The following is a 57,671-nucleotide window of genomic DNA, read 5'->3' as shown; positions in this document are numbered from 1 at the left end:
GAGCGTGGGAATACACGATCGACTAAGCTACTACCACGATTGAAATTGACTAGGCCGCGTAAATACAGGGCATAAGCCATTTCTTTACTACCCGGATTCATCCGAATAAAACGATCCACCCTATCTAAAGCCGTATCGGGTTCGTCATATTTGTAATAAGCATAGGCGGATTCAAGCTGGGCTTGTTGAGCATGTACCCCTAGTGGATAACGTGCCTCTAAGGATTCATAAAGTCGGATCGCACGAGGGTAATCGGTTGATTTTACAGCCGCTTGTGCTTGTCGATAGATGGTATCAGCTGATAGGCCTTCAGTTTCGTCTTTCTTTGCGGCATCACCAGAAAATAAGGAGCAGGCACTTAAACTAGCAGCGAGGGCAAGGCTTAAAATGAGACGGGTCGCTCGCGCTTGGGATGTTCTACTTATCGACATTTGTTTTATAACACGTATGATGGAATAAAGTTGCAAGTATAACGTATTCATTGGTTTTAACATGCCCCAAGATCAGCAAATAGTTAGCATTGTCCCACCGGAAATGGCACAACAACGTTTAGACCAAGTTGTAGCTAGCCTGTGCCCACAATACTCCCGCAGCCAATTGCAAAAGTGGATAAAGTCCGGGCAAGTATTGGTCGATAATAAGCCGCTCAAACCCAAGGAACGCTTAACCGGTGGCGAGCAGATTATTATCCATGCCATTCAAGAAGTCCAAACTCGTTCAGAAGCCGAGGCGATCCCGCTCGATATTGTGTATGAGGATCAGGCTATCTTGGTGCTGAATAAGCCTGCCGATTTAGTCGTCCACCCAGGGGCTGGGAATTGGTCAGGTACTTTGGTGAATGGCTTATTACATTATGACCCCGAATTGGAGTATTTGCCGCGTGCGGGGATTGTGCATCGCTTGGATAAAGACACCACAGGTTTAATGGTAGTAGCGAAAACTTTAGAAGCCCATAGCGCCTTAGTTGAGCAGCTGCAAGCACGGGAGGTGAGTCGTGAGTATTTAGCTTTAGTCCAACGCCCCGTGATTGCCGGTGGCAGGATTGAGGGGAATATAGGTCGCCATCCGCTTGACCGCTTAAAAATGGCTGTGCTTGATGGGGGGAAAGAGGCGATTACGCATTATCGAGTTGAAGAGCGTTTTCGTCATCATACGCTGCTGCGGGTTGCTTTAGAAACGGGGCGTACTCACCAAATTCGTGTGCATTTAACCACGCATCAAATGCCGATTGTGGGCGATCAGCTGTATGGTGGGCGGCCGCGTGTACCGGCCGGAATTAGTGAAACTTTACGTGAAGCTTTGCGCAATTTTCCACGTCAAGCCCTTCATGCTACCCGCTTAGGCTTAGTCCATCCTCTCACTGCAGAGGAACTAGCTTGGGAAGTGTCCGTACCTGAGGATATGGCAGCGTTGTTAGATTTATTACGTGCGGAGGAGCTATCTTGATGACTTGGCTTAAACCTACTTGGCCAGCACCTCATCAGGTTCAGGCTGTTTGCACCACTCGTACCGGGGGAATCAGTCAAGTACCGTTTGATACCTTGAATTTAGGCGATCATGTCGGTGATCAGCCTGCTGCAGTAGCCCATAATCGGCGCTTAGTAGCAGAAACCTTGAATCTTGCGAGTACACCTTTATGGTTACAGCAAGTGCATGGAGTCACAGTCGCTCGACATAATGTCGACAATCTGGGTTGCTCAGCCGATGCTTCTGTTTCGTTCGAAAAGACTGAAGTTTGTGTCGTGATGACGGCCGATTGTTTGCCAGTTTTGTTCTGTGATCGTGCTGGAACACGAGTGGCGGCGGCTCATGCAGGTTGGCGCGGTTTATGTGATGGGGTTTTAGAGGCAACCGTGCGTGCTTTGGATTGTGATCCTGCAGATCTCCTTGCTTGGATGGGCCCTGCGATTGGCCCGCAAGCCTTTGAAGTCGGTAGTGAGGTGCGTGCAGCCTTTATGGCGCATCATCAGCAGGCTGCTGAGGCGTTTAAGCCAAAACCTGATGGTAAATGGTTGGCGGATATTTATCAGTTAGGGCGGCAACGCTTAGCAGCCTTGGGTCTGGTGGCTGTTTATGGCGGCGAGTTCTGCACTTATACTCAGCAAGATCGCTTCTTTTCATTTCGTCGCGATGGCCAAACAGGGCGCATGGCTAGCTTAATCTGGTTAAGCTAATCTCAGTTTTTCTTGTCAAAACTTGTCGATTAAGGGATGGAATTACTCCCCCTTTGGGATATACTTGCCCCCCTGAATCATTAAGATTGTCGACATCAGGCTTAAATAAGCATAACTAGCAGCATCTACTAGGAGCACGAAGGAGTACGGATGATGAGCCAACAAGGTAATATCATGCTCGATGAATCTTTTCTAGATGGCGAACAAGCCATTCTCTTGGAACAGATTTATCAGCAATATCAAGAATCCCCAGAAACCCTCTCTGCCGAGTGGCGGGATTACTTTAGAAACCTCGATCTCTTAGAGCAAGGTGCTGGCTTAAATGGTAGTGGCGGCAACAAAGCTGGCGCGGCTCTGTCAGCGAGTGATACCTACCAGCCCCAAAGCGTCTTAGAGCGTCGTAGTTATCAAGTCCGTGTTTCACGGTTGATTAATTCCTATCGCTATGTGGGTCACTTAGCCGCGAATACCAATCCTTTAGGTGATTATGGGATTCGGATGAATGTGCCAGAACTCACGCTGGAAGCTAATGACCTCCAAGACACGGATCCTAGCATCGCCTTTGACCCCGGTTCTTTCCATTTAAAAGGCGCGCCCACACTGGGTAATATTTTCAATTCCTTAAAAGAAACTTATGTACGTACTATCGGTTTTGAGTACATGCATATTATGGATTTGGAAGAAAAACGCTGGATTCAGGCTCGGATTGAACCTGAAATGGGGCGTGAAGTTTTAAGTCATGACCAGAAGAAGTTGTTGCTTAAGCAGTTAACGGCAGCGGAAGGTTTTGAGCAATATTTGCATCGTCGTTATGTCGGGCAAAAGCGTTTCGGTCTGGAAGGTGGCGAAAGCTTAATTCCAATGCTGCATCGTATTCTGCAAGAAGGCGGTGCTGCAGGCATGAAAGAAGCGGTGATCGGTATGGCTCACCGGGGGCGTTTGAATGTCCTGATCAATGTTATGTACAAACCTTCTGGGATACTCTTCAGTGAGTTCGAAGGTAAAGTCGATGACGGTCAATACACTGGCGATGTTAAATATCATAAAGGTTATTCCAGCGATATTATGACTGCTGGTGGTCCAGTGCATTTGGCTTTGGGCTTTAATCCATCACATCTAGAAATTGTAAGCCCGGTGGTAATCGGCTCAGTGCGTGCTCGTCAAGAGCGACGCGGTGATCGCACGGGTGAGCAAGTCATGGCGATTAGTATCCACGGTGATGCAGCCTTTGCAGGCCAAGGCGTGGTGATGGAAACCTTCAATATGGCGCAGACTCGCGGCTATCGCACGCTAGGAACAGTCCATATTGTTATCAATAACCAAGTGGGTTTCACCACCAGTACTACCACCGATAGCCGTTCAACGCATTATCCAACGGATGTTGCGAAAATGATCAATGCGCCGATTATTCATGTGAATGGCGATGATCCAGAAGCCGTCATCTATGCAGCGAAAGTGGCCCTAGACTATCGGAATCGCTTTAAGAAAGATGTAGTGATTGATTTAGTGTGCTATCGCCGCTTAGGGCATAACGAAGCTGATGAGCCTGCGATGACCCAGCCGGTTATGTATAGCATTATTCGTAGTCTACCAACGACGCGGACGCAATACGCTGAGAAGTTGATTAAAGAGGGCGTGATCACTCGAGAAGAAGCCGATGCGATGGTGGCGGGTTTCCGTGAGGTGATGGATGCGGGCGAAGTTGTGCGTGGTTACTTCGACCAGCCTAATGTAGAAGGTTTGCCGAATGAATTGCAAACTCACTGGAAAACCTATTTAAGCGGCAAATGGCGGGATAAAGTCAATACAGCGGTGAGTGCAGAGCGGGTGGGCGCTTTATCCGCTAGCTGGCTGAATAATATTCCGGCTGATTTTAAAGTTCATCGGCGCGTCTTGAAAGTCATCGAAGATCGGGTTGCGATGGGTAAAGGCGATAAGCCAGCTGATTGGGGTTTTGGTGAGACCTTAGCTTATGCCACTTTGCTAGAAGAGGGGCGTAATGTCCGTTTATCGGGGCAGGATTGTGGTCGCGGTACTTTCTCCCATCGGCATGCCGTCTTGCATCATCAAGAAGAGCGTAGACAATGGTTGCCCTTATTAAATCTCAGTCCTAATCAAGGCGCTTTCAATGTCATTGACTCGGTATTATCTGAGGAAGCGGTGCTGGCTTATGAGTATGGCTATGCGACGGCAGAACCTGAAAACTTAACCATTTGGGAAGCACAGTTTGGTGACTTCGTGAATGGTGCACAGGTCGTGATTGACCAGTTTATTAGTTCTGGCGAGCAAAAATGGCAGCGTCTATGTGGTCTGGTGATGTTCTTGCCGCATGGTTTTGAAGGCCAGGGACCCGAGCATTCCTCGGCGCGGATTGAGCGGATTGTGCAGTTAGCGGCTCAGGAAAATATTCAGATCGTTGTGCCGACTACGCCTGCGCAAACTTTCCACATGCTGCGTCGTCAGGTGCTGCGTAATTATCGTAAGCCGTTGATTGTCTTTACACCTAAGAGTCTATTGCGTCATCCATTAGCCGTGAATGAGCTGAAGGATTTTACTGAGGGTGAATTCCAATTAGTCATTGATGATGTCGATGTGAAGCCAGAAAACAAAGCAGCGGTGGATCGGGTGATCATGTGCTGCGGTAAAGTGTATTACGACTTATTGGAAGAGCGTAGAAAAAATAATCTGGACAATGTAGCCATTGTACGGATTGAGCAACTCTATCCTTTCCCAGCTCCTGAGTTACGGCAGATTGTTTCGGCTTATCCGAATCTGCAAACCCTGATTTGGTGTCAAGAAGAACCGGTTAACCAAGGTGCTTGGGATGGTATTCGCCATCGCTTCGAGGCTTATGAGTTGGCGGAAATCTCTTGCGTTAGCCGTCCAGCGGCGGCAGCTCCTGCAGTAGGTTCACTTTATGTGCATCAAGCTCAGCAACAAGCCTTGGTGAGAGAGGCTTTGGGTTTGGGACAAAAATAAACGGTTCTCAGCTTAACTAGCAGGATTCCTGCGGCTAAACGCTCAAATCGAAAGGCAGCTGTGCAAACAGCTGCCTTTTTTGTTTACAATCAGGTTTTAACTTATTTACTTGTTTGGGGAAACACTGTGCGGCTATCGGTCGAAGATTATCGTCAATGGAAAAATAAAAGTGTGACTTTATTAGGTATGTCGGGAGTCGGGAAAACTCATCTTTCAGCGACCTTGCGCCAGCATGATTGGTTTCACTACTCGGGTGATTACCGCATTGGTAAGCGTTATTTAGATGAAGCAATTCTTGACCTGATTAAAGAGCAGGCGATGAAAGTGCCGTTCTTAAAAGATTTGCTGCGCAAAGATTGGATCTATATCACCAATAATATCACCATTGATGACCCAGGACCTGTGCTGTCTTATGTCGGTAAATTGGGTAATCCAGAATTAGGGGGGGTAGCCCTCGATCAATTTGTGCGCCATCAATCTGAATATCGCCTAGCCGAAATTCGTGCTATGTATGATGTCCCAGAATTCATTCGTAAAGCGCATAGCATTTATGGCTATCCACATTTTGTGAATGATGTGGGCGGTAGTTTGTGTGAATTGGATGAGCCGGGTGTGATTGAACTTTTAGCGGAGCACTCGCTAATTCTATATATTCAAGTCACTACCCCTGCCGAAGAGCAAAAGTTGATTGATCGCGCCAAGAGTGATCCGAAGCCTTTATATTATCGCCCAGAGTTCTTGCAAGAACAGTTAGCGGTTTATCTGCAAGCAACGGGTTTAAATTATGCTGCACAGATGGATCCTGATGAGTTTACTCGCTGGATTTTCCCTCGGCTTTTCCATTCGCGGATTCCACGCTATGAACAGATTGCACGTGATTATGGTTACACGGTCACTTCAGAGGAGGTTGCTAAAGTGCGTGATGAGCATGATTTTAACACCTTGGTGGAAATCGCCATTCATCGTCAACAAGGTAACTAAACATGCCATTGGTTGATCATTCAGGGCTGCCTACCTTTGAGCGCTTGCGAGCAGAAGGGCAAGATATTCTTCGTGAAGATTATGCGGAGCATCAAGACATTCGTGAGCTGCATATCGGTTTACTGAATATGATGCCAGATGCCGCGCTGATGGCTACTGAGCGGCAGTTTTTCCGCTTGGTTGGCATGTCGAACCAGATTGCGCAATTTCATATGCATGTTTTTACACTGGATAGCTTGCCACGTGGTGAGACAGCACAAGCTTATATTGCTCAATACTACGAAAAATTTTCTGATCTCAAACAAAAAGGTCTGGATGCGCTGATCATTACCGGGGCTAATCCTGTACAGGCAAATTTAGAGGATGAACCGTTCTGGAATGGCCTAATGGAAGTGGTCGAATGGGCGCAAGTGAATGTCACCTCGACGCTTTGCTCCTGCTTAGCCAGTCATGCAATTGTGCAGCATCTGTATGGAATTCGTCGACGGCCTTTAGGTTTTAAGCGTTGGGGAGTTTATAAGCACGCGCTCACTATGCCTGAACACCCGCTAGTTTCAAATTTGAATACCCATTTCGATGTGCCGCATTCACGGTTTAATCAAATAGACCGCCAGCAGTTAGAGGCAAAAGGCTTAAAAGTATTAGCAGAAAGCCAGAAGGCTGGAGTGCATTTAGCGGTCAGTCCTGATCTATTTCGCTTCGTTTTTTTCCAAGGCCACCCAGAATATGACGGGATTAGCTTGATGAAGGAGTTCCGGCGGGAGGTCAATGCTTGGTATCTTGGGCGTCGCCCCGATTATCCACCGTTTCCACAGAACTATTTTCGCCCACAGGTTAAGGCGATTTTGAATGAGCATCGGCTGCACTTAGAGTATGCACGAGTACATGGTACGGAGATTCCCGAATTTCCCGAAAGCAGTTTGATTTCGTTACTACCGAATACTTGGCGTGATACGGCCAAGAGCATGGTCAGTAACTGGATTGGTAAAGTCTATCAACTGACTAATAACGAAAGACATTTGCCGTTTATGGATGGGATTGATTCCAATGACCCGTTAGGTTTGCGCTAAATTTTAAGTATCTCATTCACCTGATCAGAGATCAGGCGAGTTTTAGAGCAAGTTTTATAAGTGTGGCGGGGGATTAGTGACTTGGCAATATGAATGGAACAGGCTTAGTGCCCATAAAAAACACATTAGACTGATTTATAAGAATAGGCCCATATTCACCACCGCTTTCTATCTTTTCTTTGGGGGTATCGAAAATAAACTCTCTAAAGAAAGGAATCTTGCAGTTGGTTTTAACTAGTGTGACTGATCGATTCATCTCAGTATCGTAGGGATACGCTTGTTTCCATTGCTTAGTCGTTATCTGATTTGTATTAAGGTAGGTGTTCAGCGAAATAGATTGTAGGGTAAGTGATGTGTTGGTACATGCTTGTTTGGGTTTCTCATTTGAGCCACGAAAACCAGCAAAATATTTTTTCTGTAAGTCAACGAAAAGTGGAAATGTTGCTATTTGAAGTTTAGTAATTTGTGCATCATCCACTTTTGCTTTTGTAGATTCGATAATTGCGGTGACCCTATACATTGTTTCAGGTGCATACATGGGTTTGATGGTTGCTGGTTTATACTCTTTAGCAGACAACAGTGAAGATGTACTGCAAAGTATAGTCAGTAAGCTTAAGGTAAATATAGATTGGTTTAGATGCATCAAAAACACTCATGACGGATAATTTTAAGGTCAGCAAAATATGAAAACCGAAAACTCATTTGCGATGGGTATAGCTGTAGGCTTCGGGGTCGCTTTCCCATACGCCGACACTGTGCCCCCGTAGCTACCCTTCATCTTTATTTTTACACCACTCGGATATCGCAACACTTTTTTCTTTCAAATAAGCTATAAGTATTCAAGCGAAAACTTCTCCTGCCTCTAACGCGCTATACATGCGCCTCCACAGGGAAAGTTTCGGATAATTTCCGATTGAGCATTTGTAGATTATAATTAGTTAAAAGACAATAACTATGGATCCAACAAGTAAAAGCAAAGCAAGCTCTGTCATATTGCCAAGTTTAATTGGCAGTACCAGTCGCCACAAGCCTATTTTGGTAGCCATTACCGGGAGTTTTAAATTCAGTGGTGAAGACAAAACAGATTTTGTTAGCCCTAATGGCTCTCCAACTGAGCAAATTTTTTTGGCTGCACAAAAAATTGCAAAATTCATATATCAAGACATAGACGGTCAATTTATCACACCTGGATCTACTTGTGAGTCGTCTGTGAAAACAGCATCAGACTTTATAAATAACAAATACCAAAAAGATGATCCAATTATTGTTTACGGATACAGTAACGGAGGGCGTTGTGCAATGGATCTAGTCACTGAATTGCAAAAGCAAAAAAAACCAGTGGATTTATTGGTTACTGTTGATGCAACAGATGCTAAAAGCAAGGTGTTTGGAAACCATAATAAAACCGTCGATACTACTACGCCTCCCAATGTTAGATTGCATCAAAATTTTTATCAAAATGATGAGTGTGGTATTCGTAAGTGTCCAAGTGGTGCAACAATGCAAGCAGAGTCAACTACATCTACGACTGTTATTAATCACCGAACTAGCCTTGATGATTTAAACGATGAGAATTATAAAAATCATATTCATCGCTATATGGAAGCTATTAATAGAAGTGAGATTTTAGATTCTATCTCATCCACTTTGAAGTACTCTAAAGAAAATGAATAACATCATCTTGCTTTGGCTGAGTAGGATTATTTATTTTCCAGCAGCTTTAGCTCTTTTATTTTTCATCAACACCTCTTCTGATTTGGATAGCGAGCTTTACTTGTTGGGTGGATCTTGCTCTGAATCTGCTATGGCGGTTGAGGGGCAGTTCTATTTAACATTACGTGTGCTCTTGGTGATAACCAGCCTGCTCATCGTGATGGTTAGTGTCAAACTATTGCGAGGCAAGTCTTGGCTGGATTTATTAACCGGCGCTGTAATCGCTTTAGTCTTTATTGGAATTAATCACTTCTGGACGCAAAAGCATTTGTTTCAAGGCTATACATGGTCAGGGATGACGGATTTTTATGATGCGGTAATGCGCAAATGTTATGTGTTTGATGGCCCTCAATATGGGGTTTTATTAGCGATTAGTTTAGTCTGTATATGGGGGGTAGCCGCGATTGATCCACCCCACGAATAGTGGACAGTCCTGCTCCCACGCTTACCGTCATCTGCTGGAGAAACACCAAATACGCGGCAGCATGAGTGCTAAAGACAACTGCTATGGCAACGCCTGTGCCGAAAGCTTCTTCCATTCACTCAAGGTCGAAGCTATCCACGGTGAACGCTTCAAAACACGCGACACAATCCGACAAACCGTGTTTGAATACATCGAAATCGACTATAATGGGGTTCGATTACACTCTGCCAACGACTCTACCAAAGTCCGGTAGCCTTTGAGGCAGCTTTTTACCAGAAACTCGCTTCTTGATAGGTCCATTTTTGATGGTGTAGATCAAAGAGCCATTTGCAGTTTTGTAAGATGTTTGCCCATTATTTTCTGAATTGACATAACCTAGCAAAGAAAAAGACAGTAATGTACTTGCAGAAAGAGCAAGTGCTAATTTTGACTTACATGCGATGCGATGTCATAAGTTTGTCCTTTAAAAATTGAGAAATACATTGCCATATAATAGCCTAGTACAAAGTCTCTCTATCCATATCAACATAGTATGATTTAGTTGTTTGTGAGTGATAATAAATTGGCTATTTAAAAATTTCAAGCGTGCGTTTTTTATAAAGCTCACAAAATTATTTTGAGTGATAGACCAAGTTTAGTTTGACTAATAGCCGATATATTCTAAGTCTTGGATTTTATGAAAATAAATTGATTGATTTATGTTGTAATTATGTTTAGAACGATCGTATTTATTAGTGCCTTTGCTTTATTAGTTTACAGCTTGACGATGGTCTTCAAGTATTGGGACTTTGTTGAGCTTGCACCTGATATAGCCGCATTGATGAATGAGAACGTTAAACTGACTGATCTAGAGGCACAGATTGAGCAGTCAATTGCCAAAGATAACCCCGATGAGGCCCGTCTGTATTTAAGCCTTGCGCAGACCTTTGGTTATCCGGTGATGGCTGCTCAGTTTCTTCCACGGATTGAAGCTTTAGAAACGCCTTGGCAAGTGACTCGGCGGCAAGCCGAGCAATTTGCGAATGGGTTTATGGAAGGCACAGGGGAGACCGGCGCAGGAGTCGCAGGGGCGGTGACGGCTGATTTTACGGTGATTGGCGATGCTCGTGATCTTTACGAGCAATATCAAAATCTACAAACTGGCAAAGAAGTGAATGAGTTGATCACGGCTTTAGCGGCTGTTGGCGTAGGGTTAACCGCGATTACCGTGCTTAGCTCAGGCTCGGCTGCCCCGTTAAAAACGGGTTCTTCGACTTTAAAAATGGCGACGCGAGCGAATAAGTTATCACCAACCCTGCAAGCTGTTTTAATCAAGCAGGCCACGGATGTATTGGATTATAAAGCCGTACTGTTAGCAGCACGTGGTGAGAAAAATCTAGACAAGTTACGCCAAGCTGCCGTCAAGGCTTATAATCCTAAAGCTTTAGATGCCTTAAGTGAAACCGCTAACCAAGTGAATTCAATCCGCAAATCCACTTCACTCGTGGATACTTTGGAGATTTTGCGTTATGCCGATTCAGCCGATGATCTGCGCCGCTTGGAAAAGTTGAGCGTAAAATACGGCACTGAAACCAAAGGAATTTTAAAGCTCTTAGGTAAAACAGCGATTGGGACAGTGAGAGTATTACGCCATGCCACCGAATTAGCCATAGCAGCACTCGCCAGTGTGGTTTCATTACTGGCGAGCTTGTTTGCCTTAAGTGCTTATCTACGCCCGAAAGCAGCCTAAGGCTTAATGCACTACTCGTGATTTGCCATTACTGCTAAGTATTTTTACGCTATCACCAACCTGAAACATCTCATCGGCGATTTGTGCAAGCGCCACAATTCGCTCATTTTGTAGTTTCACTGTGATTTCTAGCCCTTGCTTGGCATCAGAGGCACGATCAATAATGCTGCCGATTGCGCTCCCCGCGACCGCGCCTGCGACACTACCCACAATTTGCCCCTTGCCTTGCCCAACTTCACTACCCGCTACGCCGCCAATAATGCCACCGGCCACTTGACCTGTTTCTGAGCTGTTTTGCTCAATCATCACTGGGCGCACAGCGAGCACCGTGCCAAATTGCACTTCTTGTAAAGTACCTGCTTGGGTTGTGCTATAGCGATTACTCGAGGGCGCTGCTGTGCAGGCGGCTAATAAATGAGTCGCCATTAACACGACTAGAGAAGACCGAAATAAGTCGTTGAGTTTCATAATAGCCCCTATTTTTATAGTCAGATTTAATTTTTAAATAATTATTGTCGGCCGGAGTGTCCGAAGCCACCACTGCCACGGACGGATTGATCAAAATTCTCCACAGCCACTAAGTCTGCTTGTACCACAGGTACAACGACTAATTGAGCAATCCGTTCACCGGGTTCTATGACAAAACTTTGCTGCCCACGGTTCCAACAAGAAATGAATAATTGTCCTTGATAATCTGAGTCAATTAAACCCACTAAATTCCCTAAGACAATTCCATGCTTATGTCCTAGACCCGAGCGCGGTAAAATCATTGCCGCTAAGTTCGGATCGCCAATATGCAGCGCTAATCCGGTTGGAATTAATTGCGTTTCCCCCGGATTCAAGGTTAAAGCTTGATCTAAGCAAGCACGCAAGTCCATTCCTGCTGAACCACTGGTAGCATAAGTTGGCAAAGGAAATGTTTGGCCTAGGCGTAGATCCAGTATTTTATATTCAATGCGTGCCATCTTGTTGTTTCCAAGTTTGATAATGTGTGCTGATTAAGTGCATCAACTCTTGTGCCAGTCGTTGTTTATCCATTTCGGGTAAAGAAGTCGAGCCATCCTGCCAAATCACTTCTAGCGCATTTTGGTCTTGGTCAAAGGCCTTACCCTCACCTACTAAATTGGCGGCAATCATTTTTAAACCCTTGCGTTCCAGTTTACTGCGTGCATAGCTAAGAAGATCATGGGTCTCAGCAGCAAAACCAACACTAAACAATTGGGGGTTAGCAAGACTCAAGGTCGCTAAAATATCGGTCGTTTTCGTGAGTGCCAAGCTCAAAGTTGGGGTGGATTTTTTTATTTTCTCAGTAGCTACATTGACAGGGGTGTAATCCGCGACGGCGGCGGTGGCGATGAAAATATCGGCTTCTTGGACAGCGGTTTGGCAAGCGTCCAACATTTGTTGAGCTGTTTCTACCGCAATACGTTTGACTTGATGGGGGGCGCTTAACTGCACCGGGCCTGAGACTAAGGTGACCTCTGCCCCTAAATCACGAGCGGCAGCGGCGACCGCATAGCCCATTTTCCCTGAGCTACGGTTAGTAATAAAGCGTACTGGATCAATCGGTTCACGAGTGGGGCCGGCCGTAATGAGAACTTTGCAACCTTTTAGAACTAAGTTAGCAGGCTGATAAAAATCACGCATGGCTTGAAGCAGAGCTGTAGGCTCTAACATGCGTCCAGGGCCTATATCACCACAAGCTTGTGCACCTTGATCTGGGCCGAGCATGCTTACCCCGCGCTTGGCTAGAGTCTGAATATTTTGCTGAGTAGCTGGATGTTGCCACATTTGTTGGTTCATGGCAGGTGCAATACTCAGTGGGGCGGCTGAGGCTAAACAAAGCGTAGTCAGTAAATCATCAGCCATTCCTGCGACTAAACGTGCGATCAAATCAGCCGTCGCGGGGGCGATGAGAATATGCTCAGCCCAGCGTGCCAGCTCAATATGTCCCATCCCAGCCTCAGCCGCAGGGTCAAGTAAACTCGTATGCACAGGATGACCCGACAGGGCTTGCAAGGTCAGTGGGGTAATAAATTCACCCGCAGCGGGTGTCATGCACACGCGCACCTGCGCCCCGGCTTTGGTGAGTAAGCGGGTCAGTTCGGCGGCTTTATAAGCGGCAATCCCGCCACTTATCCCTAAAAGAATGGATCTACCTTGTAGTGTCATATAATCAGCCTATCTCAACCCCATCACTGAGTCTTATGATACCGATAAAAAATTGGCCAGCTGATGAACGACCGCGCGAAAAATTATTATTACGTGGCGCTCAAGCACTTTCCGATGCTGAATTACTGGCAATCTTTTTGCGCACGGGTACACGCGGCAAAACAGCCGTCGATTTAGCTCGCGAATTATTGCATGAATTTGGTAGTTTGCGTGCTTTGTTTGAGGCAGATGAGGCGCATTTCTGTCAGGCTAATGGTTTAGGTCAAGCCAAATATGTGCAGCTCCAAGCCGTGTTAGCCATGTCGAGTCGTTATCTGCAAGAACGCTTAGCGCGGGGTGTGGCTTTGTCTGATCCCGATTCGGTGCGTTTTTATTTGAGTACGCGCTTACGGAATAAACCTGCGGAAGTGTTTGCCTGTCTGTTTTTGGATAATCGCCATCATGTGATCCAATATGAAGAGCTGTTTCACGGGACGATTGACAGTGCGACTATCTATCCCCGCGAAGTGGTGCGAAACGCGCTTAAGCATAATGCGGCGGCTGTGATCTTTGCCCATAATCATCCTTCAGGTAATGCCGAACCCAGTCAAGCCGATGAGCAGATTACGCAAAAGCTGCAAAAGGCTTTAGCGCTGATTGATGTCCGAGTTTTAGATCATTTTGTGGTGGGTGAACAGGTCGTCTCGTTTGCAGAGCGCGGTTTGCTTTAGGGCTAAAGACTAGAATTTAGCCCTAAAGCAGATAGTTAGGTGTGGTGGTTTAGGTGGTTTATTTAGTTTTTAAAATATCACGAATCTGGATCAGCAACTCTTCTTGAGTCGGGCCTGCAGGTGGGGCTGCTTTAGGCTTTTGCACCTTATTCACGGCTTTGACTAATAAGAAGATAGCTGCTGCAATAATTAAGAAGTCAACGACGGTTTGCAGAAATGCCCCGTATTTGATTACTACTTTGCCTGCGCTGTCTAGAGCAATGGATAGATCACTAAAGTTCACACCGCCTAATAGCATACCAATCGGGGGCATAATGATGTCATTGACTAATGAGGTGACAATTTTCCCAAAGGCAGCACCGATGACTACACCGACGGCGAGGTCGATGACATTGCCACGCATGGCAAATTCTTTAAATTCACTGAGCAAGCTCATATCTAATCTCCGTATTGTTAATTGAAATTTCCCGCTAAGGATGAGTTGAAGAATCGTTCAAAGTGTAGAAAAGATGTTTGTAAAGTACGCAAATTACCTACTAAGATAAGAAAAAAAACGACAAGCGGTAAGGATTTTAAAATACTGTGGTTTATGACAGGCTCAGTGGCTTTAATAAATCCAATAAATCATCTTGGTTAAAACCTGCCTCTGCTTGATTGATGCCGGTATACACGCCCTCTGCGAGTGATTGTTTGCGTTCTTGCAGTTTAAGAATTTTTTCCTCAACCGTCTCTTCAGTGAGTAGCTTATAGACAAAGACCGGCTTATCTTGACCAATCCGATAAGCACGATCGGTGGCTTGTTGTTCGACCGCTGGATTCCACCAAGGATCGTAGTGGATGACGGTATCAGCAGCGGTTAGGTTCAAACCTGTACCCCCCGCTTTTAAGCTAATTAAAAATACTTGAGCCTCGCCTTCTTGGAAAGCACGAATGGCAGCTTCGCGATCACGAGTTTGCCCCGTCAGCTTGCTGAAGCGGATCTTATTGTTTACCAACTCCTGTTCAATCAGTTCTAACATAGAGGTGAATTGTGAGAATAAGAGCACTTTACGGCCTTCATCTAGCATTTCTACCAGCATTTCCATGAGCATCTCAAGCTTGGCCGAAGCTTTAATACCTTGGGCGCTCTCTAGCTTTAAAAGGCGAGGATCACAGCAGACTTGGCGCAGTTTAAGTAAGGCATCCAATAGCATGATTTGGCTACGGGCAAAGCCTTTTTGATTGATTTCTTCCCGCAGCTTTTTATCCATCGCTAAGCGCACGCTTTCATATAAATCACGCTGCACCCCCTCTAAAGCAACTGTGCGGATGATTTCAGTTTTAGGCGGCAATTCTTTGGCAACATGCTCTTTGGTACGGCGTAGCATGAAAGGTTGTAGGCGCTTGCGTAATTGTGACTGGCGATCTAGATCACCATGCTTTTCGATCGGCACACGAAATAACCGTCCAAAGCGGTCGTGGGTACCTAAAAAGCCGGGCATTAAAAAGCGAAACATTGACCACAGTTCACCGAGATGATTTTCCATCGGAGTACCTGTCAAACATAAACGATGGCGGGCATTGAGTTCATAAATGACTTGAGTGGTTTTGGCTTTAGCGTTTTTGATGGCTTGGGCTTCATCCAAAATTAAATAATGAAACTCATGCTGGCGATAAAACTCTTCATCACGGAGCACTAAGGCATACGTGGTAAGTACCAGATCATAATCTTTGAGCTGCTCAAAATAGTGCTCGCGCTCAGGGCCATGTAGCGTTAATACTTTGAGTGTGGGGGTAAATTTCTCAGCTTCTCGCCGCCAGTTACTCATTAAACTCGTCGGAGCAATTACTAAACTAGGTCGATCTGCGCGACCTGCTTCCTTTTCAATTAACAGATGAGACAAGGCCTGTAGGGTTTTACCCAAGCCCATATCATCGGCTAGGATACCGTTGAACTGATACTCCCGTAAAAATTGCAGCCAGTTTAAGCCTTCATATTGATAAGGACGTAGCTCAGCTTGTAAGTTTTGCGGTAGCTCAACCGGCTTGATGCCTTGAAAATGGATCAGTTGTTTACTGAGTGAGCGTAGGGCATCTGCCCCTTTCCATGTCAAATGCGGATCATTCAACAGCTCAGTTAAGCCTAAGCCCTGAACCTGATGTAGTAACAAGTTGCCATTAGCATTTAAGGGGGCATGGTCATGTAATTCAATCAGCGTATCGAGAATTTTGCTCAGGCGTTGTGAATCGAGTTTCACCCAATGCTTATCATCTAAAGGGATCAACAGATAAGGTTGGTCGAGCAGGAGTTTTTTCAGTGCTTGCGGATCTTGCATCTGCGCAATCATATCCACCAGAATCGGCAGTAGATTGATCCGTTTCCCCTCGACAACAAAGCCTAAACTGATTTCAAACCAATTTTCGCCACTACGTGCCAACTCGGCTTCCCAGTCATCCACCGTGGCAAACTCTAGGGTGAAGTTATCGGCATACTCAATTTCCCAGCCATCCAGCTCTAAATCCGCTAAGCCTTGTTCCAGCAGGTAATTCCAGCGTAAAGCTTGTAGGCTCGGATTGTCGCTAGGAACACGCAATTCCAATTGATTTTGCTCAGTCCCTTCAAAACCCAGTTCTTGCAATTGTGCTAAAGCGGCTTGTTCAAACTCAAGGTCGCGCTGAATTCGATAGCGAATCTGTTCTTTACGGACAGTTTGGATTCGCTGAGTACTGTAGTTACTGAGTTGATGATCACCGTATTTGAAACTTAAGCGCAGGCGATGTTGGCCAAAACTCGTGGTTTGCTGCTCGGGAAGGTAAAGCAATAAATGTGCAATTGGTCGAGGTTCGGTGACTTCAATCAGCTGCGGGTTCATGCTGGCATCCGGTAAGGGAAGGTCAGCTTCGGGTAAAATATCCAATAAGCGCTGACTGACTTGATGCGCTTCTTTAGCTGGAATAGGCGGTGCGTTTAAGAGTTTGAGCACTTGTTCAGCTGTGAGGGTACCAAGTTCTAATATCCCAACTTCACCGCGTATTTGGTCAATATAATAGAGTTGCTCTAGCCAGAAGTAGTCCTGAATCGGTGGTGTTGTGCGATAGCGAATTTGGCTATGATTCGCTTTTTCTTCCCAATAAATATCTAAATGACGAGCTGCGCCCGCTTTTAAAGGGGGATGTTCGGTCGTTTTCCAAAAGGCGCGCCCCGTTTTTAATAGCATTTCTAAGGCAATCAGGCCTACACGACCTTTTAGTTCGAGTGAGCGCGAACTCGAACTATAGTAGTTCATGTGGGGAACAATCAGTTGGCTAATATGGCCATCAATTTCTTGATAGTGAAAGCTATGATTTTTCCAAGCATAAACCAAGTCCTCTAATTGTACTTGATAAGCTTGTCCATACCCCCCTCTTTTTAAACGAGTGGCTTTGCGTGGATTCAGCTCAACCCGATTACTGAGTTTATTTTTTTGCTCCAAGAGGTAAATCAGATCCATCCGTGCTGAGTCTGTAGATTCCTCGATGGAGGGGTCTTCGGCTGAGCGCAATGAGGTATTCAAATCCGCTAGCCAAAGCTGAATAGCGGTCGGCTCTTCGATTTTTTCAGTGAGGGTTTTGGGCGCAGTTTGAATACGATCCCCCACGTATTGAAGGAGAGTTGCAACGGCATGTTTACATTGATGCCCGACCGGGCAAGTACAATTGCTGAGGACTTGATGCTTATTGAGGTCGAGTAAAACATCCGTGCTGTATTTGCTATTGCCTAAGACCAGACCTTTTAAGCGGACTTCGGTTAAGCTGGTAAACTCACTGGTTAGCTCAATCACGCGCTTCGTTTCAAAATAATGCACCCCCCGTTGAATGGTGGTGGCATCGAAGCTAACCAGTACGATTTCGGGAGGGAATCCGTGTTGGCGTAAGGCCCGTATATGTTCAGGTCTTAGCATATAGCTGTGCTGTTACCCAGTTCAAAAACGGCAATATTTCCATTCATAGCTAAGATAGACAAGCAGGCCTCACGGTTTAACTGGGTGAATGTTTACATGGATTTTTTTAAAAACGCCACTAAGGATTGTATATAAAATCGCTCAGGGGCGGCAAATAGTATGAATTATATCGACTATAAAACGCCACTACGCTTAATTTCTAAATAGCGATTAATCAATTGTGATGATAACTCAGTTGGAGGTACATCCAAGCATAAAGTTCCAGTAGCACGGACTCGCTCTAGGGTTTGTTGGCGTAAATGTAAATAGTGTTGGATTGCAGCTTGCTCAATAGCCACTTCTAAATGACCGACCGTTGGCTCTAAAGCTAGGTCAAGTGCTTGTTCCCGCATGCTTGCAAGCAGTAAGAGATGGCGCTTTCTGAGTAAATTGAGCGCTGGTAGTAAATCGTCAGTATCTTCATCCCGTAAATTGCTGATTAGAATCACTAAAGCTCGCTTCTTATGACGAATTAAGAGTTGGGAGGCCGCTTGGCTATAATCAGGTGCTTGCAAACTTGGCTGCAAATCATACAGCGTATTAAGAATTTGATTTAAACTCAGCTGACCTTTTTTAGCAGGCAACCAACGCTCAGTACCCCCAAAAGTGGCTAGGCCGACGGCATCGCCTTGTTTGAGAGCGACATAAGCCATTAATAAGACTGCATTTAAGGTGTGATCGAAATGTGATAGCTCACCATCCTTGGCTTGCATCCGATGCCCGCAGTCAATCAGAAAGATAATATCTTGATCGCGTTCATCTTGATATTCTCGTGAAATGGCTTTATGCATACGGGCGCTAGCTTTCCAATCAATTTGTCTTAAACTGTCACCGGCACGATATTCACGCAATTGATGAAAGTCTTGTCCCTCGCCCCGTCGTTGCCGCTTCATAATCCCTAAGTGACTCAAGTGATGATCGGTGGCTAATAAAGCATATTGAGCCAAGGCCGCGAAATTAGGATAAATCCTTACCTCAGCTTCGACCGCTAAGGAATGATCATGCCACCACAATTGCCAAGGCGAGAGCACTCGTACTTGAATCCTCGGGAAACTCGCTTTGCCACGCTCTACCGGCCGGATGCTATAGCTCGGCTCAGCATACTCTCCAACGGGCAGACTCAATTTTAAGGGTAAACCCTGTACTTGGATTGATGGTGGATAATGATCATAAATCATCACCGTCAGTGCTTGAGTATGCGTATGGCGAACTCGTAAGCGTAGATTACGTTGAATACCCACTGGCAGTGAATTAGGTAGGAAACGCTCAATCGTTAAATCATGCTTGCGTAAAGCGAATAGGCCATCTACTAACCACCCGATGAAACTGAGGCCTAATAGCCCATACCAAAGCCCTAACCACCTTGGAAAGAAACTGACGAAAATAGCTAAGGCTAAATGCGTGGCGATTAAATAAAAACTGCGGCGGGCAGGCAAAATCATTGGCGCGGTGCTTCCGTTTTTTCGAGCACAGCCTTTAAGACATGATCAGTGTTATAGCCTTCCAATTCCATTTCAGGGGCTAAGGATACCCGATGACGCAAAACAGGCAGTGCAATCTGTTTAATATCATCGGGGTGAACGAAATCACGCCCTTCTAATAAAGCTTGCGCACGGGCGGCGCGTATGAGTGCAATACTACCACGCGGACCGGCACCAAAGCGTAGGCCTTGACCTTGGCGAGTGGCTTGAGTAATCCGCGCTGCATACTCAACTACTGCCTGATCAACAGCAATCTGGGCAGTCACCTGCTGCATGGCTGAAACAGCCTCAGGCGTGACCACCGCCTGCAATTGATCCAGTTGAAAGCGATCACCGATTTGCTGATTAGTGACAGCATTGATCATGGCAATTTCTTCTTCAAGGCTGGGGTAGCCAATATAAATTTTTAATAAGAAACGGTCGAGTTGGGCTTCTGGTAAGGGATAAGTCCCCTCTTGCTCAAGTGGGTTTTGAGTGGCCAGCGTCATAAAGGGTAAAGGGACTGGATAGGCGAGGCCTTCAATCGTCACTTGTTGCTCTTGCATTACTTCCAATAAGGCCGATTGAGTTTTGGCCGGAGCGCGATTAATTTCATCTGCCAGTAACAGATGGGTAAATACCGGACCTTTACGCACATCAAAGCGTTGATTATGCATATCAAATAATACATGGCCACTAATATCAGCCGGCATTAAATCGGGCGTGAACTGAATACGGGCAAATTGCCCAGCTATCGTTTTTGCCAAAGCACGGACTAATAAGGTTTTCCCTAAACCGGGTACACCTTCGATCAAAACATGTCCGCCCGCTAATAAAGCAATTAAGGTTTCACGAATCACCGCATGCTGACCAATTAAGGCTTTGGCAATTTCGGTATGAATTTGCTCAGCTAAACGGCTGGCTTGCTCCAGACTCAAGCGCGGAGTGGGCACAGTTGCATTCATAGTGTTTTCCTTAGCGAATTAGCAAGTTGCACCAAACGAATAAAATCAGCCTCAGAGAGCTTAGGTGCAGTGAGTAAGGGATGCAGGGAGGCGGCATGCTCAGGCTTTAGCTGCAAGTAGTGAGCCAGTTGCTCAGTTTGCTGTTGAGCATCTAACCATTGCCAGCCCGGAATACGGGTACGGGCAGCTTGTCGGATTGCATAGCGTGTCGCTTCCAATAATTGGGTTTGACCTTGGGCTTGGCGTTGCCACATGAATTGTCCACTGGCTTTAATATGCTCTAGAATACGCCGCCGCTCTGGGGCTGGTTCAGGAATAAAAGCCCCAAATCGGGGCATCAATGCCCAAAAAATAGCGACTAATAATAAGGCTGAACTCAGTAATACCGGCCAAGCATAGTGCCTTAATAGGGTGCTGAGGCCGGGTAAAGTATCATGATTGACCAACCAAACTTGTTTGAACTGCGGGCTATGGCTATGCAAAAGCCACCAAAAGAATTCGGCATGCTGAGCGATATCAATTTGATGATTTTCTGCAAATTCTAAGCTTGCCGCTAAGCTGATCAAACCTTGCCCGTGGGGAATTTGCAGTAGAAAATTTTTCTGGGCAGCTTGATAAGCTTGAGCGGCTGGGTTTTTCGTGACCAGTTCATTGAAGTAATCAATTTCAAGCTTGAGTGCGTGAGGTTGCTGGGGTAGTTGCAATGTAAAGGGGAGCTGATCATCAGTAAGCAATTGGTGCTCGCCGATTTCAACCTGCAAAGCTTGTTGAAGTAGATCTCGCTGCTCGGTTTTGGTTGATTGAGTATCGGCTTCAGCGGCTTCGGCTTCTTCTTCAGTGGCATAATCAACCCGTGCTCGCGTCACCAAATGTCCACCGGCTGCAACCCAAGCTAAAAGCTTTTGAAGCTTTTCAGGTGACAGCGTGTAGCGACCCGTATCAAGCACAATCACTGTCTCGGTATCCGGCAGCTTAGTGAGGCCATCTTCGCGGCTAGCGGGAATGCCCATCCGCTTGAGAAATAGGCGCGCTGCAAACAGATCATTGCTACTGGCCTCACCCCGATAACCGGTATAACTGTCTATTTCTTTAAGTTCGTAGTTTTGTAAAAACCACAGGCAACCGACAATAAAGATCACCCCCGCCAATAAACCGATGATTAGATTTTGCCCTTTCATGGGGCGACCTCAGAGCTAGCTAGCTCTACGCGAGGGGTTTGGAAGGCAGGCCAACCTTCAAACAAGGGTAAAAGTTCACGGGTTTCAGGGATTCGGTGTGCATAGGCAATCCTCTGCCAAAGCTGAGTCAGCGTGCGCAGATAAGCATAGCGCTCAGGCGCAGTCGCCGATTTAGCCAGCTTGAGGATGTCTCCCTCTGTATGGCTGGTATGAATGGCTAACTGCTCTTGATGGGTTAAAATCACTAAAGCGCCTCGGTATAATAAGCTAAGTGCTTCGCGTGCCTGACCGGCTTCCCATAAGCGGCGAGCTGTACCTGCAATATCCTCTGGCAAAGATTCTGGACGAAGGTCTAAGCCAAATAAAACTTCTGGTGCAGGGGCGCGTTTGGTAGGTTGGCGTAAGGGGGATAAGAGCGCGAAGATTTTCTGCCGATAGATCAATGCTAAAATAAACGCAAGGAACGCGCCAATCCACAATAAAGTTTTGAAGATACTAGCCACTAACTGAATCAAACCTTCAGGCAATTGATTTTCTTCTTCCTGCTTAGCGGTTTTATCTTTGGGTATCCAAGTACTGATTTTACGGCGACTATTTAATTCCTCTAATTGCATCACTTCGTTAATTTTGGCAGTCGCTTGTTCCGCAGGGAGGCGTTCTGCGGCTAATACTTCATGAGCTTCAGTCTTCGTCAGCGTTTGTGCATTCACGGGAGGCGTTAAACTGAGTATGAGTCCGCTAGTGACTAAAATAATCAGTAGGCTAGCAAGACCTGAATGATTTACTTTCGTTAAACCCGCTAAGCGTTCACCTAAATTGCGAAAAGCGATTTCAAGATCCCAAGCCTCTAGCTGAGTGCGGCGATTGATATAAAGCATGAAGCCAGCAGCGACATAAAAAGGCTCAATAGCTAAAATAGTTAAAATTAAAAATACAAAGTCTAATAAAGAGCGCCAATACTGGGTATCCATCTCTAATTCACCCCGAAATAGGCTTTTAATATGCTCCCAAGTTGCACCGCTAGGATCAAATATCAGAATCAGCATATATAAGGAAAATAAGACGATCCATTCTAAATGCACACAAGCAATCGTCAGCCAAACTGCATTGCTATGTCCTTGTAAATAAATCAATTCCTGACGTTTTCTACGCGCTTGACCACTAAGGCCTTCTAATTGCCAAATGGCTAAATTATAGCTGCGCGAAAATGAAAAACGCCGATAACTCAGTGCACTCCATAAACCTGTATGACGAATGAGCTGGGGTAGGGCTGAAAAAGCTTCAGCTGTGGTCGTTGTTTGGTTAAACAGTTGTCGACTCAGGCTATGCAACAGTAGGCGATCATAGAGGGGTTTAAGCCACCAAATAATCAAGCTAGCAACCCATAAATAAGCTTCAGGTAAGATGAGCCAAACAGGAATGGCAATCAAAATAACTAATAAAGTATAAGGGATAATTAGAGCGCGCCAATGTTGCTGTACGAGAGAAAAACCTAAATCAATGGCCTCCCAATGCGAGCGTTGCCGGACTTGAATACTTAAGTCAGTTAATTTCATGCCTGCTGCTCACGACCTACGCGCAGAAAATATAAAATGACTAAGATCCAAAGACCCATACCTACCAAGTATTTAACGAGTGGGGGAATAATCGCTTGTGAAGACCAAAAAGCTTCGACAAAAGCAGCCATGAAAAACAATAAAGCGGCAGCGTAAACAATTTGAATAGCAATACGGCTATTATCAAGCAAAGCCAAACGACGTGATTTGCGCCCAGGTAAGACTAAAGCTTCAGCTAGCTTTAAACCGGCCGCCCCTGATAACACAATTGCAGTTAGTTCAAACGCACTATGTCCGGCTACAAAGCTCCAGAAAGTTTCTATATAGCCAATCTCAGTTAAATGCCCAGCAATCGCGCCAATGACTAAGCCGTTATACAATAAGAAAAATAGAGTACCTAAACCAAATGCTAAACCCCCTGCAAAAGTTTGGAAGCCGATGCCTGTATTATTACGAATATAAAAGCCAAACATCAGCATATCGCTATCCGCTTCCCGTTCACGCCCAAACCGAGAACGGTTATTTGGATCATACATTTCTTCCATCAGAGCAACTTGCTGACCATCAATCACCGAATAAACCAATTCAGGTTGCAGTTGAATCGCAATGATCATACTGATCAGACTGCCAAAGAATAACGCAATTGCGAGGTAAACCAGCTTAGATTCTTGGCGAACTAATTGAGGTAAGCCACGTAAAAAGAAATCAACCGTGCGATACCAAAAATGCATCCGGCTTGAATACAACTGATTATGTCCTCGCACCACTAATTGATTTAAGCGTTCAATCAGTAACGGACTGTACATACGTGATTGCGCTAAGGCTAAATGATGGCACAGATGACGATAATCGGCTGGAAAATCGAGTTGCGGTTCTTCAGTATGGCGTTTAGCTCGTTCCTTAGCGGGCAATTGTTGAAAATCGAGCCAAGCTTCCAGCTGATGCCATAAAGCTTCATTAGTTTGCACGAAGGTGGATTGTTTCATTCGTGTTTTCCTATCAGCCAACTGGCGATATTACGTAAATGTGCCGCAGGATCAGTTTTATGCGTGACTAAGCTTTCAGTGAGTATAGCTAACTCTTGTTGGCGCTCGGCGGTTAAGGTGCTTTGCCGTTGTGCAAATAGGATTAGGGCTTGTTGTTCAGGTAAAGCAAGGGCAACATTGGCAGGCTCTGGGCTGGCTGAAAACTCCCGATGACTCAGAACCGGTAGGCTTTTATGCAGCACCACCGTATTGGCCGCTAAATCCCCAAGGCGTTGAAAGCGTTTAGTTAGCAAGCAGCTGGCTAAGCCAAAACCATAAAAAAAAGGCAGGAAATCAACCACCCGTAATAGATTCCTAACCACTGAGGCGGCTGGTGAAATCGGGCTAGCATCTAATTGTGCTACATAAATATTAAGTAAGCGTTTACCCGGGGTTTGGCCTTGAGAGCGTAACTCAAACCAAACGGGATAAAACCACTCTAATAAAAAAATCAAAATCATCGCCAAACCAATACCTAGGCTGCCCATGAAGGCTAAGAGGATAATGATTAATAAACTGACTCCAGCACGAATTGATAAATCCACCAGCCAAGCCAAGGTGCGGACAACAGGTCCTGCAGGCGAAAGCTCTAAAGCGATGCCTTCCGGTGTGTTGACTGTATAAGTAGTATCCAATCGCATGATGAGTTCTTGTCAGTACCAGAGTGCTAGTTTTGAGCAAATGCCTTATGCTTGTAAATTCTTTAGCCAAAGCATGAAGTCAGGCTGCTGGCTTGTCAATCACAACACGATAAACTTCATAACAAGTAGAGACGTATAGCTATGTTCACTTATGAGAAAACGGCTACTGCCATTCCTATTCGCTTAGTCACTGAAACAAGTTTAGTCGATATTAAAGCGGGTATTTATGAGTCTGGGCGGAATTGGCTCACAGTCCAAGGCTATCGTGGCAAACCCCATCAATTATGCCTAGTTCCTGATGGGGCCGGGCGCTTAGCACAAGTTTTTTATGGCTTGAATGAGACGGAAAGCCTGTTATGGGCTTTGGCTGGCTTGCCCTTGCAATTACCTACGGGTGAATATTATCTCGAGGGTGATTGGAATGATGAAGATCGCCTACAAATGTTAGTGGGATGGGGGTTGGGGACTTATCACTTTGACCAATTCCGTAGCAGTGAAGAGTCGTCTAAGCCACTGATTTATGTCAGCCAAGCGGCAGCACGGATTAATGCTCTGGTCGAAGCGATCAGTTTAGTCCGTAATCTGATTAATATGCCAGCCAATCACTTGATGCCACAAGATTTAGAGCAGGTCGCTCGCCGCCTCGCTGAAATGCATGATGCTGAGGTGGAGGTAATAACAGGGCATGCTTTGTTGAAAGAAAATTTCCCCTGTATTCATGCAGTTGGGCGAGCTAGTGCGCATGCACCCCGTTTAATTGAATTGAACTGGGGTAATCAAGACGATCCTTTAGTGAGTTTAATTGGCAAAGGGGTCTGTTTCGATACCGGTGGCTTGGATTTGAAACCTTCTGCGAATATGCGTCTGATGAAAAAGGATATGGGGGGGGCTGCGCATGTTTTGGGTTTGGCTAAACTGATTATGCAATTAGAATTACCGATCTGTTTGCAAGTGCTGATTCCGGCTGTCGATAATGCCATTAGTGGTGATGCTTTTCGCCCCGGTGATGTGATTCATACGCGCTTAGGGAAAACCGTCGAGATTGATAATACCGATGCAGAAGGGCGTTTAATTCTCTGTGATGCGCTGGCTTATGCTGCCGAAAGCGAGCCTGATTTAATGATTGATTTTGCAACCCTGACAGGAGCAGCACGGATTGCAATGGGTACGGAAATTCCGGCTTTCTTTACGAATGACCGTGCCTTAATGCAAAAACTGCAGGCGGCCTCAACGGTCAGTAATGAGTTGATTTGGAATCTGCCCTTACATAAGCCTTATTTAGAAAAATTACGTAGTAATATAGCTGATTTGAGTAATAGTGGCGATAGTTATGGTGGGGCAATTACCGCTGCTTTGTTTTTAAATGAATTTGTGCCAGCGCGCACTCCTTGGGCGCATTTTGATGTGATGGCGTGGAATTTGCGTGCTCGCCCTGGTCGTCCGATTGGCGGTGAGGCGATGGGTTTGCTGGCTGTATTTAAGTATTTAGAGATGAGTTTTGCAGAGTAGTGTTCAGACTGAGCTGCTAGCTTCTCACTTTGAGAGGCTAGTATTTGTTTGTTAATAATTAGCCGCTTCCAGAATACGTTTACCTAGCTCTAGATGTTGTTCGGTATCCCACAGTATGCGCGAGCCATAGCCTATTTTATTAATATCTTCAATAAGATTATTTACTTGAGGGTGTTGGGTATCAATCTGAAAATCAAGATCGCTGCGAGTTGTATCAGGCCTAATCTTTAGGATCTTTTCCGATTTGTATTCAGGGCAAGTGCTTGAATAGGCCACTTGCCCCGAGCTTAAATGAAAAGCGAGAGTAGATTAGCGAATACTCGCAAACGTATCACAACGCTTCATATCGCCATATTGTAAGCCTGTCTTGAACCATTTCACTCGCTGCTCAGAAGTACCATGCGTAAAGGCATCGGGATTAATCCGCCGCCCGGACATACGTTGCAAGCGATCATCACCGATAGACGCTGCTGCTTGTAAGCCCTCTTCAATATCACCTGCCTCGAGGGTATTAAAATTTTTCTGCGCATGATGCGCCCAGACACCCGCATAGCAGTCTGCTTGTAGCTCTAAGAGAACCGAGAGGGCATTGGCATCGCTCTCGCTTACTTGAGATTGTAAACGGCTGACTTGATTGGAAGTACCGAGTTGATTTTGTACATGGTGAGCAATTTCATGACCAATCACATACGCACGGGCAAAGTCACCGGGTGCACCTAAGCGGCGTAACTCATGGAAAAAGCTCAAATCAATATAAACTTTTTGATCCGCAGGGCAGTAAAACGGACCACTCGCCGCAGAGGCATAGCCACAGGCAGAGTCTATTTGTTCGCTGAACAGCACTAAACGGGGTTCTTGATAAGTTTTACCGGCGGCTTGAAACATCGGCCCCCAAACATCCTCGGTTTGAGCAACCACCGCAGCGATAAAGTCGGCATCTTCTTGTTGTTCGGGGGTGGGTTCTTGCACAGTCATCGTCGTGGCGGTTAAGTTACTGCCCGCCATTCCTAGCAGTTGCATGGTGTCAGCTCCCATCAGCCAAGCAATGATCAACATGAGAATTAAGCCGACTCCGCCCACTTTGGCCGGAGCACCCATTCCGGTGCGTCTATCTTCGATATTGCTACTGCGTCTGCCAGATTTCCAGCGCATACTTACTCTCCTAAAGCGGGTTTTGAGGAACTTTTGCTAAAGAATTCTTTCACAGAAATAACTTAAACACTACTAGTGTCAACGTTTGGTGTGGTAAACCGTTATCAAGGATGAACCAAGCAATATGTTAGTACAAGGAATTCAACCACAAGGGCTCGTTTCTGGCGACAAGATAGCAAGCTTAAGCGACTCTTTGGGGCGTAAGGAGGCAAAGGAGCAGAGTCTGAGCTCACCTATTTCAATCAATCACTTTTTAGCAAGTGTAGAAAAGCGGGCCTTTATTACTGCTCGATTAGCCACCCAAAATGAAGATGATGCCCTCGATATTGTGCAAGATGCGATGTTAGGTCTAGTCCAACATTATAGCGAACATCCTGCCGTGGAATGGGGCGCTCTTTTTCATAGTGTGCTGCATAGTAAAATTAATGATTGGCATCGGCGACGGCAAGTTCGGCAGCGTTGGCGGGTATTTTTTCATGATTCAGCTGAAGCTGAAGAGCTACCAGAGCCGGATGAACTCGTTGCCCAAACACAATTCTTAGAGCCTGATCGACAACTACAAAATGACGAGCTCAGTCAACGCTTGGTGGAGTTGATTGGACAGCTCCCCCTACGCCAACAACAAGCGTTAGTGTTGCGCGCTTGGGAGGGGTATGACATTGCGGAAACTGCAAAGATCATGGGCTGCTCCGAGGGGAGTGTGAAGACACATCTAGCTCGTGCGATACGGCAGATGCGCGATTATTTGGGAGATAATTAATGGATAACAGGCGGGAGGCGGAATGGCAGAAGGCACTAGAACAGGGTCTAAACCGTGAAGCTGATGAGTTAAGTTTAGCGATACAAGCTCGTCTGCAGCAAGCACGCCAGCAAGCCTTGCTGGAATTAAATACTCAGTCTCTCGCTAAAGTAAAACGGAATTGGCTAGCGAGTTTAATGGGTAGGGTGGAGGCTAAACCCAGTGCAGTCTTAGCCGGCTTGGTAGGGGCGATGGTGCTAACGGTGGGTGTACAAGTGGCGATGAATCATTGGGCTGATCAAAGTTTAACTAATGCTGAGGCAATGCCCAATAATTCTGCAGATGTGCTAATGTCTAATGAAGACATTGAGTTCTTAGAAAATATGGACATTTATGAATGGCTAGCTGCTGAATACAGTTAAGCCATTGAGCTTAGGGAGCGCATCATGTTAAGGAAAGGATTCCTACTGCTTAGCTGCACAGTGGTGTTAAGCTTATTCCCCGTTTATGCCGATGAGTCTGCTGATGATTTAACCGCTATGTTGGAGTGGTGGGATAATTATGGCCGTTATTGGAGCGAATTAGATAATCCTGATTCAGGTAATGACACGATGATGTTCTCCTTGTTAGAGGGAGGACAGGTGCCACCCAAGGAAACGATCCAATGAGTGCACGCAAGCGTTTAATAGTCGGACTGTTAATCTATGGCTGGTTCACCCTGAGTTGGGCCGGCAGTCTCAGTTGGACGAGTTTGAGCACCCAAGAGCAAGCGGTTTTAAAAGAGTTTGAAGCTGAATGGCCTAATTACCCGACGGCTAAACAAGAAGCTTTAAAGCGTTGGGCGGGTTTACCGGCGAGTCAACGGGCGCAAATTCGCTCTCAATACACGCAATGGAATAGCTTACCTCCTGCCCGCCGCAGTTCACTGCAGCGTAAATTAGAGTATTACCGTAGTTTGCCCGTGCAAAAACGGGAAAAAATTAAAAAATGGCGTAATTGGATTAAAGGTTTGCCGCTGATGGAGCAACAAAAGTTACGTGAACAGTGGTCACAGCTTAATAATGGTGAGCGCAAACAATACATCCAAGAGCTCGCTAAAAAATACGGCGCAGCACCACTTTAACTGCTTCTGAAGGCGAGGGATTGCTGGTTTTCTAGGTAGCCCAGCAAGCTCTTAGCCGCTTATCGCTAGGAATTGTCTAATCCTCGGAATTAAGCTTGGTTTATTCTTGCTCTTCACCAATAATCACAGCTGGGTATTTATTAGGCTGTTGTTTATTGTCCTATGAGTCATGCTATCGGACTCTTTTGAAAATAATGTATGAGTCAATCGCAAGCGGGCTTAAGCTATCAGTCAGGGCTGATTTTTTAAGAAAATAGTCCTCCACACTTAGGCCGAGCGAGCTTTATGCCTAGCAGTGCTTCTGTGCAGATGCTGCAGTGTACGCTGATTTTGCCCAAATTTCCGATAAGTGGTTAAGTCTATTCAGCTTATATTCAGATTAAATTTTTAGCTATTTTGAGCTTATTTAGTTTTTTATCATAAAAATCAATATTTTAGTTTTTTGTTAAGTTTTCGTTAAGGTCTTTAAATCTGGGTAGGATTGTGCTAATTTGCAGAAAAATAATAATGAGTGTTTAAGCTTAGGTGTTGACTGAGGGAGTCAGAAGGTGCGTTGACAACGCAATATAGCTTGTTGGTCTGATACAACCCCACAGAGGAGTGATGCAATGCATAGCCTACAGACTCATTCCAACTCAGAGGAAGAAAACTTTGCTTTGGGTGAGGACGAAAGCATTGAGCTTGAAGAGCTTGATGAGTTAAATGATGAGTCAGAAGATTTGCTAAGTATCGACAGTTCCGAAGTACTAGCTGAACCCCATGTGGAACGTGCTAGTTCGTCAACAGAACGTGATGCTGCCCAGCTTTATCTACGTGAAATTGAATTTTCACCTTTATTAACACCCGAGGAGGAAATTCATTACGGACGCCTAGCCAGATCTGGTGATGAGCTAGGTCGGAAGAAAATGATAACCTGCAATTTGCGTTTGGTTGTCAAAATTGCGCGCCGTTATTTAGGGCGTGGTTTGTCTTTACCTGACCTGATTGAAGAGGGCAATCTTGGCCTGATTCATGCGGTCGAAAAGTTTGATCCTGAACGGGGTTTCCGTTTTTCTACTTATGCTACTTGGTGGATTCGCCAAAATATCGAGCGCGCCTTGATGAACCAAACTCGCACGATTCGCTTGCCGATTCATGTGAATAAGGAACTCAATGCTTATATGCGTAAATTGCGGGAAATGACTCAGCAATTAGGGCGTGAGCCTAGCTTGCCGGAAATGGCTGAGGCTTTAGGGCGTCCCATTGATAGTTTACGTAAATTATTAAGTTTTAATGAGCATGTTTCTTCTTTGGATACACCGGTGGGTAAAGACGGTGATAGCCCCTTAGTGGATTTTGTACCGATGGAAGAAGAACGTGAACCTGCTGCTGTCTTAGAAGATGAAGACATTAGTCATTCGGTAGAAAACTGGATTAATCAGTTGGATACTAAACAAAAAGATGTGATAGTGCGCCGCTTTGGCTTACATGGCTACGAACGTTCTACCTTAGAACAAGTCGGAGAAGAGTTAGGTTTGACCCGTGAGCGCGTGCGTCAAATTCAGATGGATGCCTTAAAGCGTCTACGGCGAATTTTAGAAAATAAAGGTTTATCTAGCGAAAGCTTATTAGGGATTTAAACCCATTCAGTCGCCACCCTATTTCTATGGAAATAGGGCAACGGCAACTGGGCGATTTTCAGAAAGTAAAATAGTATAAGTACGACAGGCTGCATCCGTGGTCATGATTTCAAAACCTATGCCGTGCTCCACTAATGCTTGATAAATAGCACCAGACGCTAAACAGGTGGCATCACTGCGACCTAGTAAAATCAGCTCACTCTTAAGTGCGAACAAAGGTTCTAATTGTTCTGGAGTTAAGCTTTCAAAGCTTTTAGCTTCCCAATCTTTAATGAGAGTTTGCGCGCTCACGATGAAGGGAGAACGTAAACTTTCGTTTTGGATTTGTACCCAACCCTCGCCATAAGCTTGAATCCTATAAGTGGCTTGAGGTTTATCTTCAGTAAACTGCATCCTAGACTCCACCGTGGCAGCATTGACAGAACTGCATGGTCAATTGTAATGTGACCGGCTGCAAATGGCCCCAGCAATGGGTAGTATTCATAGACGGGTTCAATATCGTGCAAGACGATTTTCAACGTATAAACCGCTTACCGACTTACGTATTCAAGATTACAGACGCCTTGAAGCGCGAAGCGCGCGCACGTGGTGAGGATATTATTGATTTTGGCATGGGAAATCCAGACCAGCCAACCCCCAAACATATTGTCGATAAGTTGGTGGAAAGCGCCCAGCGCCCTGATACGCATCGTTATTCGATGTCACGGGGGGTGCCACGCTTACGCAAGGCAATTAGCAATTGGTATAAGCGGCGCTTTGATGTGGACATTGATCCAGAAACCGAGGCCATTGTCACCATCGGTTCTAAAGAAGGGCTGGCCCATTTAGCACTGGCCACTTTAAGCCGGGGTGATACCGTGTTAGTGCCAAATCCGGCTTATCCGATTCATCCGTATGGTAGTATTATTGCCGATGCGGATATTCGTCATGTGCCGATGATTGACGGAGTGGATTTTTTTGCTGAATTAGAAGCTGCGATTAAAAATTCATGGCCTAAGCCAAAGATGCTGATTATCAATTTCCCCGGTAATCCAACGGGGCAATGTGTGGAACTCGACTTTTTTGAGCGAGTGATTGCCATTGCTAAAGAACATGATATTTGGGTGATTCATGATATTGCGTATGGTGAGATTTGCTTTGATGGCTATCAAGCGCCGTCTATTTTGCAAATCCCGGGCGCTAAAGAGATTGCCGTCGAATTTTATTCACTTTCTAAAACCTACAATATGCCAGGGTGGCGTGTCGGTTTTATGTGCGGCAATCCGACTTTAGTTAAAGCATTGGAGCGGATGAAATCTTATCTCGATTATGGCATGTTCGCACCGATTCAAATTGCTGCGATTGCGGCTTTAGATGGTCCACAAGATTGTGTCGATGAGATTCGGCGGATGTATGAAGCAAGGCGGAATGTCTTATGTGACGGTTTAAATGCAGCGGGTTGGCCGGTTGAGCGTCCAAAAGCGAGTATGTTTGTGTGGGCGAAAATTCCTGAGCGTCATCAGGCAATGGGTTCGTTGGAGTTTGCGAAAAAACTCTTAAATGATGCCCATGTCGCGGTTTCCCCTGGGATTGGCTTTGGGCAATATGGCGATGATCATGTCCGCTTTAGTTTGATTGAAAATGAGCATCGCACCCGTCAAGCGCTTCGCGGGATCAAGCAAATGTTCCGTCAGGACGAGTTAAACAGTCCGGCGTAATTATAAACAAAACAGTTAGAGTTTTAGAGTTAAGGAGTACACATGAAACCTGTCAAGGTGGGTTTGTTAGGGCTGGGCACCGTCGGTGGTGGTACTGCAACGGTTTTATCACGCAATGCTGAGGAGATTGCCCGTCGTGCTGGGCGCGGTATCGTGATTGATTTCGCTGCTGCCCTCGATACCAGTCATGCCGCCCAACTCGGCTTATCGGGTGTGCGTCTGAGTAATAACGCGATGGATGTGGTGGAAGATCCCGACATTGAAATCGTAGTTGAGTTGATTGGTGGTTATAATCTAGCCAAAGATTTGGTTCTGCAAGCGATCAATAATGGCAAGCATGTGGTCACGGCGAATAAAGCCCTGATTGCTTTACATGGCAATGAAATCTTTGCAGCCGCTCAGAAACAAGGGGTCATTGTTGCCTTTGAAGCAGCAGTGGCGGGCGGGATTCCTGTGATTAAAGCAGTGCGTGAAGGTTTAGCCGCGAATCGTATTGAATGGTTGGCGGGGATTATTAATGGGACCAGCAATTTCATTCTGACCGAAATGCGTGATAAAGGTCGTAGCTTCGCAGATGTTTTAGCTGAGGCTCAAGTCTTAGGTTATGCTGAGGCTAATCCAACCTTTGATGTCGAAGGGATTGATGCGGCTCATAAATTGACGATCCTGTCCTCGATTGCTTTTGGTGTACCTTTACAGTTTAACGAAACTTATGTGGAAGGAATTTCCAAAATCACCCCTGAAGATGTGAGTTATGCGGCTGATCTTGGCTATCGGATTAAGTTATTAGGGATTGCGCGGCGGACTGAGCAAGGTATTGAGCAGCGAGTGCATCCGACTTTGATTCCACGTAAGCAACTGATCGCTAGCGTCGATGGCGTGATGAATTGTGTGATGGTGCAAGGCGATGCCGTGGGGTCAACCTTGTATTATGGGCGTGGTGCAGGTGCAGAGCCGACCGGCTCAGCGGTAGTGGCGGATATTATTGATGTGGTGCGGGCGATGACTTCGGACCCGAATAATCGGGTGCCGCATTTAGCCTTCCAAGCGAGTACTTTAGCCGATACACCGATTCTACCGATCACTGAAGTGGAAACCGCCTTCTATTTACGGATGCGTGCGGTGGATAAACCCGGCGTGTTGGCTGATGTGACCCGTATTTTAGGGGATCGCTCCATTAGTATCGAAGCTTTCTTGCAGAAAGAGCCTGCGAAGGCTGGTTCTGAAGTGGACATCATTATGCTCACCCAGCGAGTCCGTCAAGGCAATATGGATGAGGCGATTGCGGCTATTGAGCAACTCGATAGCATTTGCGGTGCAGTCACCCGTTTGCGTGTGGAAACCCTGAATTAAGCTCATTAAAACTCTCGACTCCCCTCGAATCTGGAGGGGAGGCATAAGGTTCAAGTTATGAAATACATCTCAACTCGTGGCCAAGCGCCCGCTCAATCCTTTAGCGAAATTTTATTGGGTGGCTTAGCACCGGATGGTGGTCTGTATCTGCCAGAAACTTATCCGCAGTTTAGCGCTGCTGATTTAACCGCGATGCGCACGATGAATTATCGTGATTTGGCCTTCGCTGTTTTATCGCGGTTTGCAACGGATATTCCAGCGGCTGATTTAAAAACGATTATTGATAAAACTTATACCGCAGCAGTGTATTGTCATGTCCGCGAAGGCGATAATCCTGAAGATATTACGCCGCTGCATACACTAGAACCTAATTTACATTTGCTGTGTTTATCCAATGGCCCGACCTTGGCGTTTAAGGATATGGCTATGCAGCTATTAGGTAATCTATTTGAATATGTCCTCACGAAGGCAGGGCAGGGGATTAATATTCTCGGTGCAACTTCAGGGGATACTGGTTCTTCGGCTGAATATGCGATGCGCGGTAAACAGGGCGTCAATGTATTTATGCTCTCACCACATGGTAAAATGAGTCGCTTCCAAACGGCACAAATGTTTAGTCTGCAAGATCCTAATATTTATAATATCGCCATTAAGGGTGTGTTTGATGATTGCCAAGATATAGTCAAAGCAGTATCGAATGATCATGCCTTTAAAGCCGATTATAAAATCGGGGCAGTGAACTCGATTAATTGGGGGCGGATTGCTGCGCAAATTGTTTATTATTTTAAAGGTTATTTTGCGTCTACCACTGACAATACTCAGCAAGTCAGTTTTGCTGTGCCTTCTGGGAATTTTGGTAATGTCTGTGCGGGGCATATTGCACGCATGATGGGCTTGCCGATTAAGCATTTAATCGTTGCGACCAATGAAAATGATGTACTCGATGAGTTTTTCAAAACGGGGGTATATCGCCCACGTGGCTCGGCGAATACTTATCACACCAGCAGCCCGTCGATGGATATTTCTAAGGCTTCTAATTTTGAGCGCTTTATTTATGATTTAGTCGGGCAAAATGCAGCTAAACTACAGGCACTTTGGTCGAGTGTGGATCAAGGCGGAGCTTTTGATTTAGCAGCTCAAGGTTTATTGAGCAAAGTTCCTGAATTTGGTTTCCAGTCTGGTTCAAGCAATCATGCTAATCGAATGGAAATGATTCGCAAAATTTGGGTCGACTATGGGCTAATGATTGATACGCATACCGCCGATGGTTTAAAAGTTGCCCTAGAGTTGCGGGAAGCTGATGTACCAATGATTGTTTTAGAAACGGCTTTACCAGCTAAATTTGAAGAATCAATTCAAGAGGCTTTAGGTCAAGCGCCCGTGCGTCCTCAGGGTATGGAGTATCTAGAAACTTTGCCACAGCGTTTTGAAGTGATGGCTGCCGATGCTGAGGCTGTGAAGCAGTTTATTAAAAACCATCTTTGATTAAGCCTCTGTGATGTGAGAGTCTGCAAATGCGATGGCAGCGATTTTCAGAGTTAATAGCACCAGATGACCAAGCCCTTGAAACTTTATCAGGGATTATTCTTACCATGTCGGTGCTCTCTACTTTGCAAGTCGCTTCAGCGCAAAGTATTGATACGCGAAGTTTAGTGTACGCTGCTATCGGTTCAACCATTGCTTGGGGTTTTGTTGATGGCATGATGTATTTAGTTGGGACGCTGATGGATCGTACCCGTGCTTACAAGGTTATGCGGGGCTTAAGGTCAGCAGCGAGTGTGCTTGATTTCCGACAGCAATTAATAGCGGAATCTCCTGAGTATTTAGTCGACCGTTTAAGTGATCACTCTTTAGATAAAATACAAACTTTTTTGCAGTCAGAACCGCTAGAGCATCGCCCAAGCTTGAATAGGGACGACCTGCAAACCGCGCTCTTGCTGTGGTTGGTGGTGGTGAGTGCTAGCTTGCCATTAATTATGCCTTTAGTATTTATTCACGATCATGTGCTAGCCTTTCGGGTGACCCAGTTTATTTCCGTATGGATTATGTTTGCGATGGGTTATAAGCTGGGTACTTGGCTCGGGGTGAAATCAGTTAAGTCAGGTTTGTTATTTGCAATGATCGGGATTTTGATTGCGGTAGTTTGTATTTATTTAGGCGGTTAGTTGGCTAGTTTGGTTATTATTGTTAACTTTAGATGGCTTTATTATGAGCTTAGCAAAAACTGTTTTTAAATCCCCCGTCCATTTATTAGCTTTTGGTTTTGGAAGTGGTCTAGTGCCGTTTGCACCGGGTACTTTTGGTACTTTGGCCGCTATTCCACTCTATTGGATTTTATCGCTGTTCCCACTCTGGTTTTATTTATTAGTTGTGCTAGTAGCCGCCATTGTCGGTATTTGGCTGTGTGGTGAATCTGCTAAGCGTCTCGGTGTACACGATCACAGTGGCATCGTTTGGGACGAATTTGTTGGCTTTTGGATCACTATGATTGCAGCCCCTAGTGGCTTGATTTGGATTTTAGTGGGCTTTGTCTTATTTCGCATTTTCGATATTTGGAAACCTTGGCCGATTTATATAGTTGACGATAAGGTGCATGGAGGCTTTGGTATTATGCTCGATGATATGATTGCAGGCGCTTACGCTGTTATGATTATGCAAGTATTAGCGCTATTCTTTGGTTGATAGCAATGAGTTTACCTAATATTGGCGATTTCATTGATTCACCTAATTCATTGTTACTTAGCTTAATTGGTAAGTTAACCCCTTGGCAGGCATTGAGTGAATTAGAAAGTTTGATTGATAAGCTTTTATTAGGCTTAGATTCACAAGAGTATTTGATCAACAATAAACAAGCTATTCATAAAAGCGCTACTATTGAACCTAATGCGCAACTTAAAGGTTCTATGATTATTGGGTCGAACTGTTTTATTGCCAATGGTAGCTTAGTGCGTGGCGGAGTTATTTTAGAAGCCAATTGCACGATTGGACATTGTAGTGAGCTAAAAACTGCATTCTTATTTACAGGCAGTAAACTCGCGCACCTTAATTTTGTAGGCGATAGTGTGATTGGTTCTGATGTTAATATCGAAGGTGGAGCAGTTATTGCTAATTACAGAAATGAATGGCTCGATAAGGAAATTCAAATCTTTCATAAAAATCAACACATTGCTACGGGTGTTTTAAAATTTGGCGCTCTAGTCGGGAATCATAGCCGCATTGGTGCGAATGCTGTGATTGCACCGGGGGCTATTTTGAGTCCCAATACTATTATTAGGCGCGGCGAAGCTGTTGACCAATATCAGAACACTTAAGTTTAATGGTTGCCTACTGCGATTAATTCCCTCTGTAGCCTAGTTAAGCAATTTTTGAGCTACTAATCTTCTCGTACTATGTGTTTTTTCTTGAGTTGGTTATGAATGCATAAGCATTAATAGAGCTGGTTGTTTTGACAGATGAAATAGCCTAAAGCCAAGCTCCCAAAGCAAACTGGATAATAGCTCTTTTCTTTCGAGCTAATCTAGGTAATCTGTGGCGCTACCCATCTGTATCTAAACGGGTCTATCCAGCTCTGAGGCTTTCAATGAATACAAATAAACTGTTGCGTCATATCAACGCAATCCGCAGCCTACGCCTATTAGCACAGGGACAAGCCTTGTCACGGGCTGATATTGCGCGTGAGCTTGGATTGACCCGCGCTACGATTGGTTATGCTATAGCTGAGCTTTCGGATGCGGGGTTAGTGATTGAGAATGCTGAAGCTACCTCTGATGGGCGCAAAGGGCGACCCGGTACAGGCATTCAACTTAATCCGCACGGAGCTTATTTTCTCGGTGTGGATATTGGCACTAAAGTATTAACCACCGTTTTGATTGATCTGAATATGTCTGTCGTGATACGTCGAGTTGATAACGCTGGCTCGGACTTTCGTAATCCCGACCAGATTACCACTCGTATCCTATCAGCGATACAAACAGTATTACAGGCGTCTGGTATCGCCCCTGATTTGGTGGAGGGAGTAGGTATTTCTGTACCAGGTTTGGTTGGGCATGATGGGAGCGTCGTCAATGCGCCCTTTTTAGAGTGGCGGCATTACCCTTTGCGTCAGATTTTGGCAAAAGCCTGCCCTGAAGGCTGGTCTGTCATGGTCTGTAACGATGCGTTCGCATTTGCTGGTGCCGAGCGTGCCATATTGCCCCCCACTGAATCAAAGAACCTGTTTCTGCTGCTACTGGCCGAAGGTATTGGGGGTGCATCGCTTGATGGTGAGCGCGTTTTTACCGGTGCGCATGGTTATGCGGGAGAGGTAGGGCATACTCAGATCACAGTAAACGGGCGCACAGAGGCTTTTGATATATTGGCAGGGGCAAAATTATTTGCTGATTTCTTTGTTCCAAACCAAACCGTTGCCGATGGTGTTGATCTGCTGTTGGCGCGACAGAGCGAACCCGCTGTATCGCAAGTGCTGGATCAATGGGCCGATGCCGTTGCGACGGGGCTAGCGAATATTATCCATCTGTTTGATCCGGGTCGGGTGATTTTAGGTGGCCCTATTGCTGCTTTGTACCCGTGCCGGAAAATCCGTGTTGATCATCTTCTAGAAGGCTTGTTGCTGTACGGCTTTTCACTACCTGATATATCAGTGGCTAGCTTTGGCGCTGATGGTGCTGCCATTGGTGCTGCGGCGACCATTCGTGAGCAAATGTTTGCACTTCCCGAACTCGAAGGTCAGTCGATACTCCGGTTTACCTGATTTTAGCCCTGGTACTTTTACATTCTATAGCTGTAAATTCTTTTTGACATTCTAATTTGTTTAAGTTTAAAATTAAAACAAATTAAAGGATGGAGAAAACAATGCCACTGTCAAAAGAATCAACACTGCTGCGGGTAGGCATCTTAGGTTGTGGGCCAATTTCACAATTTGCGCATCTCGAGGCTGTCCAAAAAGGGCGCAATGTCATGCTGGCTGCGGTGTGTGACCGGGATGAAGGTTTAGCCCATAAATTTGGCAGCTTCTATGCAGCCGAAAAAATCTATACCGATTACGAGGCTATGTTGGCGGATGAGACAGTGGATGCCGTGATTATTGCCACTTCGGATGCCTTCCATGTACCTGCCTCCCGTAAAGCACTGATGGCAGGCAAGCATGTGTTTTGTGAAAAACCTATAGGGCTTTCTGTAGAAGAAGTTGAGGCGTTGCAAACCGATGTCAAATGCACCGGTAAGGTTTTGCAAATCGGGCATATGCTGCGCTTTGACCCTGGTATTCAATCTGCTTACGACTTTATCAATACTGACATGGGTCAGATGTTGGCACTAAAGGCATGGTACTGCGACTCCACACACCGCTACACCGTCACTGACGCAATCCAAGCCTTGGCGCAAACAGGTAAGAATGCCCTTCGCCCTGCTGGCGATCAAAAAGCCAATAAGCACCGTTACAACATGCTGGCACACGGTAGTCATCTGGTGGATTTGGCACGTTACTTGGGTGGCCCCATTCGTGCTGTACAGACCAGACAACTCGACCGCTATGGCTCGATGTGCTGGTTTGTTGATGTAGATTTTGAGAGTGGTGCATTGGGACATCTTGATTTGACCTTACAGGTGCGCATGGATTGGCACGAAGGTTTTCAAATTTATGGTGAATACGGCAGCGTGCTTGCCAAGATTTTTAACCCTTGGTTTTACAAGGCGAGTGAGGTTGACATTTTCCGTGAGGCAGATGGCGCATACCACCGAACCTTGGGGGCTGATGGGCATTTCTACCGCAGGCAAGTAGAGGCATTTGCCGACGTGGTGCTAAAGGGTCTACCCATGACAGGGGCATCTATTGAAGATGGTCTGGCTTCAGTGCGGGCAATGGTGGCTATTGCCCAATCGGCACAATCAGGCAAACCCGTTGACCTAGCCAGTGTGGAGGGCGCGGTCTGATGTATCCGGCGATTTTCTCACGCACTTATCCATCACAGCGCATTAGTGACGTGTTGCAGGCTATTCAGGCAGACGGGTTTCGCGGGGCGCAAATGAACCTGCTCAGTTTTGGGATGGACAGCCTGCCCGAAACCCTAGACCGCAATGCCTTGACAACAGGCTGTGACGAAGCGGCAAGTTTAGGAGTCAAATTCGCTGCATTATCAGGAACCTATAATATGGCACATCCTGACCGAAGGGTGCGCGAAGCGATCCGTCCGCGTTTTTTGCAGGTATTGGCAGCGGCACAGCTCATGGGGACATCCATTGTGACGCTTTGCACGGGGTCACGCGATGCAGGGAATATGTGGGCAGCCCACTCTGAAAACACCTCAGCCTCAGCTTGGACTGACCTCCGCGCTGAACTTGATTGGGCACTTGCCGAGGCCGCTTCTCGCGACCTAATGCTAGCTATTGAACCTGAGCCGGGCAATGTAGTGCGTAATGCAAAGGTAGCGCGAACATTATTGGATGAAGTGCATGCCCCTCATTTAAAGATTATTTTGGATGCTGCCAACCTCATTGGGGTACAGGGTTTGGCGCATCAAGCAGACATTGTGGCAGAAGCAGTGGGGTTGCTGGGTTCAGATATTGTGTTAGCGCATGCCAAGGATATTGACCTTTCTGGAAAAGTAGTTGCGCCCAGCCAAGGGTCGATCAACCTCCCAGCTTTTGTAGCAGCATTGGCGGGGGTGGGGTTTGATGGCGCATTGGTGGGGCATGGGTTTGAAGCACAAGATACTGCCCTAGCAGGGAAAGTTTTGAATGCTCTTTGTGGAGCGCAAGTATGAGCAAAGGCGCATTCATCACAGCATCGGGTTGTCGCTTGGTTTATGACATAACGGGCAGTGGCCCTGCTGTGTTGTGGCAGCATGGCTTGGGTGCGCCATTGACTCAACCATTAGCCGTCTTTCCCGATCTTCCCGTGACACGGATTACCCTAGCTTGTCGAGGTCATGACGATAGTGATCTTGGAGCGCTTGAGGAATTGTCGATTGCTACTTTTACCCAAGATGTACTAGCCCTACTCAAGCACTTAGGGATCGAACAGCTCACAGCTGCGGGTGGCATCTCTTTGGGGGCAGGGTTGGCACTCCGTCTTGCTGCTTATCACCCAGAACGGGTTGCATGCCTGATGCTTGCCCGTCCTGCATGGATTGACCGCCCAGCCTTGGAGGGGCAGCAAGGCTATATTGAGGCAGGACACTATTTGGAGCTTTATGGCGCAGCAGAAGGGCTGGATCGCTTTCGTGCTTCGGATGTATTTCGTTTAGTCGCAACGGCTTCACCTGATAATGCTCATTCACTGCTGAGTTATTTTTCGCGTCCACGCCCTGAAACGACCACGGCATTGCTAGCACGTTTACCCAAAGACTGGCCGGGTGTGCCGCTCTCGATGTTAAAAAAGCTTAGCCAACCGACGTTAGTGCTCGGCAATGGCGAGGACATCGTTCATCCGCTCAGTTTTGCACAGGAGTTGGCTAGGCTCGTCCCCAACGCAACGCTGCAAGTGATTCCATCAAAATCGGTTGATCCTAGTGGCTATCAATCACAGTTCAGCATGGCTTTGGAGCGATTCTTGATGGGGATCACAGCATGAATTCGCACTCAATTCTGGTGGTTGATATTGGCGGGACAAATGTAAAGTTCGCCGCTATCCATCAAGGGCAACATCTGACTGAGACTCAGCAACGCCCTACCGCAGACCTGCGTAATGGCGATCCTATCAGCAATCTTGCCCGCGCGATTCTTGAGGTATCTGCTGAGTTAGGGTTAAGCCCCCAAGCAGTTGTTGCCACTGTGCCGGGGCTTCTCGATCCCAACCGTGATTTGGTGCGTTTTGCTGGGAATATCCCTGAATTCAATGGTCGCTTGTTAGCGAGTCAATTGATGGAGTTGGTTGGTATTCCAGTCATTTTGGAGCGTGATGCCATCATCTCATTGCGCGGGGAATGGCAAGCAGGGGCCGGAAGTGGGGTAAACAATCTCTTGGGTCTATTCTTTGGAACAGGCGTTGGTGGCGCATTCTTGCAAGACGGCCAGCCGTTTCGGGGCAGTGGCTTTGCCTTGGAGATTGGCAATATGCCGTTTGGGCGTGAGGGTCGCCAATTGCAAGGCATGCGTACTGACTGTTTGGAAAGTTATGTCTCTGGACGTGTGTTGCAAAGTATTGCGGATCGCCACTCTGTGCCTATTCAAAACGTGTTCCTCCAAGCAGCCGAAGGCGGTGGGCTGCAAGCGGCGATTGATGATTTCATAGCCGACCAGTCCATCGCCATCGGTATTGCTTTCTCGCTGTTTTCACCTGACGCGCTGGTATTGGGTGGTGGCATTTGCGATATGGCAGGCTTTCCGCGTGAGCGTTTGGCGAAGTTGGTAGAGGAAAACTCTACTGTTCGTGAATCAGGCAATACGTTGGATTTGCGCTGGGCAAGCCTTGGCTGGGGTGCTGTGCTGCATGGTGCTGAGGTGACAGTCGATGAGCAGGTAGGACGCTTTTAATGCTGGGATGGTTAGCTGGATAGAGTGGCTAGTTTGTCCCTCATCTGGCAATGGTTAGGAAATACCCGTGATGGGTGCAATCAAACCTTTAGTAAGGAGGAGAATCACATGAAACAGTTGAAGCAGTTATTGGTTGGTAAGGTTCAGCTTGCTGTGGCAGTTGCCACACTGACAGTGGGGATGGCAGCCCCCAGTTTCGCTGAGGATGTTGAGGTCATGCACTGGTGGACTTCAGGTGGCGAGGCGGAAGCTATTTCCGTCCTCAAGAAGGCATTAGAGGGTGAGGGTGTAGGTTGGAAGGATGCGGCAGTAGCAGGCGGTGGTGGTGCAGCTGCCATGACCGCATTAAAAGCGCGGGTAACATCGGGTAATCCACCCACCGCCGCACAAATTGGTTTAATGGGCTTGCAGGAATGGGCAGGTGAGGGGCTATTAGGCGATTTGAGTGCTACAGCCGAGAAACAAAGTTGGGTAAAGGATTTACCACCTGCGGTGATGGAGGGGGCAAAATACGAGGGTAAGTTTGTAGGTGTGCCGTTTAATATCCACCGTGCTAATTGGTTATGGTCGAATGCCAAAATTTTCGCTGACAACGGTCTGACTCCGCCGACCACATGGGATGAGTTTTTTGCGGTAGGTGACAAACTGAAAGGTAAAGGCATTATTCCTCTAGCATTAGGCGGGGAACCTTGGCAAGAAACCATTCTACTGGAAGATACCATCACAGCAGTGGGGGGTTCTGATTTCTACCGTAAAGCTTTCCTTGAGTTAGATATGGGTGCGCTTGGTTCAGAACAGATGGTCAAGGCGTTCGAGACGCTAGGTAAAATCCGTGACTATATTGATCCGGGTGCTCCGGGTCGGGCTTGGAATGATGCGACCTCAATGGTGCTAACGGGCAAAGCGGCTATGCAGTTAATGGGTGACTGGGCCAAAGGTGAAATAGTCAAAGCTAAACTCGTACCCGGTAAAGATATTTTGTGTACTCCAGCCCCCGGTACAGCAGGCGCATACCACTTTAATGTGGACTATTTCATGATGTTCAAGGCGGAAGGTAGCCACCTGGATGCGCAAATGAAGCTGGCGGCAGCCATTATGGACCCCAGCTTTCAGGAAACCTTCAATATGGTGAAAGGTTCAATCCCCGCTAATACGGCAGTGAAGGGTGACAAGTTTGATGTGTGCGCCCAACAAGCCATGAAGGATATCCAAGAGAGTGTGGCAAAGAATGCCTTGATTGGTGCATTGCAAGGTGGCGCCGCGCAATCAGCTCGTATCCAAGGCGCAGTACAAGATGTGGTGGCAAACTTTTTCTCCTCCAGCCAATCGGCTAAAGACGCCGTGGCAGCACTTGTGAAAGCAGTTGCTGACGCTAAGTCTTAATGTCTAAGTAGTGAGGTATCCATTTTCTTAGGATACCTCACCACATCCCACGCTTGAAGATGCAGAGGCTCACATGTCTATTGCGAAACGCTTACGGGGATCACTTCCCCTCTTTGTAATGGCGCCTTCGCTTACTCTGATCGGAGTAGGTGTCTACGGCTTCATTGCCACGACCTTCGTGCTATCGCTAACATCTTCACGGATGTTTCCGAAATTCGATTTCGTTGGTTTTGACCAATACGTGCGCCTATTCTCAAATGACCGCTGGCATATTGCTGTGCATAACATGGTTATTTTTGGTGGGCTTTATATGGTGCTAGGTACTCTGCTGGGTCTACTGCTTGCCATTTTCATTGACCAGCGTATTCGTGCTGAAGGTTTTTTTCGTACTGTCTATCTTTACCCAATGGCACTTTCGTTTGTGGTTACGGGTGTCATTTGGCAATGGATGCTTAACCCATCCTTGGGCATTGAAAAGCTTTTGCATGATTGGGGGTTTGTGGAAGCTAAGTTCCGTTGGTTGGTGGATCCTGAATGGGCCATTTATACCGTGGTGATTGCGGGAGTCTGGCAAGTGACCGGCTTTGTGATGGCAATTTTCTTGGCGGGCTTGCGCGGTGTGGACACTGAAATCCTGAAAGCGGCACGGGTTGATGGCGCATCTCCTTGGAAAACCTATACACGTATCATTATTCCAGCGCTACGTCCGGCTTTTATGACAGTGCTGGTAGTAGAGGGAAATCTTGCTATCAAGAGTTACGATCTTGTAATTGCCTTGACCAAGGGGGGGCCGGGTATCTCCACCGAATTGCCCTCAACCTTCATGTATTCGACGACCTTCAACCGCAATGATCTGGCATTGGGCGCTTCTAGTGCCGTGATTATGCTAATGACGGTTGCTGCGATTGTCATCCCCTACCTTTACATGGAGCTGAAAGATGACAAACGCTAATGTAGTTACAGCTAATCTAGATGCACGCGCTACCAAGAGCCGTCAGCGCCAACGGATTGCCAATCGGGTGTTGGTTTATGCGGTGTTGGTTTTTTTTGCGATTTTGTTTTTAGCCCCTGTCTACACCATGTTTCTGACAGCGCTCAAGACCATGCCAGAAATCCAGCAAGGCAACCTGTTTGCCCTGCCGCAAAATCCATCATTCCAAGCGTTTGGTCATGTTTGGAGTGAGGCTTGCATTAGTGTGCGCTGCACGGGCTTGCGTGGCAATGTGCTGAATTCCTTCCTGATGGTGATTCCTGCGGTGCTGATTTCAGTCAGCCTTGGCGCATTGAATGGGTATGTGCTGACTAAATGGCGCTTCAAATACGATAACCTGATATTCGGCATTATCCTGTTTGGCAGTTTTATTCCGTTTCAGATCGTGTTGATCCCAATGGCATTCACGCTTGGAAAGCTTCACTTGGCAGGCAGTATTTCAGGGTTGGTATTGGTGCATGTTGTGTATGGCCTAGCTTTCACCACGCTGTTTTTCCGCAACTACTTCGTGACAGTCCCTGATGACATTATTAAAGCGGCAAAAGTGGATGGCGCAGGATTTTGGATGACGTTTTACCGTATTTTGCTACCCATTTCGTGGCCCATCATTATGGTGGCGGTGATTTGGCAGTTTACCGGCATTTGGAACGATTTCTTGTTTGGTGTGGCGTTCACAGGGGGCGAAAACCAACCGCTGACGGTGGCACTGAACAACCTTGTTAATACTACCACTGGAACTAAGGCGTACAACCAAGACATGGCGGCAGCCATGATTGCAGCTATTCCAACCTTAGTGGTGTATGTGTTTGCTGGGAAGTTTTTCGTGCGTGGTTTGATGGCAGGCTCTGTTAAAGGATAAATCATGGGTAATCTTGCAGTACAAGACCTCACTAAAAGTTATGGCTCTGTCCATGTGTTAAAGCATATCAATCTAGCCATCGACGAGGGTGATTTTCTGGTCTTGGTCGGACCTTCGGGATGTGGCAAATCGACACTATTGTCGATTATTGCAGGTTTGGAACAACAAACCTCCGGTTCCATTCTCATTAGTGGTAAAGTGGTGGATACGTTAGAACCCAAAGAACGTGATATTGCAATGGTGTTTCAGTCCTATGCGCTATACCCAGCCATGACGGTTGCGGACAATATCGGTTTTGCTTTGGAAATGAGCGGTGTACCCAAGCCTGAGCGCTTAGTACGTATCCAAAAGGTCGCGGAGTTATTACAAATTGAACACCTGCTGCAACGTAAGCCGGGACAATTGTCAGGCGGGCAGCGGCAGCGGGTGGCAATGGGGCGGGCTTTGGTACGTGAGCCTAAACTATTCTTATTTGATGAACCCTTGTCCAACCTTGATGCCAAGCTACGGGTTGAAATGCGCACCGAAATCAAGAAACTCCATACCCGGTTACAGACCACCATTGTTTATGTCACCCATGACCAGATTGAGGCCATGACAATGGCAACCCGCATTGCGGTGATGAAAGACGGCCTCATCCAGCAATTTGGTACGCCCTCCGATATTTATGATCGCCCTGCCAATACCTTTGTTGCGACCTTTATGGGTTCACCGCCAATGAATTTAGTGCCTGTGACAGTTGAGGATGGACAATTGATCATGGCTAGTGGGGAGCGCCTGTCAATACCCGTAGGAGTCAACGCTGCTGCAATAACTGGAGGTAAGTTATTGCTGGGGTTGCGTCCTGAGTGGATTGCATTGGCTGATCAAGGCGCTAAAGACAGTTTTAGGATGGAGATTGAGGTAGTTGAGCCTACTGGCCCAGACCTGTACGTCAACCTGAATTTTGGTGGGCAAGCTATCATTGCCCGTTTGCCAGCAGGTGAGAGCGTGAAGCAGGGAGAATACGCACAGTTTTTGATCGACAGCAGCAAAACAATGTTATTTGATGCGGATACTGGGATGGCACTCTAATACGCCCTAGAGTGCCTTGTCTGCACGAGAATCCTATGAAAATTTTACTAGCCCCTGACTCCTTCAAGGAAAGTCTTTCCGCTGCTAAAGCTGCTGCCGCAATGGCACGCGGGGTCCGTCAGGTATTGCCGCAAGCTGAATTGCTGCTATTGCCCGTTGCAGATGGTGGCGAAGGCACAGCGGAAGCACTCGTGTCCGCAACCCAAGGGCAATTCATGTTCCACACAGTCACTGATCCGCTGGGGCGGGAGATTACTGCCCATTGGGGTTTACTGAATAATGCCAGAGAACCTGTGGCGGTGATTGAAGTAGCCGCAGCATCAGGGTTGGAGCGGCTTGCCGTTGAGGAGCGTAACCCGTGTATTACCAGCACACATGGCACGGGTGAATTGATTATGGCGGCGCTGGATCAGGGGGTGCGCCGTTTTATCATCGGGCTGGGCGGCAGTGCCACTAATGACGCTGGGGCTGGGATGTTGCAAGCATTAGGTGTGCGGCTCTTGGATGCCAATGGACAAACCATCCCGCCCGGAGGTCTTGGCTTGCAGTCATTACGATACATTGATGTCAGTACGCTTGATCCACGTTTGGCGCACTGTGTATTTGAGGTGGCTTGTGATGTGGATAACCCACTGACGGGTGCGCGTGGGGCTGCGGCTGTGTTTGCTCCGCAGAAAGGCGCGAATGATGCAATGGTAAGGGAATTGGATGCTGCTCTTTTACACTTTGCCCACTTGGTGCAAAGTTTGACCGGGCGGGATGTAGGGAGCTTACAGGGTGCCGGGGCTGCGGGCGGATTGGGGGCTGCATTTATGGCATTCTTGCCCGCTCAGTTAAAAAGCGGGGTGGATATTGTATTGGATGCTTGCGGGTTTGATGAGCATGTCAGGGATGCTGATCTGGTCATCACAGGAGAGGGAAAGATTGATGGTCAGACTGCTCACGGCAAAACGCCAATAGGTGTGGCGCGGCGTGCAAAGCAGCATGGTGTACCCGTGATTGCCTTAGCTGGCTCGATTACCGCTGGAGCGGAGGCAGTGTATGATCAGGGTATTGATGCGGTATTTAGCATTGTGCCGGGTGTAGTAACTTTGCCTGATGCCTTGCGGGATGCTGAGGCAAACCTTGAGCGTACTAGTATAGGATTAGCCCGCGTTATAAAAATTTCACAATAAAAACCTTTGAGATTAAAGATCGGATGGCTGGGCACTATGCTTTGGATAATTTACGTTTGAAGGAAGTTGATTGGCAAGTTGAAGGACTTGTCCGTGTTGTGTAGGTCATAGTGAATAAAATGCATACCAATAATTTAGCTTGGAATTAGCTAAAGTCACCCTCACAATTTAGTCTTAGACGATTGGACTCAAGGCTAGCCCTAGTCTCTCTAATGCCAAACTGCTACTCTTCGCGCTTCACGCTGTTTTCTCGAGTTGAATATGAAAGTCAGAACCCGTTTTGCTCCTAGTCCCACTGGCTACCTGCACATTGGTGGCGCTCGTACTGCTTTGTTTTCTTGGTTATATGCTCGCAAAATGGGCGGCGATTTTATTCTCAGGATTGAAGACACCGATTTAGAGCGTTCAACGCAAGCTTCGGTCGATGCGATTTTGCACGCGATGGATTGGTTGGGTTTGAATTATGATGAAGGCCCTTTCTATCAAACACAGCGCTTTGATCGTTATAAACAAGTTGTCCAGCAGCTGTTGGATAGCGGGCATGCCTATTATTGCTATTGCTCGAAAGAAGAACTAGACGCAATGCGTGAAGCGCAAATGGCACGTAAAGAAAAACCCCGTTATGATGGGCGTTGGCGCGATAGTCAAGAAACGCCTCCGGCTGGGGTAGCGCCCGTAGTGCGTTTTAAAAATCCATTGGAAGGCGTGGTTGAGATTGACGATCAAGCTCGTGGCAAGATCGTGATTAGCAATACGGAGTTAGATGATTTAATCATTGCGCGTTCTGATGGTGTGCCGACGTATAATTTATCGGTAGTGGTTGATGATATGGATATGGGTATCACGCATGTGATCCGTGGCGATGACCATATCAATAATACCCCCCGCCAAATTAATATTATGCGGGCATTGGGGCATCAAATTCCTGTATTTGCCCATGTACCTATGATTTTAGGCCCTGACGGGCAACGCTTATCTAAGCGACATGGGGCGGTGAACGTGATGCAATACCGTGACGAAGGTTATACGCCCGAGGCCTTGCTTAATTATTTGGTAAGGCTAGGTTGGTCGCATGGTGATCAAGAGATTTTTTCCCGCCAAGAAATGATCGAATTTTTTGAGTTGAGTGGAATTAATCGTGCACCGTCTTCTATTAATCCCGACAAGCTGGTGTGGTTGAACCAACATTATTTAAAAACCTTACCTGTAGCAGTCATTGCTGAGCAATTACAATGGCAATTAGCCCATCAACAACTCGATACCCGTACCGGACCTAGCTTAGAGGCAGTGATTCTTGCTCAACGTGAGCGCGTGAAAAACCTAGCCGAATTGGTTGCAAGCAGTCGTTATTTCTACGAGGCGATTAAAGATTATGACCCTCAAGCGGTACAGAAACAGTTTAAACCTGAAACTGCTGTTTACTTAAAAGCGGTGCATGCGGCTTTGGTCGATGTAGCGAACTGGGATGCTGAGTCTATTCATCAGGCGATTCAGCAAGCCTGTGAGGCTTTAGGGGTGAAGTTAGGTAAAGTAGGACCGGCTTTGCGGGTGGCAGTGACAGGTTCAGCTTCTTCACCTTCGCTTGAAATTACCTTAGGTTTGATTGGGCGCGAGCGCAGCCTTGAGCGTATTCAAGCGGCAATCGACTATATAGAAAAAATGCCCATAAAGGCTTGACAGTCAGCGCGGATTAATTCAGAATTCGCGCTTCTTCGGGGGGCTATAGCTCAGCTGGGAGAGCGCTACAATGGCATTGTAGAGGTCAGCGGTTCGATCCCGCTTAGCTCCACCAAAGCTTCCGATGAACTTAGACCAGTGAGGCAAGTCATGTTATTGCTGCTAGGTCGAATTGTGTTTTTTGTTGGATTGTTAATAACAGTAGTTACTTTAATCGCAGGGTTTGTTTTACTGTATAAAGACATTCAAAACTGGGCGCAAGCCTGCTTTATGGCAGTGCCGTTCGGGTTCATGTTAATGTTTGCGGGTCTATCAACGAATATCTTTTTAGAACCGCGTAGCACCGACAAGGATTAAAAACTGTTTTACGACGTCCCCATCGTCTAGAGGCCTAGGACACCGCCCTTTCACGGCAGTAACCGGGGTTCGAATCCCCGTGGGGACGCCAACTTTACAATTGAGTTTGACGTTTAAACAGCGTCCCCATCGTCTAGAGGCCTAGGACACCGCCCTTTCACGGCAGTAACCGGGGTTCGAATCCCCGTGGGGACGCCACTTTAAATACTATTGTTTCTTTTCACTCCTCCTGTTTTCCCTCAAAATAGCTAAAAACATAAAATATTTCTTTGGGTAGGTGGATGTATCTATAGTGTTCTGAGCTTGCTTGTTCCCAAAGTTATTATGTGATGTAGACAACATTAAGAACAATGGAGTTTAGCAATGGGCTTGCACCCGCTATTTAATTGGCAATCGCTATTAATCAGCTTGTTTATGTTCTTGAGCGTACAGAGTGCTTGGGCTGAGGAACAAACGACATTCAAAGCCGCTAGTTATACCAATCAGCAACTGTTATCTGAAATGTTGTTAGTGAATGCGGCCGAGCAAACCATCGACAAAGCGCCCGCTTTGGTGGTGACGTTTTCCCAAGATTTAGATACGAATCTTGATCCGGCGGAGTTTTTCACGATTACGCAGGCAGGCAAAGCTGTCGAGGGGACTTGGACGGTGATAGATAGCCCGCGCCGTTTATACTTTACTCAAATTCAACCTAATACCCGCTATCGGATTCAAGTCCGCCCGGGCGTAACTGCTAAGAATGGCTTAAAACTCTTAAAACCTCTCGATTTTGAAATAGCGACTCGTGAAATTCAGCCCGCTTTTGATTTTGCGAGTAAAGGTAGTTTGCTTCCTCAGCAATTAGCAACGGGTTTACCGATTCGAGTCGTCAATGTCCCCGAATTGGATGTGGAGTTTTTGCGCGTACCTCCTGAAAAGCTAGGCGAGGTATTTAAAGCAATTCGCTTAGATGATCGCTTGCAATCTTGGGAGTTAGAAGAAATTCACCAGATGACTAGCAGTGTCTATACCACTCGTTATCCTACCCATGCTAAGCCGAACGCTCGAGAAACGTTCATTTTGCCGATCAATCAAATTGAGGCTTTGAAACAACCCGGTTTATATTTTGCGGTGATTCGCCAACCGGGGCGCTTTACCGATAAAGCTTATCGGATTATCTATTTTGTGGTGACGAATCTTGGTTTGCAGGCACGAGTTTATCCAAAAAAGTTAGAAGTCTTTGTACATGCCTTGGATTCGGCTAAGCCTTTGCGTGGGGTTAAAATTGAGCTTAAAGATAATCAAACAGTCCTAGAAGCGGTCACAGACGAGCATGGGCGTGCCAGTTTTGCTAAATACCCTGAAAAGGCGTTTTTTATGACAGCGACTAGTCCAGAGAATCAATTTGCTTTTCTTGATTTACGCTTGCCTCCCTTAGATTTATCGAACTTTCCTATTCACGGTTTACCTGAGGAAGAGATTGATCCTTATATCTATGCTTCGCATGCGCTGTATCGCCCCGGTGACACACTGAACTTAAATATTCTGCTGCGTGATCAAGATGGCTTGGTCGCAACTAGCCCCTTAAAATTAAGTATCGTGCGCCCCGATGGCAAAGTGATTTGGGAGGAAGCCTTAACAGCCACTACCCCGAATTTAGGTTATTACTTGCAGCGGTTTAGCTTGGCAGATGATGCGCCCGCCGGATTGTGGCGAGCTGAATTACGCCTAAAAGATGAAACTAAAGTGATTGAGGCTTTTGAGTTTAAAGTAGAAAACTACCAGCCTGAGCGAATGAATTTGGTGTTAAGTGGTGCTAAGCCTTTATTAACTCGAGATGATCAGCAGATTGTTTCTGTGCAAGGTAGTTATGTGCACGGTGGGCCGACCGCGAAACAAACCGTAGTCGCGACTCGCTATTTGCAAATTGAGCAGCAGCCTTTGGGTGAGGCTTTTAAAGATTATGTCTTTGGTGTACCTGAAGATACTAAACAGTTAGACAGTCTGAACTTACCAGAGGCGAGTTTAAATGAGCAGGGTAGTGGCTTTTTAGAGTTTCCACCCGTTGCTACTACGATTCAATCACCGCTCAAAACGACGGTCAGCGCGAGTATTTTGGAAGTCGGTGGTCGCCCCGTGTCGAGTGAGCTGCAACAAAGCTATTGGCCTAGCCAGCACTTAGTTGGGATTAAGCCGTTATTCACTCAAGCGACTGTGCCAGCCAACTCAGAGGCGCGTTTTGAAATTATTCGGGTTGATCCGGCCGCTAATTTATTAGCCGCCCAGCATTTAACAGCGACCTTGTTCAGTGAGTCCTATGATTATTATTGGGAGTATGAACAGAATAAGGGATGGCAGCAGCGCGGTATCCGTAATCAATACCCTGTGTTGCAACAGCGCGTCGAGCTTCCTGCAGGTCAAGCAGGGCAATTAGCGGTTCTGGTCAGCTCTGGACAATATCGACTAGAACTCGAGGATGCTGATACCAAGCTGAAAACGGCCTATGTTTTTAAGGCAGGTTGGCAAACTGTCAGTAATTCGCCTGCTCAGCCGAATACCTTAGAGCTTAAATTAGATAAGGCCGTGTATAAAACCGGTGAAACGGCTCAACTAACCGTCAATTTGCCCGCTAAAACTGAAGCTTTAGTGACGATTGAAGGCGGGCAATTATTATGGAGTCAACAACTCAGTTTAAATGCAGGTAGTTCGGTGATAGAGCTACCGCTTGATAAAACTTGGCAACGGCATGATTTGTATGTTTCCGTGCATGCCTTACAAACGGCTGAACTCAATCAAGCCACTCAACCTCAACGGCGTTTAGGTATTTTACCCATAGTGCTTGATCGCAGTGAACGCCAGCTAGAGCTGAGCTTGGAAGTGGCGGATGTGATGATGGCAGAGCAAGCCTTAAAAGTAGTGGTGAAGGCCGCTAATCTAGCAGCACAGGAAGGTTTAGTGACGGTATCGGCGGTAGATAGCCGCTTATTGAGTCACGCACCAATGCCTAATCTTGATCCGTTTAGCTTTTATTTTAGTTCACATGCGTATGACACGGCGTTATACGATAGTTACAACCAACTGATTACGCCAACTGAATTAACAGCTTTTGTTCCGGTATCCCAACCGCTTGCGACCACGACTCCCAAAGTTTTACTGCCAAGTCTAGGTCAGACACTCACTGCTTTGGTCAGTGAACCCGTGCAGTTTGATGCAGAGGGCAGGGCAGAATTGACGCTGCATTTGCCCGCTTTCACGGGGCGACTTCACTTAAGCGCGGTAGCAATGGGGGTAGAGCAATTAGGCAGTGTCAGCAAAGAAATTCAAGTAGTCGCGCCTGTTCAGCTTAAAGCAGAAGCCCCTGCATTTTTAGCGGCGGGTGATCAAGGCTTTTTAAAATTAGAACTTAAAAATACTGGGGATCATGATCAATCAGTGCAGCTGAAAGTGACCAGTAATGGTTTAGTGGAGGGGGCGAGTCTTGAGCGGGAATTAAACCTCAGTAAAGGCCAACTGGAAGCCCTTCAATTACCACTAACTACGTTAAGTGCACTGGGATTAGGGCAAATTCAAGTCGAGCTAGTCGGGAAAGATTTTAATTTCAAACGAGATTTGGCGATTCCGATACGTCCCGCGTATGCAGCGACAGTCGCGTATCAGCAGCAGACTTTAGTGGGTGTCGGGCAAAGCTTCGATGTGCGTCAGCAAGTCAGTACGGATTATTTACCGAATACCGCAGAAACCTGTTTAAGCATCTCCAAGAATCTGAGTTTGCCGGTGGCTGGAGTGGTGCGTAGCTTATTGAATTATCCGTATCATTCTTTAGAGCAAATCGTTAGTAGCACTTACCCCTATTTATTTCTCGATGAAGCGGCTGTGCAACAATGGGATTTACCCGCTATGTCGTTGGCACAGCGCACTCAGCAGATTCAAGAGACTTTAATGCGTTTACGGAGTATGCAGCTGCCTAATGGTGGTTTTACGCTTTGGGCGCAACCCGGTGTAGAAGAGTATTGGCTAAATGCTTATGTGACGAATTTCTTGTTGGATGCCCGTGAGCAAGGTTTTACAGTACCCGCCACCCTGCTGGATACGGCTTTAGCCCATTTGCAAGAAAATTGGAGGCAAGAAACGCCATCCTTAGAAGAGCGCTATCCGATGGCCGCTAATGCCGTGCAAATGGATTTAGCGGTGCGTGCTTATACCGCTTATGTGCTAGCGCGGGAGCATAAGCTCAGTTTAAATGATTTAAAGATTTTTGCAGATAAAACCGCTCCACAAATGGAATTCGGCTTAAGTTTGGTCAATTTAGGCTTGGCTTTAACACTGCAGGGTGAGGGTACACGCGGGGATGAATTGATTCAGCACGGTCTGAGTTTGCCACGTAAAGCAGATACTTATCTCGGTGACTATGGTAGTGTGCTGCGTGATCGTTTGATGTCCCTGTATCATCTAGTATTAGCTAAGCACCCCATACCTAGTTTAAATATCCAGCTGGAGTCTATTCTGTATAAGCTTCAGGAGAATCCCGATTTAAGTACTCAAGAGCAGGCGTTTGTGTTTTTGTTGGGGCGCTTATTGGAAAACCAAGCTAAGGACACTTGGCAAGCGCAATTAGTGCTCGATGGGCAAGTATTGGACTTGGCACAAACCGGTAGTTTTAATCGCTGTGTGAATGAGTTTAAGGCTGAGACGAGTGTCTTGACTAAAAATGATGAGCCTATTTATGTCAGTCTGCTGACCCAAGCTCACCCTAAATCAAGGCCTGCAGCGACGGATAAACCGATTCGTATTGAGCGCAAATGGTATAATTTGGCGGGCCAAGCCTTGACGCCTGCTGATTTAAAAGTCGGTGATCTAGTATTAACCCGCTTGAATATCGAAACCCCTGAACCGATTCCACATGCCTTAGTGGTTGATCTCTTACCGTCAGGTTTTGAATTAGAATCCGGCGATTTACAGGCTAATGAGCGGCTACAGGCCTTGAAGCTAGAGGACATGGCTGTCTCTGTGGCTGAAACGATGGCTTATTCGGCAGCGGTGCAAGAAAGCTTTTGGCCTGATCGTTATTTAGCTAATTTAGCCTTGAAGGCTAAGACAAGTCGCACCTTATTTTATCTAGTTCGAATTGTGCAACCTGCCCAAGCGACGATACCACAAGCCTATGTCCTTGATTTAGATCGACCCTTGATTCAAGGTTTAAGTGCTGGAGCGGGTGTTTTGCAAACAGCACGTTAACTATTATTATTGAGTTTAGCTAAGCTTAGGTCGGTAAGTACAGGCGTACCCGAGCACCGACATAGGGTGAAACCAACAATTCAATCTTGCCACCAACGGCAGAGACGATTTCAGTGCTCACGGCTAAACCGATGCCTTGGCCTTCGGTTTTACTGTCTTCACGAATGCCTCGTTTGAGCAGTTTGGACGGGTTTTCACTCGGGAAACCCATGCCGTCATCATCAATATCAATGACGAGCATATCATTGTCACGGAAGGCTGAAATCTCGACTAAGCGATCACAGAAACGGCAGGCATTATTAATCAGGTTGCCGAATAGCTCCATGAGGTCTTCAGAATCTAAACGGCATTTGGCGTATTCGTCTACATTCACCCGAATCTCAAAGTCTTTGCCACGATGTACTTTATGCATCGTGCTCGCTAGGCGCGTGAGAATAGGACGGATCGGCTGTGACATAATAATGGCGTTTTCGCTTGTGACCATCGCTTTACGCAATTGACGCGAAATAATTTCTTGCATGTGCTCAATTTCAGCGGCAATCCCCGCTAAACCGACATGATCATGCGGTACATCTTGGAAGCTGCCACCTTCTAAATGGGATTGGATGGCGGCGAGTGGTGTCTTTAAGCTATGTGCTAAATCGTCTAATGAATCTTTATAACGCTGTTTTTGACCTTTCTCATGGCCAATTAAGGCGTTGATGGTATTTTTAATCGGCACTAATTCGTCAGGATATTCATCTTGGATAGTTTCTTTATTACCTGCCTCAATGGCGCGTACTTCTTCTTCAAATTCACGAATAGGGGCGACCACCCAAAAGCTAGAGGCCAGTTGTGCAATCAGAATAAGGATGACTGAGGCAAAAAATAAAATTGAAAAGACCATCACGAGGTCATCAATTTCTTTATCTACATTCTTCATGGACTCGGCCACAATGAATAAATAATGCCGATTGGAGCTAGTGCCTTCTTCTGCGTTCTCACGAAACGAGAAGTGTTGCACAGCAACCATATATTCTTCAGGATGGAATTTTTCTTCGGTCTGGCTAGCCCCTGTGGGTGAGGGGGTGGACTTCATACGATCTGCAAAGGGGGTAAAGTTTTGCACTTCAGGATCGTTGAAGAGCTTTTCAAAATCAAAATAGGCAAAGAATAAATCGGTACGGTTTAAGTCAACACCTTCGTTATCAATGGAACTCCAAATAATCCGATTTTGTTGGCGATCCCAAATATAGGCAAACCGACGCTTCCGATCTTGTACCAGTTGGTTACGGGAAATAAATTGTTCAGCGGCCGTTTTATTACGCTCAGGAATTAAGAAGTTGCCACGCTCATATTCAATGAAGCCGAGGAGATCAGAGGCCGTTCGCTCGAGTTCTAAGCTAATTGCTTCGGTTTTACGTTGATAAATACTTAAACTCAGGAGTACGCCTAAGATTAAAATACCAATCACAATAATCGTAAAGCCGCTAACCAGCTGGCGGCTGCGTAACGAACCCATCATGACTAATTATTTGGCCGATGGCAGTCTAAAGTAAAACGATAACCACGTCCGCGCAAAGTCTCAATCGGTTTGAGCGTTTCAGCAGGGTCGAGTTTTTGACGTAAGCGCCGAATAAAGACTTCAATGACATTACTGTCACGGTCTGCGTCTTCTTCATATAAGCTATCGGTTAAATGAGTTTTAGAAATCACTTGGCCTGCATGTAACATCAAGTGTTCAAGCACACGATATTCATAAGCCGTCAGGGTAATTTCATTTTCATCCACATAGACACGCTGCTCAGACAGATTCAGCCGAATCGGCGGGCAAGAGAGTTCAGCTTGAGTCCAGCCTTTGGTGCGGCGCAATAAAGCCCGCAAACGTGCGGCGAGTTCTTCAGCATGAATCGGCTTGACGAGATAATCATCAGCCCCTGCTTCTAAAACTTCGACCTTAGTTTCCCAACGGTCACGCACGGTCAAAGTGACAATGGGATATTCCAAGCCTTTGGCACGCACGCTACGAATGATCTCAAGACCTGTCACATGGGGGAGGCCGAGGTCGATGACTGCAATATCAATCGGATATTCAGTTGCAATATATAAACCTTGAGCACCATCACTAGCGACATCAACAGTAAAACCATTTTTTTTGAGATCACTGGCGATTTGCTCACGGATGGGTGCTTTATCTTCAACAACAAGTACGCGCATAGATTTGTTCGACTATTTAGTAGACCTCTTGCGAAAATAATTATCCCCCAATCATCCGATTAACAAGAGCGGCGATCAACCGTAAGCGTAGCTCAAACCGTCGTCGCCGTCCTCGGTAAACCCCCTTCAGAATCCGAAAAATTTTCAGTGAGCGAATCCGATGCTCCACCTTGACCCGAACCTTGGCCAACCGCTGATTGAACTCCATTTGCTCCGGCTCTAAGTCTCGACCCGGCGGCTTTTTGAACGGCATGACCACAGAGCATCCCTCGACCCTGAACCCCACATAGCCCAGATCCACCGCACAGACGCTACCCGCCGGAAGATGATGAGCGTGGCGGCGAG

Annotated in this window: 53 protein-coding genes, 3 tRNA genes and 1 pseudogene (1 of these 57 running past the window's edge); 38 read left to right on the top strand and 19 right to left on the bottom strand. The window is 46.5% G+C overall.

What is annotated here, in order from left to right; translation table 11 throughout:
* Positions 1–431, bottom strand: partial view of an outer membrane protein assembly factor BamD gene (locus B5D50_RS11760; RefSeq protein WP_078922834.1) — the 5' portion only. The gene continues 370 nt to the left of window position 1, outside the view; the window shows 431 of its 801 coding nt (coding positions 1–431); its start codon is at positions 429–431; its stop codon lies beyond the left edge, outside the window.
* 61 nt (positions 432–492) lie between these two features.
* Between B5D50_RS11760 and rluD the strand changes: the two genes are divergently transcribed.
* From rluD to metA, 5 genes are all read left to right on the top strand, one after another.
* Positions 493–1,446, top strand: coding sequence for a 23S rRNA pseudouridine(1911/1915/1917) synthase RluD (rluD, locus tag B5D50_RS11755; protein ID WP_078922833.1), 954 nt, complete (start codon positions 493–495; stop codon positions 1,444–1,446).
* Complete coding sequence (gene pgeF / locus B5D50_RS11750) at positions 1,446–2,174, top strand: peptidoglycan editing factor PgeF (RefSeq protein WP_078922832.1); 729 nt, start codon at positions 1,446–1,448, stop codon at positions 2,172–2,174. The genes rluD and pgeF overlap by 1 nt, the downstream gene beginning before the upstream one ends.
* A gap of 150 nt (positions 2,175–2,324) precedes the next feature.
* A complete protein-coding gene (locus B5D50_RS11745) occupies positions 2,325–5,153 on the top strand; it encodes a 2-oxoglutarate dehydrogenase E1 component (RefSeq protein WP_143594348.1) in 2,829 nt (942 codons plus the stop codon).
* 126 nt (positions 5,154–5,279) lie between these two features.
* Complete coding sequence (locus B5D50_RS11740; RefSeq protein WP_078922891.1) at positions 5,280–6,134, top strand: ATPase; 855 nt, start codon at positions 5,280–5,282, stop codon at positions 6,132–6,134.
* 2 nt (positions 6,135–6,136) lie between these two features.
* Entirely contained in the window at positions 6,137–7,204 is a 1,068-nt protein-coding gene (metA, locus tag B5D50_RS11735; RefSeq protein ID WP_078922831.1) for a homoserine O-succinyltransferase MetA, read from the top strand.
* Positions 7,205–7,277: 73 nt separating this feature from the next.
* Here the strand turns inward: metA and B5D50_RS11730 are convergent, their stop codons facing one another.
* Positions 7,278–7,847, bottom strand: a complete 570-nt coding sequence (locus B5D50_RS11730) for a hypothetical protein (RefSeq protein ID WP_143594347.1) — start codon at positions 7,845–7,847, stop codon at positions 7,278–7,280.
* A 311-nt stretch (positions 7,848–8,158) separates the two neighbouring features.
* On the opposite strand from B5D50_RS11730, the gene B5D50_RS11725 reads away from it, so the two are divergent.
* The 4 genes and pseudogenes from B5D50_RS11725 (at position 8,159) to B5D50_RS11710 (ending at position 11,070) form a co-directional block, all read left to right on the top strand.
* A complete protein-coding gene (locus B5D50_RS11725) occupies positions 8,159–8,878 on the top strand; it encodes a hypothetical protein (protein WP_078922829.1) in 720 nt (239 codons plus the stop codon).
* A complete protein-coding gene (locus B5D50_RS11720; protein ID WP_078922828.1) occupies positions 8,871–9,341 on the top strand; it encodes a hypothetical protein in 471 nt (156 codons plus the stop codon). Before B5D50_RS11725 ends, B5D50_RS11720 begins: the two co-directional genes overlap by 8 nt.
* A gap of 4 nt (positions 9,342–9,345) precedes the next feature.
* Positions 9,346–9,632: pseudogene (locus tag B5D50_RS11715) on the top strand (IS3 family transposase); the annotation flags it as partial.
* A gap of 418 nt (positions 9,633–10,050) precedes the next feature.
* Complete coding sequence (locus B5D50_RS11710) at positions 10,051–11,070, top strand: hypothetical protein (protein ID WP_078922826.1); 1,020 nt, start codon at positions 10,051–10,053, stop codon at positions 11,068–11,070.
* 3 nt (positions 11,071–11,073) lie between these two features.
* Here the strand turns inward: B5D50_RS11710 and B5D50_RS11705 are convergent, their stop codons facing one another.
* The 3 genes from B5D50_RS11705 to coaBC are packed head-to-tail and all read right to left on the bottom strand — an operon-like array spanning position 11,074 to position 13,242.
* Positions 11,074–11,538, bottom strand: coding sequence for an outer membrane lipoprotein (locus B5D50_RS11705; protein WP_078922825.1), 465 nt, complete (start codon positions 11,536–11,538; stop codon positions 11,074–11,076).
* 41 nt (positions 11,539–11,579) lie between these two features.
* Entirely contained in the window at positions 11,580–12,035 is a 456-nt protein-coding gene (dut, locus tag B5D50_RS11700; RefSeq protein WP_078922824.1) for a dUTP diphosphatase, read from the bottom strand.
* A complete protein-coding gene (gene coaBC, locus B5D50_RS11695; RefSeq protein ID WP_078922823.1) occupies positions 12,022–13,242 on the bottom strand; it encodes a bifunctional phosphopantothenoylcysteine decarboxylase/phosphopantothenate--cysteine ligase CoaBC in 1,221 nt (406 codons plus the stop codon). The genes dut and coaBC overlap by 14 nt, the downstream gene beginning before the upstream one ends.
* A 38-nt stretch (positions 13,243–13,280) precedes the next feature.
* Between coaBC and radC the strand changes: the two genes are divergently transcribed.
* Positions 13,281–13,952 (top strand): RadC family protein, encoded by a 672-nt coding sequence (gene radC, locus B5D50_RS11690; protein WP_078922890.1) that lies wholly within the window; start codon positions 13,281–13,283, stop codon positions 13,950–13,952.
* Positions 13,953–14,010: 58 nt separating this feature from the next.
* Here the strand turns inward: radC and mscL are convergent, their stop codons facing one another.
* The 8 genes from mscL to B5D50_RS11650 form a co-directional block, all read right to left on the bottom strand.
* Entirely contained in the window at positions 14,011–14,388 is a 378-nt protein-coding gene (gene mscL, locus B5D50_RS11685; protein ID WP_078922822.1) for a large-conductance mechanosensitive channel protein MscL, read from the bottom strand.
* A 151-nt stretch (positions 14,389–14,539) separates the two neighbouring features.
* Complete coding sequence (locus B5D50_RS11680) at positions 14,540–17,872, bottom strand: DEAD/DEAH box helicase (RefSeq protein ID WP_078922821.1); 3,333 nt, start codon at positions 17,870–17,872, stop codon at positions 14,540–14,542.
* A gap of 173 nt (positions 17,873–18,045) precedes the next feature.
* Entirely contained in the window at positions 18,046–19,353 is a 1,308-nt protein-coding gene (locus B5D50_RS11675; RefSeq protein ID WP_078922820.1) for a DUF58 domain-containing protein, read from the bottom strand.
* Positions 19,350–20,336, bottom strand: coding sequence for an AAA family ATPase (locus tag B5D50_RS11670; RefSeq protein ID WP_078922819.1), 987 nt, complete (start codon positions 20,334–20,336; stop codon positions 19,350–19,352). The genes B5D50_RS11675 and B5D50_RS11670 overlap by 4 nt, the downstream gene beginning before the upstream one ends.
* The gene (locus tag B5D50_RS11665) at positions 20,333–21,514 is read right to left on the bottom strand and encodes a DUF4350 domain-containing protein (RefSeq protein ID WP_078922818.1); all 1,182 of its coding nucleotides are present in this window, start codon (positions 21,512–21,514) and stop codon (positions 20,333–20,335) included. The genes B5D50_RS11670 and B5D50_RS11665 overlap by 4 nt, the downstream gene beginning before the upstream one ends.
* Positions 21,511–23,070, bottom strand: a complete 1,560-nt coding sequence (locus B5D50_RS11660) for a hypothetical protein (protein ID WP_078922817.1) — start codon at positions 23,068–23,070, stop codon at positions 21,511–21,513. Before B5D50_RS11660 ends, B5D50_RS11665 begins: the two co-directional genes overlap by 4 nt.
* Entirely contained in the window at positions 23,067–24,056 is a 990-nt protein-coding gene (locus tag B5D50_RS11655; RefSeq protein WP_078922816.1) for a stage II sporulation protein M, read from the bottom strand. The genes B5D50_RS11660 and B5D50_RS11655 overlap by 4 nt, the downstream gene beginning before the upstream one ends.
* A complete protein-coding gene (locus B5D50_RS11650) occupies positions 24,053–24,736 on the bottom strand; it encodes an RDD family protein (RefSeq protein ID WP_078922815.1) in 684 nt (227 codons plus the stop codon). The genes B5D50_RS11655 and B5D50_RS11650 overlap by 4 nt, the downstream gene beginning before the upstream one ends.
* 141 nt (positions 24,737–24,877) lie before the next feature.
* On the opposite strand from B5D50_RS11650, the gene B5D50_RS11645 reads away from it, so the two are divergent.
* Complete coding sequence (locus B5D50_RS11645) at positions 24,878–26,245, top strand: leucyl aminopeptidase family protein (RefSeq protein WP_078922814.1); 1,368 nt, start codon at positions 24,878–24,880, stop codon at positions 26,243–26,245.
* Positions 26,246–26,296: 51 nt separating this feature from the next.
* Here B5D50_RS11645 and B5D50_RS11640 read toward each other — a convergent pair whose 3' ends face one another.
* A complete protein-coding gene (locus tag B5D50_RS11640) occupies positions 26,297–26,521 on the bottom strand; it encodes a hypothetical protein (RefSeq protein ID WP_078922813.1) in 225 nt (74 codons plus the stop codon).
* A 33-nt stretch (positions 26,522–26,554) separates the two neighbouring features.
* The gene (gene ypfJ / locus B5D50_RS11635) at positions 26,555–27,397 is read right to left on the bottom strand and encodes a KPN_02809 family neutral zinc metallopeptidase (protein WP_078922812.1); all 843 of its coding nucleotides are present in this window, start codon (positions 27,395–27,397) and stop codon (positions 26,555–26,557) included.
* A 124-nt stretch (positions 27,398–27,521) separates the two neighbouring features.
* On the opposite strand from ypfJ, the gene B5D50_RS11630 reads away from it, so the two are divergent.
* From B5D50_RS11630 to rpoS, 5 genes are all read left to right on the top strand, one after another.
* A complete protein-coding gene (locus B5D50_RS11630; protein ID WP_078922811.1) occupies positions 27,522–28,157 on the top strand; it encodes an RNA polymerase sigma factor in 636 nt (211 codons plus the stop codon).
* Positions 28,157–28,558: a DUF3619 family protein gene (locus B5D50_RS11625; protein ID WP_078922810.1), complete on the top strand. Its 402-nt coding sequence runs from the start codon at positions 28,157–28,159 to the stop codon at positions 28,556–28,558. Before B5D50_RS11630 ends, B5D50_RS11625 begins: the two co-directional genes overlap by 1 nt.
* 24 nt (positions 28,559–28,582) lie before the next feature.
* Positions 28,583–28,804 (top strand): hypothetical protein, encoded by a 222-nt coding sequence (locus B5D50_RS11620; protein ID WP_143594346.1) that lies wholly within the window; start codon positions 28,583–28,585, stop codon positions 28,802–28,804.
* Positions 28,801–29,259, top strand: coding sequence for a DUF3106 domain-containing protein (locus B5D50_RS11615; RefSeq protein ID WP_078922808.1), 459 nt, complete (start codon positions 28,801–28,803; stop codon positions 29,257–29,259). Before B5D50_RS11620 ends, B5D50_RS11615 begins: the two co-directional genes overlap by 4 nt.
* Positions 29,260–29,867: 608 nt before the next feature.
* On the top strand, positions 29,868–30,878 hold the full coding sequence (gene rpoS / locus B5D50_RS11610; RefSeq protein ID WP_078922807.1) for an RNA polymerase sigma factor RpoS: 1,011 nt from the start codon (positions 29,868–29,870) through the stop codon (positions 30,876–30,878).
* Positions 30,879–30,902: 24 nt separating this feature from the next.
* Here rpoS and B5D50_RS11605 read toward each other — a convergent pair whose 3' ends face one another.
* Entirely contained in the window at positions 30,903–31,271 is a 369-nt protein-coding gene (locus tag B5D50_RS11605) for an Mth938-like domain-containing protein (protein ID WP_078922806.1), read from the bottom strand.
* 107 nt (positions 31,272–31,378) lie between these two features.
* On the opposite strand from B5D50_RS11605, the gene alaC reads away from it, so the two are divergent.
* The 22 genes from alaC (at position 31,379) to B5D50_RS11495 (ending at position 55,130) form a co-directional block, all read left to right on the top strand.
* Positions 31,379–32,575, top strand: coding sequence for an alanine transaminase (gene alaC / locus B5D50_RS11600; RefSeq protein WP_078922889.1), 1,197 nt, complete (start codon positions 31,379–31,381; stop codon positions 32,573–32,575).
* 42 nt (positions 32,576–32,617) lie between these two features.
* Positions 32,618–33,928 carry a homoserine dehydrogenase gene (locus B5D50_RS11595; RefSeq protein ID WP_078922805.1) on the top strand — a complete coding sequence of 437 codons (1,311 nt, stop codon included), beginning with the start codon at positions 32,618–32,620 and terminating at the stop codon, positions 33,926–33,928.
* Between the two features lie 57 nt (positions 33,929–33,985).
* Positions 33,986–35,413 carry a threonine synthase gene (thrC, locus tag B5D50_RS11590; RefSeq protein WP_078922804.1) on the top strand — a complete coding sequence of 476 codons (1,428 nt, stop codon included), beginning with the start codon at positions 33,986–33,988 and terminating at the stop codon, positions 35,411–35,413.
* 29 nt (positions 35,414–35,442) lie between these two features.
* Positions 35,443–36,093, top strand: coding sequence for a hypothetical protein (locus tag B5D50_RS11585; RefSeq protein WP_078922803.1), 651 nt, complete (start codon positions 35,443–35,445; stop codon positions 36,091–36,093).
* Between the two features lie 43 nt (positions 36,094–36,136).
* The gene (locus tag B5D50_RS11580) at positions 36,137–36,610 is read left to right on the top strand and encodes a phosphatidylglycerophosphatase A family protein (RefSeq protein WP_078922888.1); all 474 of its coding nucleotides are present in this window, start codon (positions 36,137–36,139) and stop codon (positions 36,608–36,610) included.
* A gap of 5 nt (positions 36,611–36,615) precedes the next feature.
* A complete protein-coding gene (locus tag B5D50_RS11575) occupies positions 36,616–37,239 on the top strand; it encodes an LbetaH domain-containing protein (RefSeq protein ID WP_078922802.1) in 624 nt (207 codons plus the stop codon).
* A gap of 269 nt (positions 37,240–37,508) precedes the next feature.
* Positions 37,509–38,678: an ROK family transcriptional regulator gene (locus B5D50_RS11570; protein WP_078922801.1), complete on the top strand. Its 1,170-nt coding sequence runs from the start codon at positions 37,509–37,511 to the stop codon at positions 38,676–38,678.
* 101 nt (positions 38,679–38,779) lie between these two features.
* Positions 38,780–39,859 (top strand): Gfo/Idh/MocA family protein, encoded by a 1,080-nt coding sequence (locus tag B5D50_RS11565; protein WP_078922800.1) that lies wholly within the window; start codon positions 38,780–38,782, stop codon positions 39,857–39,859.
* Positions 39,859–40,689: a sugar phosphate isomerase/epimerase family protein gene (locus B5D50_RS11560; RefSeq protein WP_078922799.1), complete on the top strand. Its 831-nt coding sequence runs from the start codon at positions 39,859–39,861 to the stop codon at positions 40,687–40,689. The genes B5D50_RS11565 and B5D50_RS11560 overlap by 1 nt, the downstream gene beginning before the upstream one ends.
* A complete protein-coding gene (locus B5D50_RS11555; RefSeq protein WP_078922798.1) occupies positions 40,686–41,498 on the top strand; it encodes an alpha/beta fold hydrolase in 813 nt (270 codons plus the stop codon). Before B5D50_RS11560 ends, B5D50_RS11555 begins: the two co-directional genes overlap by 4 nt.
* Entirely contained in the window at positions 41,495–42,400 is a 906-nt protein-coding gene (locus B5D50_RS11550) for an ROK family protein (RefSeq protein WP_078922797.1), read from the top strand. The genes B5D50_RS11555 and B5D50_RS11550 overlap by 4 nt, the downstream gene beginning before the upstream one ends.
* Before the next feature lie 108 nt (positions 42,401–42,508).
* The gene (locus B5D50_RS11545; RefSeq protein ID WP_078922796.1) at positions 42,509–43,783 is read left to right on the top strand and encodes an ABC transporter substrate-binding protein; all 1,275 of its coding nucleotides are present in this window, start codon (positions 42,509–42,511) and stop codon (positions 43,781–43,783) included.
* Positions 43,784–43,985: 202 nt separating this feature from the next.
* Positions 43,986–44,735 (top strand): carbohydrate ABC transporter permease, encoded by a 750-nt coding sequence (locus B5D50_RS11540; RefSeq protein WP_234975865.1) that lies wholly within the window; start codon positions 43,986–43,988, stop codon positions 44,733–44,735.
* Positions 44,722–45,633: a carbohydrate ABC transporter permease gene (locus B5D50_RS11535; protein ID WP_078922794.1), complete on the top strand. Its 912-nt coding sequence runs from the start codon at positions 44,722–44,724 to the stop codon at positions 45,631–45,633. Before B5D50_RS11540 ends, B5D50_RS11535 begins: the two co-directional genes overlap by 14 nt.
* Before the next feature lie 3 nt (positions 45,634–45,636).
* A complete protein-coding gene (locus B5D50_RS11530) occupies positions 45,637–46,707 on the top strand; it encodes an ABC transporter ATP-binding protein (protein WP_078922793.1) in 1,071 nt (356 codons plus the stop codon).
* A gap of 35 nt (positions 46,708–46,742) precedes the next feature.
* Entirely contained in the window at positions 46,743–47,882 is a 1,140-nt protein-coding gene (locus B5D50_RS11525; protein ID WP_078922792.1) for a glycerate kinase, read from the top strand.
* Positions 47,883–48,143: 261 nt separating this feature from the next.
* On the top strand, positions 48,144–49,559 hold the full coding sequence (gene gltX / locus B5D50_RS11520) for a glutamate--tRNA ligase (RefSeq protein WP_078922791.1): 1,416 nt from the start codon (positions 48,144–48,146) through the stop codon (positions 49,557–49,559).
* 39 nt (positions 49,560–49,598) lie between these two features.
* Positions 49,599–49,674: transfer RNA gene (locus B5D50_RS11515), tRNA-Ala, on the top strand.
* Between the two features lie 35 nt (positions 49,675–49,709).
* A complete protein-coding gene (locus B5D50_RS11510) occupies positions 49,710–49,916 on the top strand; it encodes a hypothetical protein (RefSeq protein ID WP_078922790.1) in 207 nt (68 codons plus the stop codon).
* 15 nt (positions 49,917–49,931) lie between these two features.
* Positions 49,932–50,007: transfer RNA gene (locus tag B5D50_RS11505), tRNA-Glu, on the top strand.
* A gap of 31 nt (positions 50,008–50,038) precedes the next feature.
* A tRNA-Glu gene (locus B5D50_RS11500) sits at positions 50,039–50,114 on the top strand.
* Positions 50,115–50,279: 165 nt separating this feature from the next.
* Complete coding sequence (locus B5D50_RS11495) at positions 50,280–55,130, top strand: alpha-2-macroglobulin family protein (protein WP_078922789.1); 4,851 nt, start codon at positions 50,280–50,282, stop codon at positions 55,128–55,130.
* A gap of 25 nt (positions 55,131–55,155) precedes the next feature.
* Here the strand turns inward: B5D50_RS11495 and B5D50_RS11490 are convergent, their stop codons facing one another.
* From B5D50_RS11490 to B5D50_RS11480, 3 genes are all read right to left on the bottom strand, one after another.
* Entirely contained in the window at positions 55,156–56,634 is a 1,479-nt protein-coding gene (locus B5D50_RS11490) for an ATP-binding protein (protein ID WP_078922788.1), read from the bottom strand.
* Between the two features lie 2 nt (positions 56,635–56,636).
* The gene (locus tag B5D50_RS11485; protein WP_078922787.1) at positions 56,637–57,326 is read right to left on the bottom strand and encodes a response regulator transcription factor; all 690 of its coding nucleotides are present in this window, start codon (positions 57,324–57,326) and stop codon (positions 56,637–56,639) included.
* A 40-nt stretch (positions 57,327–57,366) separates the two neighbouring features.
* On the bottom strand, positions 57,367–57,671 hold a 305-nt coding region (locus B5D50_RS11480; RefSeq protein WP_143594345.1), incomplete at its 5' end, for a transposase family protein.

Source organism: Thiothrix eikelboomii, assembly GCF_900167255.1.
Classification (GTDB): Bacteria; Pseudomonadota; Gammaproteobacteria; order Thiotrichales; family Thiotrichaceae; genus Thiolinea; species Thiolinea eikelboomii.
The sequence above is the reverse complement of the archived record's forward strand: the minus strand, read 5'-3'. Positions and strand labels throughout refer to the sequence as shown.

Coding starts and splice junctions, on each gene's coding strand:
- B5D50_RS11545 (WP_078922796.1), top strand. CDS start 42,509: ATGAAACAGTTGAAGCAGTTATTGGTTGGTAAGGTTCAGCTTGCTGTG.
- B5D50_RS11625 (WP_078922810.1), top strand. CDS start 28,157: ATGGATAACAGGCGGGAGGCGGAATGGCAGAAGGCACTAGAACAGGGT.
- B5D50_RS11525 (WP_078922792.1), top strand. CDS start 46,743: ATGAAAATTTTACTAGCCCCTGACTCCTTCAAGGAAAGTCTTTCCGCT.
- rpoS (WP_078922807.1), top strand. CDS start 29,868: ATGCATAGCCTACAGACTCATTCCAACTCAGAGGAAGAAAACTTTGCT.
- mscL (WP_078922822.1), bottom strand. CDS start 14,388: ATGAGCTTGCTCAGTGAATTTAAAGAATTTGCCATGCGTGGCAATGTC.
- B5D50_RS11650 (WP_078922815.1), bottom strand. CDS start 24,736: ATGCGATTGGATACTACTTATACAGTCAACACACCGGAAGGCATCGCT.
- B5D50_RS11485 (WP_078922787.1), bottom strand. CDS start 57,326: ATGCGCGTACTTGTTGTTGAAGATAAAGCACCCATCCGTGAGCAAATC.
- B5D50_RS11645 (WP_078922814.1), top strand. CDS start 24,878: ATGTTCACTTATGAGAAAACGGCTACTGCCATTCCTATTCGCTTAGTC.
- B5D50_RS11705 (WP_078922825.1), bottom strand. CDS start 11,538: ATGAAACTCAACGACTTATTTCGGTCTTCTCTAGTCGTGTTAATGGCG.
- B5D50_RS11580 (WP_078922888.1), top strand. CDS start 36,137: ATGAGCTTAGCAAAAACTGTTTTTAAATCCCCCGTCCATTTATTAGCT.
- B5D50_RS11570 (WP_078922801.1), top strand. CDS start 37,509: ATGAATACAAATAAACTGTTGCGTCATATCAACGCAATCCGCAGCCTA.
- B5D50_RS11565 (WP_078922800.1), top strand. CDS start 38,780: ATGCCACTGTCAAAAGAATCAACACTGCTGCGGGTAGGCATCTTAGGT.
- dut (WP_078922824.1), bottom strand. CDS start 12,035: ATGGCACGCATTGAATATAAAATACTGGATCTACGCCTAGGCCAAACA.
- metA (WP_078922831.1), top strand. CDS start 6,137: ATGCCATTGGTTGATCATTCAGGGCTGCCTACCTTTGAGCGCTTGCGA.
- B5D50_RS11575 (WP_078922802.1), top strand. CDS start 36,616: ATGAGTTTACCTAATATTGGCGATTTCATTGATTCACCTAATTCATTG.
- B5D50_RS11555 (WP_078922798.1), top strand. CDS start 40,686: ATGAGCAAAGGCGCATTCATCACAGCATCGGGTTGTCGCTTGGTTTAT.
- coaBC (WP_078922823.1), bottom strand. CDS start 13,242: ATGACACTACAAGGTAGATCCATTCTTTTAGGGATAAGTGGCGGGATT.
- B5D50_RS11660 (WP_078922817.1), bottom strand. CDS start 23,070: ATGAAATTAACTGACTTAAGTATTCAAGTCCGGCAACGCTCGCATTGG.
- B5D50_RS11675 (WP_078922820.1), bottom strand. CDS start 19,353: ATGATTTTGCCTGCCCGCCGCAGTTTTTATTTAATCGCCACGCATTTA.
- gltX (WP_078922791.1), top strand. CDS start 48,144: ATGAAAGTCAGAACCCGTTTTGCTCCTAGTCCCACTGGCTACCTGCAC.
- B5D50_RS11630 (WP_078922811.1), top strand. CDS start 27,522: ATGTTAGTACAAGGAATTCAACCACAAGGGCTCGTTTCTGGCGACAAG.
- thrC (WP_078922804.1), top strand. CDS start 33,986: ATGAAATACATCTCAACTCGTGGCCAAGCGCCCGCTCAATCCTTTAGC.
- B5D50_RS11620 (WP_143594346.1), top strand. CDS start 28,583: ATGTTAAGGAAAGGATTCCTACTGCTTAGCTGCACAGTGGTGTTAAGC.
- rluD (WP_078922833.1), top strand. CDS start 493: ATGCCCCAAGATCAGCAAATAGTTAGCATTGTCCCACCGGAAATGGCA.
- B5D50_RS11510 (WP_078922790.1), top strand. CDS start 49,710: ATGTTATTGCTGCTAGGTCGAATTGTGTTTTTTGTTGGATTGTTAATA.
- pgeF (WP_078922832.1), top strand. CDS start 1,446: ATGACTTGGCTTAAACCTACTTGGCCAGCACCTCATCAGGTTCAGGCT.
- B5D50_RS11495 (WP_078922789.1), top strand. CDS start 50,280: ATGGGCTTGCACCCGCTATTTAATTGGCAATCGCTATTAATCAGCTTG.
- B5D50_RS11655 (WP_078922816.1), bottom strand. CDS start 24,056: ATGAAACAATCCACCTTCGTGCAAACTAATGAAGCTTTATGGCATCAG.
- B5D50_RS11665 (WP_078922818.1), bottom strand. CDS start 21,514: ATGAAAGGGCAAAATCTAATCATCGGTTTATTGGCGGGGGTGATCTTT.
- B5D50_RS11595 (WP_078922805.1), top strand. CDS start 32,618: ATGAAACCTGTCAAGGTGGGTTTGTTAGGGCTGGGCACCGTCGGTGGT.
- B5D50_RS11745 (WP_143594348.1), top strand. CDS start 2,325: ATGATGAGCCAACAAGGTAATATCATGCTCGATGAATCTTTTCTAGAT.
- B5D50_RS11615 (WP_078922808.1), top strand. CDS start 28,801: ATGAGTGCACGCAAGCGTTTAATAGTCGGACTGTTAATCTATGGCTGG.
- B5D50_RS11490 (WP_078922788.1), bottom strand. CDS start 56,634: ATGATGGGTTCGTTACGCAGCCGCCAGCTGGTTAGCGGCTTTACGATT.
- B5D50_RS11560 (WP_078922799.1), top strand. CDS start 39,859: ATGTATCCGGCGATTTTCTCACGCACTTATCCATCACAGCGCATTAGT.
- B5D50_RS11680 (WP_078922821.1), bottom strand. CDS start 17,872: ATGCTAAGACCTGAACATATACGGGCCTTACGCCAACACGGATTCCCT.
- B5D50_RS11540 (WP_234975865.1), top strand. CDS start 43,986: ATGTTTCCGAAATTCGATTTCGTTGGTTTTGACCAATACGTGCGCCTA.
- B5D50_RS11720 (WP_078922828.1), top strand. CDS start 8,871: ATGAATAACATCATCTTGCTTTGGCTGAGTAGGATTATTTATTTTCCA.
- B5D50_RS11670 (WP_078922819.1), bottom strand. CDS start 20,336: ATGAATGCAACTGTGCCCACTCCGCGCTTGAGTCTGGAGCAAGCCAGC.
- B5D50_RS11730 (WP_143594347.1), bottom strand. CDS start 7,847: ATGCATCTAAACCAATCTATATTTACCTTAAGCTTACTGACTATACTT.
- B5D50_RS11725 (WP_078922829.1), top strand. CDS start 8,159: ATGGATCCAACAAGTAAAAGCAAAGCAAGCTCTGTCATATTGCCAAGT.
- ypfJ (WP_078922812.1), bottom strand. CDS start 27,397: ATGCGCTGGAAATCTGGCAGACGCAGTAGCAATATCGAAGATAGACGC.
- B5D50_RS11530 (WP_078922793.1), top strand. CDS start 45,637: ATGGGTAATCTTGCAGTACAAGACCTCACTAAAAGTTATGGCTCTGTC.
- B5D50_RS11550 (WP_078922797.1), top strand. CDS start 41,495: ATGAATTCGCACTCAATTCTGGTGGTTGATATTGGCGGGACAAATGTA.
- B5D50_RS11605 (WP_078922806.1), bottom strand. CDS start 31,271: ATGCAGTTTACTGAAGATAAACCTCAAGCCACTTATAGGATTCAAGCT.
- B5D50_RS11710 (WP_078922826.1), top strand. CDS start 10,051: ATGTTTAGAACGATCGTATTTATTAGTGCCTTTGCTTTATTAGTTTAC.
- B5D50_RS11535 (WP_078922794.1), top strand. CDS start 44,722: ATGACAAACGCTAATGTAGTTACAGCTAATCTAGATGCACGCGCTACC.
- B5D50_RS11585 (WP_078922803.1), top strand. CDS start 35,443: ATGCGATGGCAGCGATTTTCAGAGTTAATAGCACCAGATGACCAAGCC.